This is a genomic window from Vibrio sp. V38_P2S17PM301 (genome assembly GCF_009904845.1).
GTDB classification, from domain to species: domain Bacteria; phylum Pseudomonadota; class Gammaproteobacteria; order Enterobacterales; family Vibrionaceae; genus Vibrio; species Vibrio proteolyticus.
Map to the genome: position 1 here is coordinate 1 of NZ_WXWO01000026.1, position 40,376 is coordinate 40,376.

35 protein-coding genes are annotated in these 40,376 nt (G+C 49.2%); 20 read left to right on the plus strand and 15 right to left on the minus strand.

Translation table 11 applies throughout. The features are described 5' to 3' along the window. Positions 1 to 33: 33 nt before the first annotated feature. The 3 genes from CAG64_RS06305 to CAG64_RS06315 all read right to left on the minus strand — a co-directional run bounded on the left by CAG64_RS06305 (position 34) and on the right by CAG64_RS06315 (position 2,202). A complete protein-coding gene (locus tag CAG64_RS06305; RefSeq protein WP_161489287.1) occupies positions 34 to 651 on the minus strand; it encodes an imm11 family protein in 618 nt (205 codons plus the stop codon). Between the two features lie 60 nt (positions 652 to 711). Then, positions 712 to 1,353: a hypothetical protein gene (locus tag CAG64_RS06310; protein ID WP_021706518.1), complete on the minus strand. Its 642-nt coding sequence runs from the start codon at positions 1,351 to 1,353 to the stop codon at positions 712 to 714. A 639-nt stretch (positions 1,354 to 1,992) separates the two neighbouring features. Then, complete coding sequence (locus CAG64_RS06315) at positions 1,993 to 2,202, minus strand: cold-shock protein (protein WP_021706517.1); 210 nt, start codon at positions 2,200 to 2,202, stop codon at positions 1,993 to 1,995. Between the two features lie 354 nt (positions 2,203 to 2,556). Between CAG64_RS06315 and CAG64_RS24070 the strand changes: the two genes are divergently transcribed. Then, positions 2,557 to 2,757 carry a hypothetical protein gene (locus tag CAG64_RS24070; protein WP_237668197.1) on the plus strand — a complete coding sequence of 67 codons (201 nt, stop codon included), beginning with the start codon at positions 2,557 to 2,559 and terminating at the stop codon, positions 2,755 to 2,757. 21 nt (positions 2,758 to 2,778) lie between these two features. Here CAG64_RS24070 and CAG64_RS06325 read toward each other — a convergent pair whose 3' ends face one another. Then, positions 2,779 to 3,942 carry a threonine/serine ThrE exporter family protein gene (locus CAG64_RS06325; protein WP_161458001.1) on the minus strand — a complete coding sequence of 388 codons (1,164 nt, stop codon included), beginning with the start codon at positions 3,940 to 3,942 and terminating at the stop codon, positions 2,779 to 2,781. A 438-nt stretch (positions 3,943 to 4,380) separates the two neighbouring features. On the opposite strand from CAG64_RS06325, the gene CAG64_RS06330 reads away from it, so the two are divergent. From CAG64_RS06330 to CAG64_RS06355, 6 genes are all read left to right on the plus strand, one after another. Then, positions 4,381 to 4,740: an NADH:ubiquinone oxidoreductase gene (locus tag CAG64_RS06330; RefSeq protein WP_161447609.1), complete on the plus strand. Its 360-nt coding sequence runs from the start codon at positions 4,381 to 4,383 to the stop codon at positions 4,738 to 4,740. Positions 4,741 to 4,933: 193 nt separating this feature from the next. Then, positions 4,934 to 5,461 carry a hypothetical protein gene (locus CAG64_RS06335; protein ID WP_021706513.1) on the plus strand — a complete coding sequence of 176 codons (528 nt, stop codon included), beginning with the start codon at positions 4,934 to 4,936 and terminating at the stop codon, positions 5,459 to 5,461. 11 nt (positions 5,462 to 5,472) lie between these two features. Further along, entirely contained in the window at positions 5,473 to 6,498 is a 1,026-nt protein-coding gene (locus CAG64_RS06340) for a tyrosinase family protein (RefSeq protein ID WP_161447610.1), read from the plus strand. Between the two features lie 209 nt (positions 6,499 to 6,707). Further along, positions 6,708 to 7,880, plus strand: coding sequence for a D-alanyl-D-alanine carboxypeptidase family protein (locus tag CAG64_RS06345; RefSeq protein ID WP_161458000.1), 1,173 nt, complete (start codon positions 6,708 to 6,710; stop codon positions 7,878 to 7,880). 204 nt (positions 7,881 to 8,084) lie between these two features. After that, complete coding sequence (locus CAG64_RS06350) at positions 8,085 to 8,687, plus strand: 2OG-Fe(II) oxygenase (RefSeq protein WP_021706510.1); 603 nt, start codon at positions 8,085 to 8,087, stop codon at positions 8,685 to 8,687. Between the two features lie 263 nt (positions 8,688 to 8,950). After that, positions 8,951 to 10,702 carry a hypothetical protein gene (locus CAG64_RS06355; RefSeq protein WP_161457999.1) on the plus strand — a complete coding sequence of 584 codons (1,752 nt, stop codon included), beginning with the start codon at positions 8,951 to 8,953 and terminating at the stop codon, positions 10,700 to 10,702. Between the two features lie 379 nt (positions 10,703 to 11,081). Here the strand turns inward: CAG64_RS06355 and CAG64_RS06360 are convergent, their stop codons facing one another. From CAG64_RS06360 to CAG64_RS06375, 4 genes are all read right to left on the minus strand, one after another. Further along, the gene (locus CAG64_RS06360; RefSeq protein WP_021706508.1) at positions 11,082 to 11,699 is read right to left on the minus strand and encodes a glutathione S-transferase family protein; all 618 of its coding nucleotides are present in this window, start codon (positions 11,697 to 11,699) and stop codon (positions 11,082 to 11,084) included. Positions 11,700 to 11,709: 10 nt separating this feature from the next. Beyond that, positions 11,710 to 12,741, minus strand: a complete 1,032-nt coding sequence (locus CAG64_RS06365; RefSeq protein WP_161457998.1) for an NADP-dependent oxidoreductase — start codon at positions 12,739 to 12,741, stop codon at positions 11,710 to 11,712. A gap of 90 nt (positions 12,742 to 12,831) precedes the next feature. Further along, positions 12,832 to 13,416 carry a TetR/AcrR family transcriptional regulator gene (locus CAG64_RS06370; RefSeq protein ID WP_161457997.1) on the minus strand — a complete coding sequence of 195 codons (585 nt, stop codon included), beginning with the start codon at positions 13,414 to 13,416 and terminating at the stop codon, positions 12,832 to 12,834. Positions 13,417 to 13,449: 33 nt separating this feature from the next. Beyond that, positions 13,450 to 14,751, minus strand: coding sequence for a hemolysin family protein (locus CAG64_RS06375; protein ID WP_161457996.1), 1,302 nt, complete (start codon positions 14,749 to 14,751; stop codon positions 13,450 to 13,452). Between the two features lie 210 nt (positions 14,752 to 14,961). On the opposite strand from CAG64_RS06375, the gene CAG64_RS06380 reads away from it, so the two are divergent. Both CAG64_RS06380 and CAG64_RS06385 read left to right on the plus strand, forming a co-directional pair. After that, the gene (locus CAG64_RS06380; protein WP_161454719.1) at positions 14,962 to 15,519 is read left to right on the plus strand and encodes a sugar O-acetyltransferase; all 558 of its coding nucleotides are present in this window, start codon (positions 14,962 to 14,964) and stop codon (positions 15,517 to 15,519) included. Positions 15,520 to 15,710: 191 nt separating this feature from the next. After that, complete coding sequence (locus CAG64_RS06385) at positions 15,711 to 20,195, plus strand: PKD domain-containing protein (RefSeq protein ID WP_161457995.1); 4,485 nt, start codon at positions 15,711 to 15,713, stop codon at positions 20,193 to 20,195. A gap of 53 nt (positions 20,196 to 20,248) precedes the next feature. Here the strand turns inward: CAG64_RS06385 and CAG64_RS06390 are convergent, their stop codons facing one another. After that, entirely contained in the window at positions 20,249 to 20,881 is a 633-nt protein-coding gene (locus CAG64_RS06390) for a response regulator (protein WP_161457994.1), read from the minus strand. Then, positions 20,881 to 22,257, minus strand: coding sequence for a sensor histidine kinase (locus tag CAG64_RS06395; protein WP_161457993.1), 1,377 nt, complete (start codon positions 22,255 to 22,257; stop codon positions 20,881 to 20,883). The genes CAG64_RS06390 and CAG64_RS06395 overlap by 1 nt, the downstream gene beginning before the upstream one ends. 302 nt (positions 22,258 to 22,559) lie before the next feature. On the opposite strand from CAG64_RS06395, the gene CAG64_RS06400 reads away from it, so the two are divergent. The 3 genes from CAG64_RS06400 to CAG64_RS06410 are packed head-to-tail and all read left to right on the plus strand — an operon-like array spanning position 22,560 to position 25,157. Beyond that, positions 22,560 to 23,015 carry a MarR family transcriptional regulator gene (locus tag CAG64_RS06400; RefSeq protein ID WP_161454716.1) on the plus strand — a complete coding sequence of 152 codons (456 nt, stop codon included), beginning with the start codon at positions 22,560 to 22,562 and terminating at the stop codon, positions 23,013 to 23,015. A gap of 33 nt (positions 23,016 to 23,048) precedes the next feature. Next, on the plus strand, positions 23,049 to 24,107 hold the full coding sequence (locus tag CAG64_RS06405; protein WP_021706499.1) for an HlyD family secretion protein: 1,059 nt from the start codon (positions 23,049 to 23,051) through the stop codon (positions 24,105 to 24,107). 12 nt (positions 24,108 to 24,119) lie between these two features. Next, on the plus strand, positions 24,120 to 25,157 hold the full coding sequence (locus CAG64_RS06410) for a DUF2955 domain-containing protein (RefSeq protein WP_161457992.1): 1,038 nt from the start codon (positions 24,120 to 24,122) through the stop codon (positions 25,155 to 25,157). Positions 25,158 to 25,217: 60 nt separating this feature from the next. Here the strand turns inward: CAG64_RS06410 and CAG64_RS06415 are convergent, their stop codons facing one another. Further along, positions 25,218 to 26,897, minus strand: a complete 1,680-nt coding sequence (locus tag CAG64_RS06415) for an RluA family pseudouridine synthase (protein ID WP_161458002.1) — start codon at positions 26,895 to 26,897, stop codon at positions 25,218 to 25,220. A gap of 681 nt (positions 26,898 to 27,578) precedes the next feature. Here CAG64_RS06415 and CAG64_RS06420 point away from each other — a divergent pair. From CAG64_RS06420 to CAG64_RS06440, 5 genes are all read left to right on the plus strand, one after another. Next, entirely contained in the window at positions 27,579 to 28,487 is a 909-nt protein-coding gene (locus tag CAG64_RS06420) for a LysR family transcriptional regulator (protein WP_021706496.1), read from the plus strand. Positions 28,488 to 28,659: 172 nt separating this feature from the next. Next, positions 28,660 to 31,050 carry a poly-beta-1,6 N-acetyl-D-glucosamine export porin PgaA gene (gene pgaA, locus CAG64_RS06425; protein WP_161488432.1) on the plus strand — a complete coding sequence of 797 codons (2,391 nt, stop codon included), beginning with the start codon at positions 28,660 to 28,662 and terminating at the stop codon, positions 31,048 to 31,050. Further along, positions 31,047 to 33,113 carry a poly-beta-1,6-N-acetyl-D-glucosamine N-deacetylase PgaB gene (gene pgaB, locus CAG64_RS06430; protein WP_237668217.1) on the plus strand — a complete coding sequence of 689 codons (2,067 nt, stop codon included), beginning with the start codon at positions 31,047 to 31,049 and terminating at the stop codon, positions 33,111 to 33,113. Before pgaA ends, pgaB begins: the two co-directional genes overlap by 4 nt. Continuing rightward, positions 33,110 to 34,393, plus strand: coding sequence for a poly-beta-1,6-N-acetyl-D-glucosamine synthase (gene pgaC / locus CAG64_RS06435; RefSeq protein ID WP_237668216.1), 1,284 nt, complete (start codon positions 33,110 to 33,112; stop codon positions 34,391 to 34,393). The genes pgaB and pgaC overlap by 4 nt, the downstream gene beginning before the upstream one ends. Further along, positions 34,386 to 34,733 (plus strand): hypothetical protein, encoded by a 348-nt coding sequence (locus CAG64_RS06440; RefSeq protein WP_161453332.1) that lies wholly within the window; start codon positions 34,386 to 34,388, stop codon positions 34,731 to 34,733. Before pgaC ends, CAG64_RS06440 begins: the two co-directional genes overlap by 8 nt. A gap of 32 nt (positions 34,734 to 34,765) precedes the next feature. Here CAG64_RS06440 and fghA read toward each other — a convergent pair whose 3' ends face one another. Next, positions 34,766 to 35,608: an S-formylglutathione hydrolase gene (fghA, locus tag CAG64_RS06445; RefSeq protein WP_021706491.1), complete on the minus strand. Its 843-nt coding sequence runs from the start codon at positions 35,606 to 35,608 to the stop codon at positions 34,766 to 34,768. 59 nt (positions 35,609 to 35,667) lie between these two features. Then, positions 35,668 to 36,816, minus strand: coding sequence for an S-(hydroxymethyl)glutathione dehydrogenase/class III alcohol dehydrogenase (locus CAG64_RS06450; RefSeq protein WP_161488431.1), 1,149 nt, complete (start codon positions 36,814 to 36,816; stop codon positions 35,668 to 35,670). A 174-nt stretch (positions 36,817 to 36,990) separates the two neighbouring features. On the opposite strand from CAG64_RS06450, the gene CAG64_RS06455 reads away from it, so the two are divergent. After that, positions 36,991 to 37,863 carry a LysR family transcriptional regulator gene (locus CAG64_RS06455; RefSeq protein ID WP_161488430.1) on the plus strand — a complete coding sequence of 291 codons (873 nt, stop codon included), beginning with the start codon at positions 36,991 to 36,993 and terminating at the stop codon, positions 37,861 to 37,863. On the opposite strand, the gene CAG64_RS06460 is transcribed toward CAG64_RS06455, so the two are convergent. Then, positions 37,860 to 38,444 carry a LysE family translocator gene (locus CAG64_RS06460; RefSeq protein ID WP_161488429.1) on the minus strand — a complete coding sequence of 195 codons (585 nt, stop codon included), beginning with the start codon at positions 38,442 to 38,444 and terminating at the stop codon, positions 37,860 to 37,862. The genes CAG64_RS06455 and CAG64_RS06460 overlap by 4 nt on opposite strands. Before the next feature lie 124 nt (positions 38,445 to 38,568). On the opposite strand from CAG64_RS06460, the gene CAG64_RS06465 reads away from it, so the two are divergent. Continuing rightward, on the plus strand, positions 38,569 to 39,009 hold the full coding sequence (locus CAG64_RS06465; RefSeq protein WP_040902975.1) for an Lrp/AsnC family transcriptional regulator: 441 nt from the start codon (positions 38,569 to 38,571) through the stop codon (positions 39,007 to 39,009). Positions 39,010 to 39,108: 99 nt separating this feature from the next. After that, positions 39,109 to 39,852 carry a phosphatase gene (locus CAG64_RS06470; protein WP_161453328.1) on the plus strand — a complete coding sequence of 248 codons (744 nt, stop codon included), beginning with the start codon at positions 39,109 to 39,111 and terminating at the stop codon, positions 39,850 to 39,852. Positions 39,853 to 40,176: 324 nt separating this feature from the next. Here CAG64_RS06470 and CAG64_RS23760 read toward each other — a convergent pair. Continuing rightward, on the minus strand, positions 40,177 to 40,376 hold a 200-nt coding region (locus CAG64_RS23760; protein WP_237668419.1), incomplete at its 5' end, for a hypothetical protein.

Sequence of the window (40,376 nt, forward strand, 5' to 3'; positions counted from 1 at the left end):
CAAGTGCAGTCCGTCACCTGAACGCCAAAGTTCTTACTTAACAAACTGAAGGCCCATGACCCAATCAGAGACTTTGACAAAATTCAGTGTATCTACATTGTGCTTTTTAAACGCCCTGACGACCTTTTCGTGAACTATAATGTGCGGATAATCGCTGTATTTCGGCATAAAGACTAATCGCTCTTTTTCAGGCATCGCTGAAAGCTTGTCATCATCCAAGTAATATTGAGCAATCGTATGTCTAGAGTCTTCAGGGTCAAAATCATCAATACGACATTTTTCAAGATTCAGTACATCTAATTTTTCAAATACATTAAATACCCAGTATCCTTCATGATACTTGTCGTGATCATCAACAATCACCGCCGGGTAGAGCTGACAACACTGGCTATCGATAGTGCCTAGTGTTTGTTTTATTTCTTCAGAAAAAACTGGGTAGGTCGAGTCCAAATGTGCCTGCTTAATCGGCCGAGAAATTCCACGAGCAAGATCCTCATCACGATAACCGTTAACAAAGAACATCGGCTCACCGCCACTGAGCTTAGTGTACTCATAGTCACGATGATCCGATCTGTCATGCGTTGTTAAGTACAAAGTATTTTCATCGTAATTCTTAAATACAATATAATAGTGATCGTTGTATTGACTCATTTTCCTGCCTATAGCTGGCCTTCAAGCATTCTCCTTTGCCTGAAGACCAAGCCACTTACCCTATGACTCTAAAAATTGAAGACCCATGGCCCAATCAGAGACTTTGACAAAATTCAGTGTGTCTACATTGTGCTTTTTAAGTACATTGACAACTTTTTCGTGTACCATGACGTGCGGAAAATCAGAATATTCAGGCATAAATACTAAGCGATCTTTCTCAGGTATTGCTTCTATTTTTTTCTTGCTGAGATAGTATTCATTTATAGCGTATTCATCTTGACCAGATTCAAAGTTATCAATTAAACAGTTTTCAAGATCTAAAACATCCATATACTCGAAAATATTAAACACCCAAAAACCTTCATGATAGTTTCTCTCATCATCGACAATTACCGCAGGATACAGCTGGAAAAAATTATTTCCAATTTCTCCTAGTGATTTCTTAATGTCGTCATTAATCACTGGATAGTTGATTGCCATGTGAGCATTTTTGATTGGACGTTTAACGCCTTTAGAAAGATCCTCATCCCTGTAGCCGTTTTCAAAAAACATAGGCTCTCCAGCAGGTAGCTTAGTAAATTCATAATGCCTCATAGCAGAACGCATTTCTGGTTTAAGGTACAAGGTCTCATCATTATAGTTTAAGAAAGTGATATAATATTGTTCATTGTACGGGTTTATCTGCCTACTCTTGGTATCCATTTTGTGCCTTTATAAGTGATAGTTCTAGTGTCCCATCTGATCAGCCAAATTCACTTTCCACCTTAGCCTTAAGCCTAAACCTCGTTACAAAACAATAAACTGGGCTCCCCCGAGCCTGGCATCCCACTTGTTGCAGCGAACGTATCAATACCGGAAAAGTTATCTACACTCTTTATTGAGTCAACTATATTCAATGAATATAGCCATTGGATCTTTAAATACGTGAGGGAGTGTAACAACCTTCACTAATGCTGTTATATTGGCATAGTGACAACTTCTAATGGTAGTGTGAGCAAATAATAGCTAATACTGACCATTCTTTTCCTCGGCTAAACTAGCGTTAACAATAAGTATGTACTCCCTTAGAGGTAGAGTCTCTCTGTAGCAGTTTATTGATGAGCAACAGAGCTGCTCATCCCATTGCTAATCTCATGATGGATGGCTCTAGGTGTGCCCAAAGACAGGAGTCGTTTTGGTTCGAATTGCATGGGGGGTCTGCGGCCAGTTAGTCCATCGGAGTGCACCAGTTAGCCCATCAGAGTACAAGGGAACAGCCGTTTTTTATGATCGGGCATTAAGGTCGAGAGAAAAAAATAGCCAGCGAAACGCTGGCTATCTGTACAGAATTCTTGGCTGAAATTAAATCTTAGTGATGTTTTCAGCTTGTGGGCCTTTTTGGCCTTGAGTGATAGTGAACTGTACTTTCTCGCCTTCTGCAAGAGTACGGAAACCGTCACCCTGGATTGCGCTGAAGTGTGCGAAAACGTCTGGGCCGTTTTCCTGTTGAATGAAGCCAAAGCCTTTAGTTTCGTTGAACCACTTTACCGTCCCGGTAACTGTATTAGACATGATGTATATCCTATGTATAAAAAATTAACTTGAGCCATATTCGGCGCTTCTAGCGTGGAAACGTTGATTGCTATTGCGTACGACACGACGGGAGTTACGAGTAATCCAACGAACAGTGTATGTAGACAAAGAACTTCATTTCTAGCTGCTTCGAGTTTAGTGGAATCGATTGCTAAGTGGTAGCAAATAATCCGGAAACAGGTCATTTATTTTTGTTCTCATTGTGAAACTATGCGCAAGGTTTCATTTTGACCATTTTTTACTGGCATTTAATACAGTTGAAATATGGTCGCCCATTGATCTTCTATTGGTGTTGGTGAATAATCCAACCGAATCTATCAATAGGAGAGGATGATGAGTAAGAAAACCCATCACCAGGTTTCTGAGCAAGCTCCGGTCAATGATATCGAGCTGGGACGTGGTCAGATTAAAGACACCCATCGAGTCAACTGTTTACAGCCCGAGTTGAAAAAGCGAAGAAAGGTAAAGGCAGTTACCAGCGAAAAGCAAAGCACAGAGGCAAAGAGCCCTATTCAAAAGCAGCATAAGTGCTGATTTCGAATAGGGCTCTTTTTATCAGTGTTCGATCTTAGGCGAATACAGCGAGTAAGCGGTAATTTGTCCGGCTACAATGGCCGCAAACATGAACACGGCAGAAAGGCCAATACTCGGAATGGGCAAGATCGACTGCTCAAAAACTGACTGACTGGCACTCACTAGCACCCGGCTGCCGGGTACCAGAATGATAATACCCTGCACAATGTAGATAGACCCCGTCAAATCCAAACGTTTTGCCACCCATGTGCCGTACAGCGTGATTAAGACCGTTGTCACCCAGGTCCCGACGACCCAGCCACTGTCAAAACCGAGATAAAACGGCCCCCACATACCCAGCACGGCAACCGGAGAGCCGAGTAGAATGTCTTTCGGCCTGGCGTTAAACATGATGCCAATCGAGACCGATAACAAAAACAAACCAAAGATGTGTAGCGGGAGCGGGATTTCATTGTGGTATGTGGTGGCGGGCGCTTGCCCCCATACCGCCTCACCAATGTTCAGCCCCATCACAATACCGACGAACAGTTTCAGCAGCGTCAGCGCGCTTTGACCAAACAAACTGGTACCGGAGACCAGATCATTGAAGGCCAGGCATTCGAGTGAATTGGCAATCGAGAGGCCGGGCACAAACAAAATCACTGCAGCAATGCACAGAGCCCAGACAGGAATCGGCAGCCCGGTGCTGGCAAGAAATGCCACTATAACGCCGGTCAGTAGCGCTGAAATCAGTTCGGCAGCAATGGCGTGTCGCCCGCGACAGCCTCGCTGACACAGCCAGACGACTAATCCCAGAAATACCGAAACACCAATCGCCTCCAGAGTACTACCTACCAGCATCAGATATGCAGGTGGAATTCCCATATTAGCCAGCGCTGTGACCCACCACGGATACCCGACAGGCTCAGGTACCGGTTCACTGCTTGGCTGATTGATACGAATGATGGTGTTGGCCAGCAAGCTGAGGTTGATGGAAGCCGGTTTGTGTCGCTTCATTACCACCGCATTATTGTCATCCGGAAACTGGTAATTGATCGTGGTGGGGGTTGCCTGAATCATCACGTCGACGCCATGCTTTTGCGCATAATGCTGAGTGTATTTCTCAACTTTGTAAGGTGCGCAGCCACTGCGATGCAGTGTGTCGCCTATTTCCACGATTTTATTGATTCGGTACTGCGAGGGCATGTTGGTGAGTCAGTGAAAAAGAGTGGCGCAAAGTTAGCAGAGCGGATGGTCAAAAACGACATTCTGATATCCGTATCGTTGCCGAGTTCACGTTATTGAGTATTTCAAAAATAAAAACTTTGTTGTTGCTTTTGTTGGAGGTGCTGAGTAATTGCCGGACGTCACATTTTTTGACTGAGAGCGAAAATAAATTTTAGTTAAGCATTTGTTACATTCAGACACGTTTTTGTGAACTTTTTTACCATAATGCCTTATGCTGCCAATAACTCAGAGAGTTTATATTTTAACCATTACTTTACAAACACTTTGCGGTTGTAAAGTGTTCAATAATTGTGTGTTTTATGCGCTTGATCTTTCTTTTTAAAAGGAGAAAATAGACGCAAAATGAGATTTCAAAAATGAAAGGATGCTTTTTGGTTACTAAAAGCGAGGTATAAGATGAAACTGCTTCTAATTATCATGGCTTCAATTTCGGCAGGTGTGGCATCTGCGGATCATCTTCATTCTTTCATGCTCGGGCTGTCGATTTCAGCACTTGCCGTGGGAAGCTGCTACTGGTTTGCCTTTCGCACGACACGCTTTCCTCAATTGGCGTTGTTTTTGTTGATCCTGGGGGTTTTCGCTAAGTTCACCGTGACGATCATCGGTGTTGCTTGGGGTATTTCGGCAGAGCTAATTACATCACCGCTGGTGTTTGCTTTGTCTTACCTGTTCTTCTCTGTGGTCGTGACTTACCTGTGGTTCAGTTATCGCGATGCGATCACGCCGAGACCAGACACAAAGAAGCTCGCCATTTAAGCGATGATCACTGAGGAAAAGCCGGCTGATTCAGCCGGCTTTTTTTGTGGGTGTTTTCGGAGACACTTCCAGGTGAGATCACGGACATTTTCTGGTAACTGGATATGCAACTACTATGCTGCCTGAACAGTCTTGTTTGTGACCATGTGCCGATACAGGCCACACAGACATCCCGATAGAAAGGTGTGATGCAATGAGTGTAGTCGTCCTGAGTAAAGCTGGTCCCCGAATGGTTGACTTTTATCTGTCTGACAACCATCTCAAGCTGTTGATCAACGGGCCGGGCATGTTGTTTGAAAAACTGGAACTGATGACCAATAAGACCGCTCTTGATGGGGCGGATGTGGATTTTTATCGTCGGGTTGCGAAAGGCTTGCAAGCGACCATCGCGTGTCCGCATGAGCCCGTGCGACGAGCACACATTAGCGTAGAACCTCATCGACTAGGCGCAGAGCTGAGTATTGAACTTGGCCCTGCCAGCATGTATCAGAGTTTGTTGGAGATTCGGACTATCCAGGGGGAGTCGTTTAAGTCGCTAATTGACGCCTCACTTAACACCGAAGAGACTCCGTTTTCATCTGGGCAGCCGACGATTGCCGCACTGGTGACAGTACGTGCCACGGGGCACCACGAACATCATGCATCGGCCAGTAAGCTCATACGGACCAACCCAGGAGGTTCAGAGCATCATCATCCAGTTGGTGAGCATGGACTGAAGTAAGGAGAGTCACGATGGGAATCAGAAAAAGCGCAGCCGATCTTACACCTGACGAAATTGCGGCATTTCTTGAAGCGATTGCACGCTTGAAAGCAACCAAAAACAATCAAGGTTTTAGTGTGTACGATCAGTTTGTTGCCCTGCATGGAGCGGTGATGGCGGTACTCACGCCAACCAGCGGCGACCGCAGTGTCAATTTCGGGCACGGCAATATTGGTTTCTTGCCATGGCATCGTCAATATCTGCGGGCGTTTGAACAGGCGTTGTCCGATGCGTTGGGCGAAGCGGTCACGCTGCCATATTGGGATTGGTCAAACGCCATTGGAGCCTCCAATGTCTTATTCACGCCAGAGTTTCTGAGTTCGCTCCGCTGGGGTAGCCCACAGGATGTGACCGATGGCATTTTGCAGTTTACGATCGCAGGTTCAAGCAGGCCGCCTTGGTGGCCAAGTGGTTTGGTGGGGTTTCGTGTCGATAGTCTGTTGTCTGAAAGTCGGGGAACCGCGCTTGAGCGGGGAAGCATGGAGTCTGATTGGTCACCGAGCGAGGCAATGCTCAACACACTGACTCAAGTCAATCAAAGTATCAATGGTCGCCATCCGTTGTGGGTGTTCTGGCTGATTCTGGAACAGGGCGTTGCGCAGTTACCGCAGACACATAACGCCGGTCACCGTTTTATTGGTGGTCACATGGGAGGCGCGTTTTCGCCTAACGATCCGGTGTTCTGGCTGCATCATGCCAATGTGGATCGCTTGTGGGCAAACTGGCAGCAGCATCGAATTGATAACAACCTTAGTGCTAACTGGTTGGATACGTATCCTCTACCTGAAGAAGAATCCCCATTTGATGGCAGTATTGCGCCGGAAGGGCACAAAGTGGGCGATGCTATGTGGCCCTGGAATGGTGATCTGGCGGGATACACCAGTGTGTCAGTCTCTTCTGCGATCCGAAACCGCTTACCTGAGTTTTCTGACAGGGTATTGGTGGAGGATGTGCTCGATACTGCGGCACTGGGCATTACATATCAGCCACCGTTATGAATCGTTCACGTATTGTAAAGCGGCGTAGATGCTGACTTTTCTGTGTCGCAAAATTGAGAGAAATATTGTGATAATTTTGGGGTGAAATGTTAGTAACTCTTTGTTCTTTGCCACAAAACTCAATATTAAGTAAAAATTCGTAAATATCGGCGAATGCCTTCTAGTGCATTGTTTATACTCAGGGCAGACATATTAATTGGTGTGGTGTCATGCAAAAAAAATTAACAATTTATGGGTTCTTAAGCGCTTCTGCTGTGTTCTTTTCTGCTTCTTCTTTTGCCGCGCCGACTGTGGTACCGGATCCGCCCAGTATTGGGGCGAAAGGCTACGTGCTGATGGATTACAACACCGGCCAGGTGTTGGTCGAGAAAAATTCGCATGAAAAACTTAACCCGGCTAGCCTGACCAAGCTAATGACTGCGTATGTGGCCGGGCAGGAGATGAAAGCCGGTAACATTTCGGCTGATGATCAGGTTCGGATCAGTGAAAATGCCTGGGCAAGAAATTTTCCTGATTCATCCAAAATGTTCATAGAGGTTGGTAAATACGTCAACCTGATGGATCTTTATCGTGGTTTGATTGTGCAATCGGGTAACGATGCCAGCGTTGCGATAGCAGAACACGTAGCCGGATCCGAGCAATCGTTTGTTGACATGATGAACACATGGGCTTCGAAGCTGGGTATGAAGGACTCGTCATTTACCAATCCGCATGGTCTTGATAGTGACAACCTTTACACCACGCCGTATGACGTGGCGTTGCTCGGCCAGGCGATCATACGTGATCTGCCCGATATCTATCCGCTGTACAGCGAACGTTCGTTTACCTACAACGGCATCACGCAGTACAACCGCAATGGCCTGTTGCGGGATCGCAGTATGACGGTCGATGGCATGAAAACCGGTTACACCAGTGGGGCCGGTTACAGTTTGGCAACCTCTGCGACCAGTGGAGATATGCGTCTGATATCGGTAGTGATGGGGTCCAATAGCACCAAAAGTCGTGAAATGGAAAGCAAGCAACTGCTCAGTTATGGTTTTCGTTTCTTTGATACGGTGGCACCGAACAAAGCGGGTGAAACTCTGGCTAAGCCTCGCGTCTGGATGGGCAGTGAAAACGAAGTCCCTGTGGGTTTAGAAAAAGCAGTCTATCTGACATTGCCGAAAGGGGAAGCTGCTCAGCTAAGCGCGGAGATGAAGATTCCGGCTGATCTGACTGCGCCGATTGAACAAGGGCAACAGATCGGCAGCGTAGTGTATAAGCTCGGCGATAAAACCGTTGCTGAGGCGCCGCTGGTGGCGCAAAAGCAAGTGGACGAAGGCGGTGTGTTCAAACGTATTTTTGACTGGTTGAAACGGCTGATTGCCAGCTTTTTTGCCTGACAGCTTATCAACAACAGCGCCTTGCCTCAGCAGGGCGCTGTTATTTTAAGGGCTACCTGTGTGTGTTTATCTACGCAATCACCGCATTGCTGGATACCGTGGTTTTGGCAAAATTACTTTTATGGTCACGACAAAAATATTGATTTGTTACGCGGGCTTATTGGACTTATAACGCAAGTCCTTTACCTCAATACATTCAATATTATGCAACAGCTGATAGATGCGTTAGCCACTGATGGCCTCTACATTTGGGATGATTTTCTGACTTCGCAACAAGTCTCAGCACTGCGTGATAGCATTCCGGAAGACTGGAAACGTGCACGGATCGGGCGTAACGACGATATCATGCGAGCAGAAAGTATTCGCAGCGATAAGATCCAATGGTTGTCAGCGGGCAATGGCATTGCCGTACAGGAGTATCTGGAGCAGATGGAAGTCATTCGCCGCGAAGTTAACATGAATTTCTTTCTCGGTCTGTTTGAGTATGAGGCGCATTTTGCTAAGTACGAACCCGGTGATTTTTACGTCAAACACCTCGACAGCTTTCGTGGTAACGAGAACCGCAAGCTAACGACGGTGTTCTACATGAACGAAGAGTGGTGTGACGCCGATGGCGGTGAGTTAGTGGTGTACAACCTTGATGATGACTTGGTGACGCGCGTGGCGCCGAAAGCGGGCCGACTGGTGGTCTTTTTGTCGGACCGTTTTCCTCACGAAGTGCTTCCGACACACAATGAACGCTTCAGTATCGCGGGGTGGTTCCGGGTCAATGGGGTCAGCGATCATCAACTGGATATTGCTCGCTAAATACCGTGTGTTTTCTCTGTCCATCGGACTTTTTGTTTAAGACGCCCATAGAGGCGTCTTTTTGCTGTCGCAAAATGTTCATCAGCCAACAATTTTTTTCTTCTTTGATTGCGCATATCGTTTAAATATCTATGATACTAATTTCTCAGTGTGGTTATTCATTTTTTCGGGGTATATTGCACCAGGCTGAAAATCGGGAGACACTCCCACCCGCATCGTAAGGTGCGATTAAATAAAAACATAAACGACAAACGGAGTTAGTAGTGAAAAAAGTACTACTTGCCTCAGCGGTTATTGCCGCAGGCGCAGCTGGCTATATCTATTATGACCAAACAGAACAACAGGCATCAGGTTCTCTAATCAGCAATATTCCGGCTGACTCACCTTTTGTGACCCTCCAGACTGAAGCGTACGATCAGTATGAATACCTGAATGCTTACGGTTATTCTCAAACTGACCTGATGGCTTTGATGGAAACGGGTCAAGACTTGACGCCGATGCAAACTTTCCTGGTTTCTTTTCTGGATGGTTACCTGAAAAGCGCAACTTCTGCTGAATCTATTAAACAGTACCTGGGTACTCCGGAAAAGGTCAGCCCGGTGTTTTACACCTTGGGTATGGTGCCGGTTTACAAAGTACAACTGGAAGATCCGGCCGCGTTCTGGAAAACCGTGGACGCAAAAGAGCAGGAAAGTGGTGTGACGCACACGCTGAAGAAGCTGGACAACATTGAATATCGCAGCTACGAGCTGGCAACCAAAGATCTGGACGGTTTGGATGCTAATCTGATCGTTGCGGTGAATGACAATGTGCTCACCCTGACGATTGAGCTGCCAATCCTGGATGCAGAGAGCCCGCTCAAGTTGGCTCTGGGTCTGGAAGCGCCAAAAGCTTCACTGGCAGACAGTGGTAAAATTGAAGCGCTACAAAGCAAATATGGCGATAACTATAACGCCTTTATGTACATCGACAACGCTGAGATCATTAAAGGTGTGACCACAACCGATGGCAACCGTCTTGCGCGCCAGGTGGGTGTGATCGATCAGAAAGAACCAGAGCCTGCACTGTCCGTGTTGCGTTCACCAATTTGTCAGTCTGAGTTGGCAACCATTGCGTCAAACTGGCCAAGAGAAGTGCTGGTGGTTGACTACAACACGGCGAATGACGAGCTTCAGATGAAAGGCAGCTTTGTGCTGGAATCTGGTAACAAAGTGATTCTGGACGCGCTTAAGTCTATTCAGGGTTTCGTGCCAGCAGCAAACGCCAAAGGCGAAAGCATGTTCAGCGCGGCGTTGGGTGTGGATGTCACGACATTGGCTCCGGCCGTTGCGACGATCTGGAAGGATCTTAAGCAGCCTCAGTATTCCTGTGCACTGCTGAATGAAATGCAGCAGAACATGGGCGCAGACAACCCGGCAGCGATGCTGAGCATGGCTGCTGGTATGCTAAACGGTCTGAAAGGCATCAGCGTCGAGATGTTTGATGTGATGCCTGCCGATAAACCAGAATACGGCCAGCAATTTGATCGTCTGGATGGCATGTTGTCATTCTCTGCAACTAACCCGAACATGCTCCTGCAATCACTGACCATGTTTGTCCCTCAACTGGCTCAACTGAGCATTCAGCCGGATGGCAAGCCAGTGGATGTCACTCCTTTGATTGAACCTCAGACAGGCATTGGTGCGAAATTCTATGCGCAGTTGAACGGCAATCACTTTGCGCTGTACACCGGTGATAAAGGTAAATCGGCGGCAGACAAACTGATGGCTGAACCACTTAGCTCAAACGGCATCATGAAGTTCTCGATGGATTTCAACCGTTTACTTGAAGTGATGGAAAAAGCAGCAGAGTTGCAAGGCGAAGAGCTGACACCAGAAATGGTTGAGACGCTGGCGAGCCAACCATCAGGCACTATCTCTCTGGACGTGAAAGATCACGGCATCATGATGAACTTTGACTACGTTGCGAACATGAAAACGCGCAAACTGGCCAAAGAGCAGCAAGCTGCAAACTAAGGTACTCAAATTGCCGCTGCTTTTGGCAGCGGCTTAATAGAAGATAAACAGCTCTTCGGTATCAAACAGTTTAAAAAAGGTGAGTGTTTGCATGGCAGATCTCCCCGACCAATATTCTAAGGCGCCATGTGCGCCTTTTTTATGCTCCAAACAGCGTGGTATGCGGCCGGGACGCCACAATCAAGATGGTTGTCGACGCCTGACTCATAGATAAGATTAGTTCTGAATTGGCCGGGTGGAAAATCGATTGTGATGATTGATTTGATAGCTATTGTCTATCTGGTGATAGGTACCTAGGTGTTGGGAGAAAGGGAGGGGGGCGATAAAACCGAAGTAAGGCGCAGAAAAACCGCCAGCGTGATACTGGCGGTGTCAAGGGTTAGGCGTATTGCGCTTCCAGTTGCTGCGCTTTTTGGCTGGCAGGATGCTCGGCCAAAGTGGCGGCGTAGCGCTGAATGTTCGGGTAACGTGCGAGCAAACCAAACTGGGCAGTGACGTCGACGATAAATGACATCATGATATCGGCGCCGCTGAGCTTTTCGCCGACCAGGTACTGTTTGCCCTCCAGACGCTGGTCAAAGTAGCTGAGGATCTTGTCGGCTTCACTATCGGCGTAGCCTTGCAAAAAGTTAGTCGGTGCACCGTCTTTGGCAACGAACAGTTTGAGCAGCAGCGGCAACATGGCGGAACTCTCAGCAAAGTGGAGCCACTGCAGATAATCGCGGTAAGCCGCAGTCCCACGTTTCGGAGCCAGTACATCTGCGGCGTAGGTGTCGATCAGGATCTCTGTGATGGCTCCGGACTCGGCAATCACTTCGCCGTTCATTTCGATCACGGGCGATTTCCCCAACGGATGAACCGATGTTAGCTCAGGCGGCGCCAGAAAGGTCACGCTGTCTCGGTGGTAGGGGGTGATCTGATAGTCCAGTCCCAGTTCTTCCAGTAACCAGATAATGCGTTTTGAGCGAGACTGGTTTAGATGGTGAAGTGTAATCATCCTCAGGTCCTTAAATTGGTTGGTTAGTTTGAATCACCAGCTTGCCGAAGTTCTTACCTTCCAGCAGGCCAATAAAGGCGTCGGGAGCGTTTTCCAGGCCATCCACCAGGTGTTCACGATACTGAATTTTGCCTTCGGCCAACCATCGGTTCATGTATTCGGCAAACTCACCATAACGGTGGGCATAATCATCAAAGATGATGAACCCTTGAACTTTGATGCGCTTAACCAGTAGTTGCCCCATGAACATGGACAGACGATCCGGCCCCTCAGGCAGCGTCGTCGCATTGTATTGTGAGACCAGTCCGCACAGGGGAATGCGTGCGCCAGTATTCAGTAGCGGCATGACTGCATCAAACACTTTGCCACCGACATTTTCAAAGTATATGTCGATGCCGTTGTCGCAGGCCTGAGCCAGGCGCTGGGCGAAACTTTCCTCTTTGTGATCGAGGCAGTCGTCAAACCCCAGTACGTCTTTCGCGTAACGACATTTTTCTTCGCCACCAGCAATGCCGATCACGCGGCAACCTTTTAGTTTACCAATTTGTCCCACGGTCGCACCGACAGGGCCGGTGGCAGCTGCCACGACAAGGGTTTCGCCCGCTTTTGGTTGGCCGATATCTAAAAGGCCCATGTACGCGGTAAAGCCAGGCATGCCCATCACTCCCAAAGCATAAGAAGGGTTTACGGGATTTGTCCCCAGTTTGATCAGTCCTTCGCCATTGGAAAGTGCGTAATCCTGCCAACCGGTGTAAGCCAGTACCCATTCACCGGCGCCGAAATCGGGATGGTGCGAGGTTTCAACCTGACACACAGTGCCGCCGACCATCACGTCGTTCAATGCGACGGGATCGGCGTACGATTTCGCGTCGCTCATTCGTCCGCGCATATACGGGTCGAGTGACAGATAGACACTGCGTAGCAAGATTTCGCCGGCTGTAGGGGTAGGTTTACTGGTTTCTTCCAAACGGAAGTTGTTTGTTGTTGGTGCGCCGTGAGGGCGAGATGCTAAGACAATGCGGCGGTTTAGAGGCTGAGACATAAGTAATTCCTTGTATTAGACCAGTCGTCTAGTGTTGGTTTGTAAAAAATCCCGAGCCGAATCGGGACGGGATTATAACGTGTGCCTAAATTAAGGCTGAAGCAGTTGCCGAGTGCTGATTAGGCTCTGTTTCAGACCAGATTGATCCTGATAAAGCTTATTCAGCAGACTGGCGCCAATCCAGGTTTGATAAAGCTGGCGCGCCGTGAGCTTGCTGTCGCAGCGACGTACCGAATCATCCTGAATGCCGTGCTCAATACACTCAGCCAAGGCTGCGATGATGCGTTCGGCGCCATCTAACAACGCAAGTCGCATGCTGTCTGACAAATCTGACACTTCACCACTGAGCTTGACGACCAGGCAACGGTTGGCGTTGCAGGTGCCGTTTTCTGTATCAGCCCAGCGTTCAAAATAGTGGGTCAGGCGTTGATAACCATTCTGCTCTGGTGCATTGAACAGCACCTCGATGCGTGATAAATAGTGTTCGAAATACGCTTGGATTAACGCTTCGCCAAAGTGTTCTTTGGACTTGAAGTAGTGATAGAAAGAGCCTTTCGGTACGTCGGCACATTTCAAAAGTTCGGCCAAACCGACGCGAGTAAAGCCTTTAGTTACCACCAACTCATAGCCGATATCGAGAATGTGCTGGCGGGTATCGTGTGTTTTTGTATTCATGGGCGCTACTATAAACCGGACTAGACCAGTCGTCTAGTCCGGTTTTTGGTTCGCGGTACTGAACTCTTTGCGCGTAATGCGTACTTTAGTGACGCGGTTTTGCTCGACGCCTTCAATGCGGAACTGCCAGTCGTCCCAGTAGACGGTTTCTCCTTTTTCAGGCAGCTCGCCGCTGAGCCACAACAGCATGCCGCTGAGGGTCTGGTAGCCGTGCTGGTCTTCATCCGCCAGAGCCGTCAGGTTGAGGCGTTGTTTGAGTTCACTGACGGGGATCATTGCATCGACCAGCAAGCTACCGTCGGGTTGAGTCACCATCCAGGCTTCTGCGGGTTCGAGGGAGAGCTCTCCTGCGATGGCTTCCAAAATGTCGTATAAGGTAATAAGGCCTTGCAAATCACCATATTCATCGACAACAAAGACCATTTCTGTGCTGGTGGTTTGCATGTGATTAAGCAGTTGCAAGCCTTTCATGGTTTCGGGGATGTACAGCGCCACTTTGGCCATACCGGTCAGAGCGTTGACCGACAGTTTGTGGCTGCGATTGAGCATGGCCTTAGACGAGATGGTGCCAATGAGGTTGTCCAGGTGGCCGTGACAAACCGGAAACACTTTATGCCGGGTCTCTCGGATACGCTGCATCACCTCGTCCAGTGGCCGGTCAATATCGAGATAATCCACATCCCTTCGTGGGGTCATCAGAGAGCTGGCGGGACGGTCGTTAAGGCGCATGATGTTGTGGATCATGTCATGCTCTTTGGGATCTAAGGCGCCGGATTCAGACCCTTCATTGACGATTGCCTGGACATCTTCTTCAGTGACACACTCTGTGGCATTTTGAGATTGTCCGATGATGCGCAATAAACCTTCGGTGGAGGCTGTCAGCAGAGCAACAAAGGGAATTGTAATCTTGGACAGCAGATGAATAGGGCGGGCGACAATAATGGAAATACGCTCGGCGTTAGCTTGAGCGTAACGCTTGGGAACTAACTCCCCGATCACAATTGAAAAATAGGTGATCACAATGACCACACAACCAGTGGAAAACAGGTTGGCGATTTTGGGCTCCATGCCCTGTCTGATCAGCCACAGTTCAAACGGCTCCGACAGCGTGGCTTCACCGACGATACCGTTTAGCAAGCCGATGGCGGTTATACCGATCTGAATGGTGGAGAGAAATAGCGTCGGGTTCTCTTTCAGTATCAGGGCTGTACGAGCCGAATGGCTGTGATCAGAGAGCTGTTTGAGCCGGCCGTTGCGTACGGCGACCAGAGCAATTTCAGACATTGCAAAGACGCCATTAAGTAGAATTAGCGCCGTCAGTAGAAGCACATCCATAACGTCATTACCTTTGTATTGATACTGTTTTAAGCATATCCGAGCATACGAGAGCGGTTTGTGATTTCGCTGAGATAATTTTGTTTGCTGTGACAAATACTCTGATTTCAGTCGGTTATATTGACTAATGAACTTGATTGCCAGTGATAAAGCGTGATTGCCTGAGCAGGCGCGAGGATGAAGCGAGAACATACGCTAAGAAGAGCAGAAATGAAAACACAAAGAGAGAAGATGTTGGCCGGAGAGCCTTATTTGGCCTGGGATCAGGAATTGTATCAGATGCGTATTGCCTGTCGCCGCCAACTGCTTGTGCTGAATCAGAGTATCCCGGACAGCGACGAGTGGCGCAGTGCTATTGATCAGTTATTGCCGGATGCGCCAGACGCGTATCTGGAGCCGCCGTTTCGCTGTGACTATGGTCGTCACATTCACGTGGGCAAGAATTTCTACGCCAACTTCAACTGCGTGATCCTGGACGTCGCAGAAGTGCGGATTGGTAACAACGTGTTGTTGGCACCCAATGTTCAGCTCTATACGGCGAGTCATCCGTTGGATGTGCAAGCTCGGGTGGAAGAGGGCGTTGAATTTGGTTTGCCGATCACCATCGGTGACAACGTCTGGATTGGCGGCGGAGCGATTGTGTGTCCGGGTGTGACCATTGGTGAGAACAGTGTCATTGGCGCTGGCAGTGTAGTGACACGAGATATTCCTGCTAATGTGGTGGCGGCCGGTAACCCCTGCCGGATTATTCGCCCGCTTGAAGCTTAACTTTCGGCGCGCCCGGATTGCCTAGGCGTCGTTGTTTCGCCATGCCGTCTGACACGCTACGTCACGTTGCTTCTCCCAATCAATTCTCACCATAAAACAGGCACAAATTGCCTGGATGTTTTCGTTATTTGTGGAATTAACCCCACGTAGAATGCGGCCTCTTTATATTTCTGTTATTTAGGGAGTTCTACGTGTCATATCGACCATGGTTATTAATATCCACAATGGCGTCTATTTCACCAGCAATGGCCAGCACTGGCTTTGAACCCGGGCTGTCGTTTCCGCTGGAAAAGGAGTACGCATGCAGTTCAACTGGAAAGGTTGGCGCTGAACAGGCAAGGGAAGTCCTGGAGCAGCTATTGCAAAACCTGAATGTCGACCACAAGCAGGCCTCGCAATATTTGTTTATTAATCAAGTGAGTGGCTTCAATAGCCATCACTTCCTGTTTACGTTGCAAAAAGATAACGTACCTGTGCACGGGCAAGACGTGATTTTGTCGCTGAATGATCAGTGTGAACTGTTCCGCTACCAGTATCAGGTTGACTTGCCGCTCAACCCACCGGAAGCAAGTGGTAGTGTGGTCACGAGTGCTGACGAGGCTGTGTCACAAACGAAGCTGCAACTGGACACAGAGCGTTCGCCGATAAGTGGACTGATCAAACTAAGAAGCAGCTTACTGACCATGCGCTCTGAGGATGGCGAAACGCATACATTGACTGTCGAACGTGATGCGATCACAGCGATACCAATCTATCGTTGGATAAAAGGACAACTGGTTCTGGGCTATTATGTCACAGTGCCTCTCAACGGGCCGCAAGGAAACCTGGAAATGTTCATCAGCAGCGTTGATGGTAGAGCGAGCGGCTTTTATTACCAAGCAAAAATCGCCAACTCGACGCCATTAGTGTCTCCGCTTGAGTTTAAGTGGCTCGGCTATGGCGACGACCCCTCAGAGCAGCTTGGCAACTTATTCACTCCCTCTTTTTGGACTGAGCAACCCGGTCAGGTACCAAAGACACTGCCACTTAAATCACTCTCAGAGCCGGAGTCGAGTTATACGCAGTTTTATTCTAATCAAGACTTCCATTGGTGGGGGCATTCACTCAATGCAGACTACGCTCAATTCTGGAATGCGGCGAGCGAGGTCAGTCGTTATCAGATCCCAGCGATCCTAACCAATATGCAAGCCATCCACGATGGTTTCAGTTATGCCGCCGAGACCCTGTCTTACGACTTCATCGGAGAGCACAAGGTTGGTCTGATGCTGACCGACAGCGACATAAGGTTTGATAAATACCTGCCGGATTTTGACTTGATTGCTGTTGGAAAAAGCGATTGTCTTGGCCCGACTTACGACCCAGCGATTACGTATCACGAACAAGGACATGCTCTGTTCCGACGTCTCAAACTTCAGGGATCACCGGTTGGGATGGCTATTACTCCCATCAATGGGGCCATTAACGAAGCGTTTGCCGATTACTGGGCGAGTACTCAGTTGAGTCGTAATTCAGATTGGAATGAGCTTCTTGGCAACCTGAGACTCGATTTATGTGGCAAGGCTGTACGGGATTACAATGCGCCTGAGCAGGACTACTTTGCCGGATATGAAACGAACGTATCTTCTGCACACAGCAAGGTTTCGAGTGAGTATGGCACGGTTGCGACAGAAACATTACTGGCTGCGCCGTTATATCGCGCAAGAAAAGCGATCGCCCAGAACGCGTTTCTCAATAATGATATTGAGTTGGTGAATCGCTACGGTGAAGATCCCGCCGCCGCGCTGGCTGACCAGATTGTGTTGGAAGCGTTTCTCGGCTTGTCGATGCACCAGCAATATCAGGAAACGGCATTTGCTGTTTATCAGTCGGCTAAGCGTCTTGACGCGACTGGGATTGCTGCGGCGGTTTTCCGCCAACAACTGACCAATGTGAACTTGTTACCCCGAGATGTGTCGCCTGAAAGCCGCACTGCGTTTGTGTCTCCTCAGACGCAAAGCGCTGACGTTGCAATCATCAGTCGCGATGAGAGCGAAGCCAACACGAAAGTTGAACTGGCTCTGAACGACTTGCCTGTGACCATTGTGGGTTTGGAACCCGGCAAAAAACAACAAGAGTGGTTAGCGGCACCGGCGATGCAATGTTTCCAGTTTCATACCGCTAGCCTCAAACTGACGCACACGTTGAGTGACAATAGTGTCGTGCAAAAGCGTGACTATGACATGGCTTTGGTTGGGGGCAACCCGTTAGTGAATCTGGCGGGCCGCGAAGTTGAACGTTATCAATGGCACTTCACGCTGCCTGATACCATCAACAACAATGCCAACCAGCGACTGCTGGTACGCACCAAAGGCAACGGCGGTGCCTATGTTGAAATGCAGCGCATCGGGCACAGTGATGTGGTGAGACTGAATCGGATGACGGACCATCTCGGCCGGGTCTGGTACAGTCAGACGGAGCCGGTGACGCTGAGCGACGGAGACTGGCAAATCAACAGCTCCAATATATCTCAAGCGGACCTGTATCTATTGGAATGTATCCCGGAATTCAACATTCAGATCCGCGGTGAATTGAAAGAAAACAGCCGTATTCAGGCAACGGCGATGCACGGTTTTGACTTGCTGGATAACGTTCAATGGCAAATTGTGGGGTTGCCCGAGTCGAAAATGAGCGGCAACACGTTCAGTTACACCTTACCTAACTGGAAACAGTCGCAGGACATCACGCTGGAAGCGACGCTTGATTTCTCCGGTGCGTCGAGAATGGCCAGTAAAACAGTCACGGTCAATGCGGTGAACGATCCGGCGTCTTTTACGTTGCAAGTGCCGGCGCAGAGCAATGAGAGCGAGAATGTCACCTTCAAAGTGGCTGAACTGTCCGATGCGGAGGGCATCGATACTCTGCAAACGCTGTGGCTGGTTGACGGCGAAATCATCGGTGAAGGAGAAACGGTTCAATGGATGACACCGTCAGTCGCTACAGACACACGTTTTCAGGTCACGGTTAAAGTGATTGATCGTGATGATGTCAGCAGCGTAACAGAGAAGCAGGCCGAGATCATGGTCAACCATGTCAACCGCGCGCCAACCATTGCGCTGCAAGGAAAAAGTGTCAAGCAGGGAGAAACCCTAATCCTGATACCGGTGCTTAGCGATGAAGACCACGAGGTTGCTGATCTGAAACTTACCTGGACGGTGACGACCGGGGAAGGCCAACAGACGTTCCAGATTCAGACACTGAATTATCCGGTTGCAGCCGACCATGTCGGCAATATTGACGTTGAGGTGGTTGTCAGCGACGGTCTTGCTCAGGCAAACGCGTCAGCGACGATTCCCGTGATAGCGGTCAATAAGGCGCCTCAACTGGCACTGATGGGCGCGGACAGTGCGCAGGCTGATAGCTGGGTGAAGGTCGTGGCTGAGGTACAAGACGAAACGCCAGATGGCGTCATACTCAATTGGCAGGTTACGCCGGGTATTGAGTGGCAAAGGACTGGTCCGTCGACCATTCGGGTACGCACGCCGAAGACATCTAAACCTGGAGCTATCGATGTTCAGGTGACGGCAGACGACGGGGAATTTAGTGTTTCAGCCCACCACAATATTCGTTGGGATGCGTATCTAAATGCTGCACCTGAGGTACAAATTGATGGCGTGCACCATGCCGCGTTCGGGCAGCGTGTGAGCTTGACGGCAGTGGCTTACGATGACGACAACTGGCCACAACCGCTTAGCTACACGTGGCGTCAGGAAAGCGGACCCGAAAGCCAGTTTATGGCAAGCGGCAATGTGCTGAATTTTAACGTCAGTGAAAACATGGCCAATGCCAAACTGGTGTTCGTTGCCACGGTCAGTGATGGCCAAAATCAGTCGAGCGTGAAGCACGCAGTGTCAATTGGCGCAGTGCCTAAGCCGGCGATAGTGGTTAAACCGTTTGAAAAAACCAGAGGAGAGTTGGAAACGATCACCCTGGATGCGAGTGAGTCGTTGCCAGCGCGGGGCAAAGCCCTTTCATATCAATGGAAACAAGTCTCGGGCCCGGCGTTGGTCGACTTTGACAGTCAGACGGCCCGAGCGCGGTTTACGTTACCTGAAGTGAACAAGAACGGTGTTATCGAACTGGAACTGACGGTACTGGAAGATGGTGAAACGAGTAGCCAACGTTTCACCATTGAGGTTCGAAACCGAGGGCCTAAAGCGCGTCCGGTTACAGCACCGATTCATGTGGAAGTGGATCAAACTGATGAGCAAACATCTCTGGTGACGATCGACGCGGCGTCGATTGTGAAGCTTGAAGAGGATGTCGACTATCAGTATTTCTGGCGTAAGACACAGGGGGCAGAGGTCACCTGGGTGGATCGTGAGTCGCGTTACCTTAAAGTTCGTTTAGCGGGATCGGATGCGCAGCGCCTTCGCCGCGCGCAACAAGACGACGCCAGTTTGGTGCAGTTGCTGGGGTTTGAACTTGATCTGACGACACCGGAGCAAGGCGTTCGGACGTATGGTGTTGAAGTGGAAGTAACCCAAACGGCGCAGTCAGATGATACGGATACACCAGCGCAGCCAAAACCACCAGTGATTACCGACACACCGGTCAGCAGTGGAGGCGGTGGCGGTGGTGGCTCACTGGGTGTGGGTTCGCTGCTGGCTCTGTTACTACTCAGACGCCGTAAAAAATAGACACAGAAGACTAATCGGCACGTTGAGTTCAACGTGCCTTTTTCCGTTTAGCACTATTGCAGCATACTGGAGTAGATCTGCAGACCCCGCGTGGTCAGAGAATAAACCCGGCCTTCTTCTTTGACTACCAGTTCGCTGGTTACCAATTGTTTCAGGTGGAAGTTGAACTTGGTGTGATCTTCAATCCCGACCACACGACACAGATCCATAAACTTCATTTTGCGGTGGATTTTAAGTTGTTTCACCACCATACGGCGGATAGGGTTGGACAGCGCACTGAACACAAGATCATTGTGGCGCTCATCGAGAGGGGATGTGGGTGTACGCTCAGCGTGTACTCGCTTGAGCGTGACGGACAATGATGCCAGGTTGAAGGGTTTCGTCAGGAACTCGTCGGCCCCTTTTTTCATCGCATCGACGGCGATGTCGACCGTGGCGAAGGCCGTTGTAATGACGATGCCAATATTAGGCTGCATGCGACGCAGCGACGACAAAGCTTCAATCCCGGTCATGCCGTTCATCACCACGTCAAACAGCGCAAGGTCGAACGCCTGATTGGTTGCGATATCCAGTGCATCTTCAGCATTGGTGCATGCGGTGACGTCGAATGTTTCGAGTGTCAGGGCCTCGACCAGCACATCACGCAGTTGCTGATCATCTTCGGCTAAGAGGAGTTTTAACGTCATTAACATTTCCTGGGTAGTTGTACGTCGACGCACAGGCCGTACTGATGGTTATACAGCAGCAGCTCACCGCCGTGCTGTTGTACAATTTGTTTGCATAAAGCAAGCCCCATCCCGGTTCCTTCACCTTTTGGCTTGGTAGTGAAAAAGGGTTGTGTGGCTTTATTCAGCAAAGGTTTGGGCATACCGCCGCCATGATCTGAGACCCGAACAACCGCCGTCAATTTATTCTGAAAACCATCGACCTGAATCCGTTTGTTTTTCTGGCTGGCGTCAATGGCATTGGCGATGAGGTTGGAAAACACTTCTTCGAGTAATCCGGCATCGCCAGAAATTATCAGCTTTTCATTCAGATTTACTTTGAGATCGAATCCACCGAGGCGGAACTGGTTAAGATCCAGCGCGGACTGGACCACCTCCGCCAAGCAAATCGGTTGGCGCTGAATCGGCTTGTGGTGCGCGTAATTAAGCACTTCCTGGCTGATTTCGGCCGCACGACTCAAGCCGTAACGAATTCGATCTATCTGGCGCTGACATGCGGCATTGTCTGGAACCTGATTGGCCAATAAGTCACAGCTCATCATCGCGCTGCTGAGAGGGGTCTTTATTTCGTGGGCCACGGCGGAGGTAAGCTCGCCCAGCTCTTTCAGTTTGGCGTCTTGTTGAGATTGCTGCATGGCCGTTTCAATTTGATGATCTCGCTCACGATCAAAGACTCTCAGGGCAAACCACAAGGTAACCAGAATAGCTGACGCCAGTATGGTCCGCAGCAGTAGTGCCCAGGTACCGTGGTCGAGGGTAAACACGCTCACAGACAGACCGTAGCCGATCACCGCCAGCCCGGTGGCGTGAAAAGGCCGCCGACCATCGTACCCCTCTTTTTCCAGCACACGGGCATAGCTTATCAATGCCAGGCCGGCCAGCAAAGCGGAGCCTAAACCATATACCCAACGGATCTGATCAGTGACTGCGTGGATATACTCGGCGAAGTTTACTTCGTCGTAGCTCAGCCATATGCCCAGCAGAAACATACCCTGTGTGGCCAGTACCCCTATCTTGATAGTGCGTCTGTGCTGCCACGTGGTTAGAGGCAGGAGCTGCCACGCAAACCACAGTAAAGGAAGAAACGCGACCCACAGTTTGATGGCTTTAAGTATTTCCAGCGTACGAGTCAGGGTGAATTCGTGCTCATACATCACAATGTACAGGCTGGACCATTGGTGTATCCCATGGATCAGGCCGAAAACGGCCAGCCATGGAAGCGCTTTGGCAATACGGATACGACTATTACGTAAGTCTCTGAACAAAATGGCAAATGCGACGGCAAAGAATGTCAGGCCGTAGAAGAGATAGATCTTAAAGATGATGAGCATATCCATAGTTGCCAGTCTAATTGAGTCTTCTGACAGTGGCAATCGCCGCGCATTTCTATAAACAAACAGTAATATTTCACTTTTAGAGGGTATATCGATAACCCACGTTCACGAGACGTAAATGTTTTTATCATGCTCAATCTGATGAACGTGTGTACCTGTGCTCAAGTTGTTGCGAAGTACGCGTTGCCGTATTAACCCTTGGGAAAATTATGGTCAAGAATGATGTGATTAGAGTCACAAATATATTTACTTAGCGTGCTAACTAAGTTATATTGCTTAGCACGCTAAGTAATTGAGTGCTTCCGATGATTCAAGACATCAACATATTGCGAGATCTCCCTCTGGCGGAGCAACTGGCCCGTGTTTCCCGGCTATGGAAAATGGTAGCGGACCGCGAACTGGCCCCGCTGAATCTGACCTACCCACGCTGGACGGCGTTGTGGAAGTTGTACCGCATGGGAGACCACATCAGTCAGAAGCATCTGGCTGAAGGTTTGGAGATTGAGCTGGCTTCGTTGATGCGTACCCTCAAATTACTCGAAGAGCAATCCCTCATCACCCGGCACTGTTGTGATCACGACAAGCGAGCGCGCATTGTCAGTTTGACGGATGAAGGCAAGGTCTTGATTACCCAGTTGGAGGCGCGAATTATTCAGGTTCGTCGTACCCTGCTGGCGGAACTCAACGACGATGAGTTGAAAAAATTCAGCTTAATCCTGGAGCAGATTGCCCACAACGCGCTCGATTCACTTAGCGAATAAGTCAGAAATCCAGAAAAAGAGAAGTAAACGTCTATGACTCCAGATCAGAAATTCGCTCGCTGGATCAAGTATTCCTGCGTCGCGTTTGTCCTTGTCTTTGCCTATTTTCTTGTTGCTGATTTAGCAATGCCTTTGACTCCGCAAGCCATGGCGACTCGCGTTGTTACCAAAGTAGCACCGCGTGTCAGTGGACAAATCACTCATCTTTATGTGGCAAATAACCAGGACATCAAAAAGGGGGACCCCCTTTTCCAAATTGACCCGCAGCCTTATAAGCTGGCGGTAGAGAAAGCTCAGCTCAACCTTGAACGTGTCATCCAGAATAACGATCAGCTGGATGCGTCTATCGTCGCCGCCACGGCCGATGTGGAAGCCAGTAAGATTGTTGCCGAACAGAAAGTGCGCGAAGCCAAGCGATTGAACACGCTGTTTCATCGTAACGGTACCTCGCAGCAGCAGCGGGACGATGCCCAAAGTGCAGCGACTGCTGCGCGTGCCAATTTGCTGGCCGCTCAGGCACGCCTCAAAGAGTTGCAAGTCAGCCGGGGTGAGCTGGGAGACCGCAACGTCAATGTTCGTACAGCGAAAAACCAGCTGAAACAAGCAGAACTGAACCTATCATACACCCAGGTGGTGGCGGAACACGATGGTGTGGTGACCAACCTGCAATTGGAATCTGGCGCATACGCTGCAGCCGGTACTCCGCTGGTGGCACTGGTATCTGACGACGTGGACGTGATCGCTGATTTTCGTGAAAAGAGTTTGCGTCATTTCAGCCGAGACAGCCGTGCATTGATCGCCTTTGACAGCTTGCCTGGTGAAGTATTTGAAGCGCGTATTACCAGTTTGGATGCAGGGGTCAGCTCAGGGCAGTTTGATGCAGATGGTCGTCTGGCGACGCCAACAGAGTCCAATCGCTGGGTTCGCGATGCACAGCGCATGCGACTGCATCTGGCGATTGAGCAAGCGCCTGAACATGAGTTCCCGGCCGGAGCGCGTGCAACCGTGCAGTTGTTGCCGGATAACCCGTTGTCGAGTTGGTTTGCCCGCTTACAGATTCATTTCCTGAGCACCTTGCATTACATTTATTAATTGGGAGGTGGTATGAAATTATGGGACCACCCCATGTCTGAAAATGATCTCAGACAGTGTTTACGCATTGCCACCGGGGCGACGATTGGTTTCACCTTGTGCAAAATGTTTGGCTGGAACTACGGTGTGTTTTTTACCGTAACACCGATGCTTCTGCTGGGGATGGTGCCGGTGATGAGCCGGCATGCCGCTCTTCAACTGGTGTTTTCGGCGGTTGTTTGTGGTCTGGAAGTTGGCATTCTAGGGGGGCTGTTTGGTGGTCACCCTGGCATGATGACGCTGATCGTCTTTGGTTTGTTTCTGTATAAATTCGCCTGCATGTCCAAAGGCAGCCTGTTTCTGTTTGGGGCCAACAGCGTCTTGAGTCTGAGTATCATGCTGCATTTTGCCAGCTATCCGACGACCGATCTGAACGACCTGATTTTCAGTAACCTACAAGCCAATATATTGTCAGTTATCGTTGCGTACCTAGTGACCTTTCTGATCCCGGATGCAGAGCCGCGTCAGCCACCAGCGCGCCCAACTGAACCGAAAAAGAATCACCGGATGCGTCATGAAGCACTGATGGGCGCCAGTATTGCCACTATGTCGTTTCTGGTGTTTCAGATTTTTGATCTAAACGATTCTATGTCGGCTCAGGCGACCACACTGTTATTGCTGTTTCCCATGCACTGGAATGGCGCTCTGGGCTATGCACGTAAACGGGCGATGGGAACGCTGCTTGGTGTGACGTTTGGGATCGTCGGTCAGTTGGTGCTGTATGACTGGTCAGATACCTTGTTGTTTGTTGTGCCGCTGTTATGGATCGGGGCGATGATCTTCAGCTATATGCATGTTAAAGAATCAAGCGGATCCGGGGCGGGTTTTGGTGGCTTGACGACGTTGGGCATTTTGTTTGGCCAGTATTTGTCACCAGATGGCGACCTGATTTTCAGTGCGTTGTACCGGGTAAGCAGCATCTTGTTTGCGATTGTGGTGACATTACTCGTCACTTACGCTGTTCACCGATTACTAAATCGTTTTGAAGCAACTCGGTTTAGTCAGCAGTAGCAGCGGTGATGACGATGCGGTTATAAAAAACGGACGCTTTTTTAGCGTCCGTTTTTTTGTTCAGAATGGTGCGTCGACCCGAAAATGCATGCGTTCGTTACTGTAAGGATGATCGAACGCCAGTGATTCTGCATGTAAATGGAGCCGCTCAGCGCCTTCCCCATACAGACCATCACCGACCATCGGCATGTTCAGGCCAAGGTGATGAGCGCAGTGAACGCGCAATTGATGGGTTCGCCCGGTTTTTGGATAGAGATAAAGTTTGGTCCGGCCGTTTGTAACGTCTATCTTTTGCCAATGGGTGTGTGCGGGTTTTCCATGCTCAAAACAGACCAGTTGACGGGGCCGGTCATCCGGATCCCCTCGCATGGGGAGTGCAATATCCCCTTCGTCTTCAATCGGAACGCCTTCGATCAGCGCTATGTAGCGCTTTTCAACCTCCCGGCTGATGAACTGTTTTTGCAAGCTTTTGTTGGCTCGACGGGTAAGGGCAAACACCAGCAGCCCTGAGGTCGCCATGTCGAGTCGGTGGATTACCAGAGGGCCCTCAGCATCAGGAAACATCGCCTGCAAACGTGTGTATGCGGAGTCGGAAATGGTTTTGCCCGGAACCGAAAGCATACCCGATGGTTTATTGATCACCACCATCGCCTCGTCCTGATACACGATCTCCAGTTCCAGATCTTCTGCCCAGTTTTCTTCGAGTGGATTGTCATCAATCGGCATGCCTTGCAGCATATGGCCGAGGATCGGATGACATTTACTGTGGCAGGAAGGATAAAAACTTTTGTGTTGGCGCACTTCTGATTTGGGTGACTGGCCCCACCAGAACTCGGCCATCGCTATCGGCGTAAAACCATGTTTGAATGCGTAGTGCAACAGCTTAGGTGCAGCGCACTCACCAGCTCCAGCCGGGGGGACAGGTGTGTTGGTCTGAGCAAAAATGGCGTTAAGACTTTTCTCTTTCCCTTCAATATTGAGAAAGCGATATTGCTCGAACAACTGGTTCTGTAACGTATTGGACAGCTGAGCGCGTTGAGTTTTGAGTGCTTCAACCTCCGTTTTAAGGGCGTTCAGGCGCTCATTTATGCCAGCCAGTTTCTCGTCCCACTCCAGTTTGAGATATTTCATGACGTTCTTTTCAGCCACACTTTCTTTGCCCAGATTGGCCAGAAAATCTGAAAGCTCTGGATCTTTGAGAGTGACCTCTGCATCGTGACGCTGGCGCTTTCGTTTGGCCCGGGCTGCGATAGCAATCTGGCGCTGCGCCTCAATCGCCTGTGCGGCCATTTGCTGTTGTGTTGCCAATTCTTGCTCTAAGCGGCTGATTTCAGGATTGCTGGCAGCAAGCTGGTATTGTTTGCTCACGGCGGTAATGTCGGCCAGCTCTGTGCGAAAGAAGCCATCTCGTGACAGCATGTCGAACACTGGCGGTACGAAACCGGGGAGTAAGTTTTGATCGGCGATTTTACCGGAAAAGGCCGATAGGTAGCCCAACTCACCATCCGGGCACTTCACCACCAGCACGCCGAACATTTTACCGACGGCCCCCTGTGTTTCCGTTAAACCGAAGTTGTGTTGCCAGTCGGTTTGCGTCAACAAATGTTGCTGTAACTGCCCGGCAGCTAACAGACACAGTGGATGAGGTTGGTAATAAAAAGGAAATGTAAAGCGTTCGGGCAGATCGATGCTGGAGACATCGCTCTGGAAACGGGTAAAGCACTGTTCGGGAGAAGGCATGTTCACGGTGTTGGCTGTTGGGCAAAAATAGGGCCGTAATTCTACCCAAATTGCCGTCATTTTTCACCTTATCCAACTCAATCAGACGCAGAGCGGTTTCTGGTCGAATACGTGAGTGAATGATAAAAAGCGCATGTGGGTATGCAGGTTGTCGTTTAATGATGAAGGTCAGTGTGTTACCACGTCAGTAAGCCTACGGTATGCGATTGGATATCAGCCAGTGGCCCACACTGTTTGGTGAGCGGTGTGTATCGAAGCTGAGATTGGCGATAAGAATGCTCCCTTAACTATTGAACTCTATAAATTATTTCAAATTTGTGCAAAAAACACACAGTTAATAAAATACTCGATAGTTTTTCAAAGTTGAGAATATGTTGCTTCATATGTAAGACTTGTGAATATTTATGGAGTAGATGTTGCCATTTGATAACACGTCTCAATTGGAAAATTAGATTAGTTTCTGATTGTTCATCATTTTTTCCTATATTCCAGCTACCCAATATTGGTTAATTAAAAATATTTATGTCATCTATTGGAATGGCTAATAGTTGTACACGATTAATTTATAAGTTATATAAATGAGCAATAAACCGGCAGGAGGTATAAACGTCTCTAAATTAATTTTACCTATGGCTTAGTAATATTAATAACCAGGTTATAATAAATAAAATGAATATAAGAATGGAAACGGTCAGCGCATTTATAGCTGCAGTGGAATATGGTTCCTTTAGTGCGGCTGCGAGAGTTTTGAATAAAACTCAAGCCGCTATTAGCTTGTCGATACAAACACTGGAAGTCGATCTTGGGGTACAATTGTTTGATAGGTCAGGTAAGTACCCAAAACTGACTGAAAAAGGAGAAAACTTTTTAAAAAATGCGAAAATAATGATGTCGCAATACCAAACTTTTTTAGAAAGATCAGTGGCGGTTTATAACTCAACGGACGTTAAGATTCGCCTTGGGATAGACCCACTATTTTGCGACCACCGGATTATCCAGACCATCAAAGAACTAACGGCTTCTTTACCTAATATTGAGCTGATGATCATGCAACAAAACAGTGTTCGTCTGGCTCAGGAGATCCAGAGTAAAAATCTGGATATTGCCTTGGGGATGTTTGAAAACGAGAACCGACTTAACTTCGAATACGTGTCTGCGTTTGGCATAGACGTCAGTTGGGTCGCGACAAGACACTACATTGAACAACACAACAATGGTTCTAACATATTAAATTATCATGATTTTTGTGAGCAGCGCGTCTTGCTGCCTGTTGCGATGGAAGCATGGCCTCTTCAGCATGTGAAGTCTGCACTGCAAATCTGGCATGTGGAGGACATTCACACCAACCTATCGTTGTGCCGGGAAAGTATTGGCATCAGTTGTTTGCCGGATTTTGTTTTGGAGCATGATCTCAAAAACGGAAATTTAGAAAAAATCGAACTCCCTTTTTTGGAAAAAAATGCTGGCTATTGGCCATCGTCAATCATTTATCTTTCTGGCTCGCAATTGAGCCCTGCGGTGACATGGTTAGTGGAAAAAATTACCAAATTTAATTCCATTATTAACCTGGAAATTGCAGATGAAGTCTAGATAAAAATGATGAGTATAAGTTTTACTTATATTAATCAACTAGGGATTGTCTCCACAGGGCTTTAATCTTAAGTCCTACGAAAAATTATAATTTAAAACTATAAAAAAAAGCCATGAATCAAATAAATGATATTGGTGGCTTGCTGTCGATCTTTTTTAAGAGATGGAATAAATGAGAGCTTTAACTCTAATTGTTGGTTTGGCAGCCAGCACCTGTTATGCCAATACCGATATAAATCAACTCAGGGAAAACTATGTTTTTAAGGCTAGGAATGGAGATGTCAATAATGCATTAGAGGGATTGTCATCCCTTTATCGTCAAACTTTAGATCATAAAGTACTGAATGATTTGATTGCGATTGACTCCTGGGATGGCCAGCTTCAGTTTGCGCTCAGTGCTTGTGGTTCCTGTTCCGCAAACTCACTCAGTCCGCAATCGCTGGAGATACTGGCGAAGGCGTTCCGTAATCAAGGGGAGTTGCAGCGTGCTCAGACGTTTTATTCGCAACTCACTCAGATCGAACCCGCCAACCGTGAGGGGTGGTTGGGGCTGGCTTTGGTCAGTGCAGAGCGCAACGATTTAACGGAGTCACGCCGTGCCTTTAATTATTACCAGCGTCACTTCGTACATAATGGCGATTTTTATCAGACCCAAGTGTACATCGCACGGGCATTGGATGATCAGGTCGGCGAAGTATTTGCGCTCCAGCGCTGGTATCAGGCTGAACCTGACAATCGCGAGGTCGGCATCGCCTTTTATAAGGCGGCGCTCAGATTGGGTGCTGCTCCCGCCGTATCAGATTTGCTGAATTCTCATCCCGATTGGTTTGGCCCGGTGGATCAGTTGTGGTTTGACTACTATGCGGCGACAACGCAACTGAAAAACGGCCGACGGGCTCAGTCTGACCAGGCTTTAAGTCGAAGTGCTCAGAGTTTGCAGCGCCTGCGTGAGCAAATCCCATCGCAGCACCCGCTCTATCGACCGGTAACTTACGATCTGCTGACGGCCTTGGTTGCACTCGAAGATTATCAGCAGGCAGAGCCTGTGGCGCGATACATGGAGCCGTTACCGGATTTGCCGAATTATGCACGCTTAACTCTGGCTGACTACTGGTTGGCGACGGACAGGCCTGAAGCGGCATCAAAGATGTATGCGATGGCTTACGAAAAAGTACCATCCGACTCAGAACTAAAAACCAAGCTGTACAACAGCTATATGGACAGCGAACAGTTTGATGCCGCGAACGCTGTCCTGAAGCAAGCCATTGCTTCAACACCTGCTACCCGCTGGGACTATACCGGCAGCGTCCGGTTGACCAACGACAACTATCAGAACCTGCAACTGTTGAACGCGATGCATTACGCGGCTCGTGGTGATATGCAGACATCGGAGAAGCTGCTTGACCAGTTGTATGCGCAAGCACCCGGCAACCCTTACCTCATCCTGACGATGGGCGATTTTGAGAACTGGCGCGGCAATCAGGACAAGGCCATTGCGTATTATCAACAGGCCCGAGCCCTGCTGGCGGAGGAAAATCATGCTTTGGTCGATAAGGCGACGTTAATGGCGAACGCCGAGCGTGGTGCCTGGGATCAAGTCTCAGAACAGCGTGACGCGATCAATCAGCGATATCCACGTATGGAGACGCGGCAAATTAATCGAGTTATTGACCAAAAAGAAGCGGCATATATTCAGGGGGAGTTTCGCCATGGTCGCTCTGATGGTGCCACCATCAACGCCTCCAAAGATTGGCGGTACGATGCCTATTTGTACAGTCAACGGGCACTCGGAGGGGCGCGCCTGTTTGTACATGACCAACAGAGCTTCGGTATGTTTGACCAACGTGATCTTTATGCCCGGTACTTTGGGCTGGGCGGCGAATGGGTGAGCTATCCATTGACATTGACAGCAGAGCTTGGTCAGGGCGCGAAGCTGAATGAGAAAAGCTATTTCTGGCTTAAAGGTGACTATCGTGGCTCGGATAACTGGTCTTTTTCGCTCAGTTACCGCAACAACTCGGCCGACACTCCGTTACGCGCACTCAAAAACGACACTTACGTGGATGATGTCATCGGCAGTGTGCGTTATCGCTGGTCCGATGCATTGTTGTGGGGCGCCTCTTTCGCTTACGCCGATTTTACCGATGACAACCAACGTTATACCGCACTGACCTGGTTGGATGGGGAGCTGTATCGCAATGACGTCTACCGTCTGCGTAGTGCGTTGTACCTCGGTCAGTCACGCAACGAAGATATCCCGCAGGCCGAGTATTTCAACCCGCTTGAAGATCGTTATGCGTCGCTGAGCCTGACGCAAATCTACCATCAGCGTTTGGCGGATCAATTGAGCCTGGATCATCAACTGGTGCTGTCGACGGGGCCTTACTGGCAACAGAGTTATGGCAGTGAGTGGAACTGGGACGTCAATTATCAGCAGTCCTGGCAGGTATCCCATCGGGCTACCTTCGCCTACGGCGCCGGACGCAGTAAAACCTTTTATGACGGAAACGGGGAGTATAACGACTACCTGTTCGTTAATTTTGTTGTGAGTTTTGCACCATGAATATGTCACAAATCATCATTCTGATCATCGCCGTACTGTCTGTTGCCAGTACTAAGGCGGCCGATTCCAGCATCACACCATCGATTGCAAACATGACAGTGAGTGAAATGGACAATACCCGTACTATTCATCACTTCAACCAACTGGTGCCCCGTCCTTTGCGCAGTGCGCCAAGGGATAACTTATCGTACGTTGCGTTGTGTTATCACGATTTCATTGATCTACGCTTAACGCCGGATGCCAAGATTTTTCCGGACACGCTGACCCGCGACCGATTGGTGGAGCACTTTAACTGGCTTAAACAACAGGGATATCACCCGGTCAGCTTCCAACAAATCATTGATGCTCAAACTGGTAAAGCCCCGTTACCTGACAAAGCTGTACTGCTGACTTTTGATGATGGCTACGCCAGCTTCTACTACACCGTGTATCCGCTTCTCAAGTTGTACAACTTCCCGGCGGTGATGGCGATAGTCGGTCACTGGCTGGAACCTTCTGCGAATGGCATGGTGCCGTATGGCAAGCTGATGATCTCACAAAAGCGCTTTCTCAACTGGGAACAGATCAAAGAGATGCAGGACTCCGGACTGATTGAGATTGCTTCGCATACCTACAATTCGCATTACGGTATTTACGCTAACTCATTCGGGAATGAAGAGCCGGCAGTGACCTCACCAGCTTATGATCCCAAGCAAGGCCGCTACGAAACTCTGACCCAGTACAAACAGCGTTTGCTGAGCGACTTCGAGCAGAGCCGGGACCAAATGGTGAAACACGGTATCCGTCCACCCCGAATCATGGTCTGGCCGTATGGTGCGTACAATCTGGCGGCGCTGGAAGTGGCGGATAAAGTCGGTATGACATACGCCTTGTCATTGGATGAAGGTGTGAATTCGGTGCATGAGTCTGGCCGCAATGTGAAACGTTATCTGATCGAGCAGGAGATTAACCTGGACCGACTGGATGAAATTCTCTCCGGAGAGCCCCAATTTGAAGGCTCCGAACGCATTGTGCATGTGGATCTTGATTACGTCTATTCAGACGATCCGGCCGAGATGAATCGCAATCTGGATATCCTGATTGAGCGGATCAAAGGGGCGGGGATTAATACGGTCTACCTGCAGGCATTTGCGGATCCGGATGGTGACGGCGTGGCGGATGCACTCTACTTTCAGAACAGTTATCTGCCAGTCAGAGCGGATCTGTTTAACCGGGTCGCCTGGCAGTTGAAAACCCGTGCTGGCGTCAAAGTGTTTGCCTGGATGCCAGTACTTGGCTTTGATCTGGGACCAAATTACCAGTACGTCACCGATGTGCGCTTCGGTGCGCCAGATAAAGGGCGTTATCTGCGTTTATCGCCTTTCTCAGTGAAAAATCGTAATGCGATTCGGCAGATATACCGTGAACTGGGGGCATACGGCAAGTTTGCTGGCATCTTGTTCCATGATGATGCTTTCCTGACGGATTTCGAAGATGCGTCTCCGGCCGCTTTGCAACAGTATCGCCGTTGGGGGTTAAACCCTAATGTGACTGCAATCCGAGAGGATGGCGAGCAAATGGCCAGTTGGACTCAGCACAAGACACAATACCTGATTGATTTTACGCTGGATTTAGCAGAAAACGCCCGTCAGTACGCGTCTGGCAGCGGTTCCCCTATGATGCTGGCGCGCAATATCTACGCAGAAGCAGTGCTTAACCCAGCCAGTGAAGCGTGGTTTGCGCAAAGTATGTCTGCGTTTGGCCAGGCGTACGATTACACCGCAGTAATGGCGATGCCCTATATGGAACAGGCAGAGCAGCCGATGGCCTGGCTGCGCAATATTGCAAAGCTGTCATTGCAAAGTGTTCCGGCCGACAAGCTGGTGTTTGAGCTTCAGGCCCGCAACTGGCGCACTGGTAAACCGCTGTCGTCAGAAGAGCTGGCACAGCAGATGAAAATCATCGCGCAAGAAGGCATTCAACACTACGGGTACTATCCGGATGATTTCATTAGCGCACAGCCGGATCTCAAGGTGTTGCGTCCGGTATTCTCCAACTCGGGCAAGATGGAGGGGGCGAAATGAGTGCTGGTATGGACAACTATCACCAGTTCCTGTTGTGGCTGAGTTATTTTGTCTATCTCTATCCGTGCATTATGGCTTTGGTCTGGACCTGTGGCGGTGTGTATTACTACTTTCACTGGGAGTGGGCGCAGCTTAAGGTCGCGAAACAAGGGCCGTTGCAGTTGCCTCACTACCCCAAAGTGTCAGTGATGGTGCCATGTTATAACGAAGGCGCTAACGTCAATGAAACCATTGGTCAGGCGCTGAGACTTGATTACCCCAACTTTGAGGTGGTGGCAATCAATGACGGCAGTAAAGATGACACGGCAGCGCGGCTCGACGAATTAGCGCTGTCTGATCCACGTCTCGTCGTGGTGCATCAGGACAATGGCGGAAAGGCGTCGGCACTCAATCACGGCCTTGAGCACACCAGCGGTGAGTTTTTACTTTGCATTGACGGTGATGCGCTGCTGGATCCACAGGCTGCGCGTTGGATGGTTCAGCGTTTTCTCCATAGCCGCAAGTTGGGTGCTGTGACGGGTAACCCTCGGGTACGAACGCGCTCCACCATTATTGGCAAACTACAGACAGGTGAGTTCTCGTCGATCATAGGTCTGATCAAACGCGCGCAGCGTATTTACGGCACCGTGTTTACCGTCTCAGGGGTGATAGTGGCATTCCGCAAGCAGGCCATTGTCGATATTGGTGGTTGGAGCACCGATATGATCACCGAAGATATCGACGTTAGCTGGAAGCTGCAAATGCGAAACTGGCTGATCCACTATGAACCGTTGGCGCGTTGCTGGGTGTTGATGCCGGAAACGCTGCGTGGCCTGTACAAACAGCGCCTACGCTGGGCGCAGGGGGGAGCGGAAGTATTTTTACGATATGGCTTACCGGCCCTCTATCGTGGCCAAACGCATTTTTGGCCGCTGTTGTTTGAATACATGATCAGTGTTTTATGGAGTTACTCGGTGGTGACGACGACGGCATTGCACTTGTTTGATGCCTATTCCATTGACGAAAATGTCAAAGCGATGGATTTGTTGACCTTTGAATGGTCCGGACTGGCATTGATCTTCGTGTGTCTGCTGCAGTTCTCGGTCAGCATCATGATTGACCGGAATTACGACTCCAATTTGTTTCGCAATTTCTTATGGTGCATCTGGTATCCGCTGGTGTATTGGATGCTGAATGTCGTGACGGTGGTCGTGGCAGTACCGAAAGCGATTTTACGTAAACGCGGTCAGAAAGCCGTATGGGACAGCCCGGATCGGGGGGAGAGTTTCCGCGATGGATAGGACGCAGATGAGTGACAAAGAGCGAAAGCTTCATTTTCACAACCAAAACCGGCTCTACATCATCAATAACAAAGAAAAACGCCGTTTTCGTATAAAACTGCGGGACTCGTTGATCAATACGCTGACTTGGCTTTGCTGGAGTTTTTTACTGCTCCATCCGTTGCTGCATGAATGGCTTTATCCGGATCGTGAAGGAGGGCTTTTATTTGGGATGAATCTGAGTGACATCTTACTGTCGGTCGCCATTATGCTGCTTGGGATCATTCTGTTGTTCCATTTCTGGTCGAAACTGAAACGATTGTTATGGAGTTTGGAGTCACGGTTTAAAAAGCACGACTGATAAGAAAAACGAGCCATTTGGCTCGTTTTCGTTTATTCCGCAAACAGGTAGCGCGCGTGAAAGTTGAGATGATCACCAATAAAGGTCGAGATGAAATAATAGCTATGGTCATAGCCAGGCTGCATACGTAACTTCAACGCGGAGTGATGTACTGCAGCGGCGTCAATCAGACTCTGCGGTTTGAGTTGCTCAACCAGAAATCCATCGGCGTCACCCTGGTCTACCAAAATAGGCAACGGTGATTTGGTCTGGCGGAGCAGTTCGCTGGCGTCGTACTCCTTCCAGCTTTCGGAGTCACTGCCCAGATAGTGACTGAACGCCTTTTGTCCCCATGGGCAGGCCATTGGGTTACTGATTGGACTGAACGCAGAAATACTGCGGTATTGATGCGGATTTTTCAGGCCAATGGTAAGCGCGCCATGTCCGCCCATACTGTGTCCTGAAATGGATTTCACATCGGTAACTGGGAAATTTTGCTCTATGATCGCAGGCAATTCCTGGGTAATAAAGTCATACATCTGGTAGTGCTTCGCCCAAGGCATCTCCGTCGCGTTAAGATAGAAACCCGCCCCTTGGCCCAGATCGTAATTGTCGTCATCGGCGACCTTGTCACCCCGCGGGCTGGTGTCGGGGGCGACAATCGCAACTCCCAGCTCTGCGGCCATATGGAACGCGCCGGCTTTTTGCATGAAATTTTCGTCGGTACAGGTAAGGCCAGACAACCAGTACAAGACCGGAACCGGATTTGCCTGCGTGGCGTTGGGCGGGAGGAAAATCGCGAAGCGAGTGCGGCCTTTGAGCGTATTGGACTCAAATGAATACTGTTTGTGCCAGCCACCGAAAACTTTCGCCTGACTGATATTTTCTAGCGTCATTGGTATCCCCTTTCTGGTAAAACGGTGCCGCCTGACGAGGCGGCAAGTGGGTGGTGCGCTTATTTGTCCATATGGATAACGCTACGGATACTTTTGCCTTCATGCATCAGCTCAAAAGCTTGGTTAACGTCTTCCAGCCCCATGGTGTGGGTGATGAACTCTTGCAAGCCAAACTCACCCGCCAGGTAACGCTCGACAATCTCAGGCAACTCAGAGCGTCCTTTTACTCCACCAAAGGCACTACCGCGCCATACACGTCCGGTGACCAGCTGGAACGGACGTGTTGAGATCTCCTGACCGGCGCCAGCCACGCCAATAATGACGGATTCCCCCCAGCCCTTATGACAGCACTCCAGCGCCTGACGCATCACATTGACGTTACCGATACACTCGAACGAATAATCCACGCCACCATCCGTTATTTCAACGATCACTTCCTGGATCGGCTTGTCAAATGTCTGTGGGTTGATCACGTCTGTGGCGCCCAACTGTTTAGCTAAATCAAATTTGCTTTCATTGATGTCGATACCGATGATGCGTGAAGCACCCGCCATACGTGCACCAATGATGGCTGACAGACCAATTCCGCCCAGACCGAAGATTGCCACGGTGGCACCTTGTTCCACTTTGGCGGTGTTGAGTACGGCGCCCATGCCCGTTGTGACACCACAGCCGAGCAGGCACACCTCCTCAAGTGGAGCGGTTTTGTTCACTTTTGCCAGTGAAATTTCGGGCAATACGGTGTACTCCGAGAATGTAGAACACCCCATGTAGTGATAGATGGTTTCGCCGTTAATGGAAAAGCGTGATGTGCCATCTGGCATCAAACCTTTACCTTGAGTTTCACGTACTGCCTGACACAGATTCGTTTTACCGGATTTACAAAACTTACACTCGCCACATTCCGCGGTGTAAAGTGGGATCACGTGATCGCCGACCGACACGCTGGTAACGCCCTCGCCAACCATTTCGACGATACCGCCCCCTTCATGACCAAGGATTGCCGGGAAGATCCCTTCTGGATCATCGCCAGACAGGGTAAACGCATCGGTATGACACACACCGGTTGCAATGATGCGCACCAGTACTTCACCTGCCTTTGGCAGTTGTACGTCGACCTCTTCCATTTTCAGAGGTTCGCCAGCAGCCCATGCAACAGCTGCTTTAGACTTAATCGAGGTTTGGCCGGGTTTGAGTTCAAGAGCCATTCGAGTTTCCTTTTCATTCAATCAGTAGGGGCTAATCATAGCGCTGAAGATGGGAGGCTACAGCGTCATGAAGTTGGAATACCCAAAAGTATAGACGTTTCAAAAAGGAAGATAATTGGTGTAAATTGAAAATGATTTTTACGTATTTGTAATAATTAAGAGGTGAAAGATTCAATGGCTAGTTGGGAAGGCGTGAGTGAGTTTGTCGCAGTCGCGCAAACACACAGCTTCACAGGAGCGGCGAAAAAACTGAACACGTCGGTTGCTCAGATCAGTCGACGAGTGTCCGCTCTTGAGGAGCGTTTGGCGGTCAAACTGCTGAATCGCACGACACGAAAAGTCACCATGACCGAAGCTGGTCAGCTGTATTTTCATCAGTGCAAACATCTGGTTGAGGGGTTGGAACTGGCTGAGTTGGCCGTCACGCAGATGCAGTCCACGCCGAAGGGACTGCTCAAAGTCACCGCCCCGGTCACCTATGGTGAGCTGCATCTGGCACCGCTTCTTAATCAGTTTCTTGAGTTGCATCCTCAGGTTGATCTCGAACTTATCTTAACGAATCAGAAACTGGATTTGATTGAATCGGGAATTGATGTTGCCATTCGTTTGGGACGTCTGGAAGACTCCAGCTTTATCGCTCGTCGTCTGGCCACCCGTCAGTTACATGTGTGTGCCAGTCATTCGTATCTTGATCGATTTGGTGAACCACATACTTTATCGGAGCTCGCTCAGCATCAGTGTCTGGTTGGGACCAATGAATACTGGCGTTTTCGCGATCAGGGGAAAGCACGCTCGTTTCGGGTGACGGGGCGGGTAAAGTGTAACAGCGGCTTTGCGCTTCGTGATGCAGCCAAGCGCGGTTTGGGTTTGATTCAATTGCCGGACTATTACATCCAGGAGGATCTTGAGTCCGGCGAACTGATCGAAGTGCTCACGGCATACCGTGATGAACGCGAAGGTATTTGGGCACTGTATCCCAACAATCGTAACCTCTCAGCCAAAGTCCGTTTACTGACAGATTTTCTGGTTCAGCAGCTAGGGGGTTAAATCATCGGAATGGTCGAACCAACCAGCATCAAAGCCATGGTGACGTTGAACACTCGGGTACGTTTTGGACTGGTCAGCCATTTCTGCAATTGTGTGCCCGCTAATGTCCAGATAAGCACTGACGGCGCGGTAACAACAGCAAATACGACAGAAATAAACAGCAGGCCACTTACCGACGCATTGGTGTAAAACAAACTGATTGCCGACAATGCCATTGACCAGGCTTTAGGGTTTACCCACTGAAAAGCGGCCGCCGAAAGCAACGTCATCGGACGGTAGTCCTGAGTGACGCTTTTGGGCTTACTAACCGCAATCATCGCTGCCAGATACAGCAAATATGCCAGACTGGCGACTTTTAAGATGTCATGCAGTAATGGAAACGTATTAAAGACTTGGCTGAGGCCGAGGCCGACCGTTAACAGCATCACCGCAAAGCCAATAATGATGCCTATCATATGTGGGATAGTGCGCAGCAGGCCGATGTTGGCGCCCGATGTCATCAGCATGATGTTATTGGGACCTGGGGTAAACGTAGCGACGAACGCAAACAGGGCTAAAGCACCCAGTTGTTGAAATTCCATAGAAAAATCACTCAAAGTTGATGAAAGAAGTGGCGGCCGACAACCCAAAATACTACTTGGCATGAAGCGCAATTGTGTGTTTTTATTTGATGAAATCCGGATTGAACTGCAACTTTTAATGGTTATGGACAGAATAGACGAAAGAATATTGCGTGAACTGAAGTTGGATGGACGAATTGCCAATGTTGAGCTGGCCGAACGGGTCGGATTGTCACCGTCTGCTACATTACGTCGGGTACAAGAGCTGGAAAAAAGCGGGGTGATAAAAGGTTACCGAGCCGTATTTGATGGGACAAAGCTCGGTATCGGTTTTATTGCATATGTTTCTGTTGGATTAGCCAATCACAGCAAACAATCTCAGGTCGGCTTTGAGGAGCATCTGCGTTTTGCCAAAGAGGTGACGGAAATTCACAATATTACCGGTGCGAATGAGTACCTGATCCGTGTAGAGACGCGCGACCTGAATGCCTACAAACGCTTTCACGCAGATGTGTTGGGTGAATACCCGCATATCAATTCGATCACAACCATGGTGGTGATGGACACCCCCAAGGATGAACGCTGAGCCGTCGGGCTCTTACCAACTTGTAAACCAACACAAGACCTATCTCGATGTAAGTGTTAAACTGGTCACGAAATAAACGCAAACGGGTAGGGAGTTGTTATGGAACTTGTGGTGGATACCCACACACATACGTATGCCAGTGGGCACGCATACAGTACTTTGATTGAGAACGCCAAACTGGCCAAACAAAATGGTTTGGCGATGTTCTGTACCACCGACCACTCAGAATCAATGCCGGGAGCGCCCCATTATTGGTTCTTTTCCAACCAGCGTATTCTGCCCCGTTTCTTAGATGGCGTGGCTGTGATCCGAGGGGTCGAATCTAATATCCTGAATACAGCTGGAGAGATTGATATCCACCCTAGTGTCGATAAGAATCTCGATTGGGTTATCGGCAGTTTTCATGAACCGGTGTTTCGTCCATCGGACGTGGCAACACATACTCAAGCATTGATCAATGCAATCAAAGGTGGTCGAGTAGACGCGTTGGGTCACTTAGGGAATCCTAATTTCGATTTTGATTTTCATCGCGTACTGGCTTGTGCGGCGGAACATCACGTTGCGATTGAGATCAACAACACCACGCTAAAAGGCAACAGCCGGGTAGGCAGTGTCGACCGCTGCTACGAGATTGCACAAATCGGTAAAGAGCTAGGCGTGTATTTTACCACTGGCAGTGATGCACACTTTTGCCAAGATGTTGGTAACCTGACTCTGGTCAGTGAGTTGCTTGATCGTGTCGGTGTGAGTACCGACAAAGTCGTTACGCACAGCGTCCAGCAATTCCTCGACTTCCTGGCTGTACGCGGACGAGAGCCCATCGCCGAGTATCAAGAGTTATAAAACCAACATCCCTACAAGAGTGTGGGGATGTTGCTAATTCAGTAAAAATGAGAATGTCCCTTGTTTCCCGTATGCGATTTTTATTGGAAACGAGCACCAAAGTGAGGTGGGATTGGTTTCGTTACTTCTTGGCAATGTCTCGAAAAGATAGGTTGACCGTTCTGTTCTAGTTCCAGGGCATATGTGTCTTTAAATTCTGCAGATATCATGTCTACGATTTTTAATGAATTACTCAGAATATATTTATAGCTTCCACGATTGAAGAAAACTTCTTGTTTTAGAGTTTGTTCTCGTAATAGCCGCCATTGAATTGGATTTTCATTATTATTCACATTTATTTAGAGATAACGAAGTTCCTTCTTTGACCGGTAGTGATGTAAATAGTATATCGATCATATCACCTTTTTTATTTGTAACCCCGAACCAATAAAATGTCATACTCTTATCATTCATCGTTATTTTTACGATAGGAATAGTGTCGTCTATAGATTCAAATGGTATGCTAACTCCACCCAAGCCAATAT

Excerpts from the sequence above, each read along its gene's own strand:
- CAG64_RS06305 (WP_161489287.1), bottom strand. The coding sequence starts at position 651 with ATGAGTCAATACAACGATCACTATTATATTGTATTTAAGAATTACGAT.
- CAG64_RS06310 (WP_021706518.1), bottom strand. The coding sequence starts at position 1,353 with ATGGATACCAAGAGTAGGCAGATAAACCCGTACAATGAACAATATTAT.
- CAG64_RS06315 (WP_021706517.1), bottom strand. The coding sequence starts at position 2,202 with ATGTCTAATACAGTTACCGGGACGGTAAAGTGGTTCAACGAAACTAAA.
- CAG64_RS24070 (WP_237668197.1), top strand. The coding sequence starts at position 2,557 with ATGAGTAAGAAAACCCATCACCAGGTTTCTGAGCAAGCTCCGGTCAAT.
- CAG64_RS06325 (WP_161458001.1), bottom strand. The coding sequence starts at position 3,942 with ATGCCCTCGCAGTACCGAATCAATAAAATCGTGGAAATAGGCGACACA.
- CAG64_RS06330 (WP_161447609.1), top strand. The coding sequence starts at position 4,381 with ATGAAACTGCTTCTAATTATCATGGCTTCAATTTCGGCAGGTGTGGCA.
- CAG64_RS06335 (WP_021706513.1), top strand. The coding sequence starts at position 4,934 with ATGAGTGTAGTCGTCCTGAGTAAAGCTGGTCCCCGAATGGTTGACTTT.
- CAG64_RS06340 (WP_161447610.1), top strand. The coding sequence starts at position 5,473 with ATGGGAATCAGAAAAAGCGCAGCCGATCTTACACCTGACGAAATTGCG.
- CAG64_RS06345 (WP_161458000.1), top strand. The coding sequence starts at position 6,708 with ATGCAAAAAAAATTAACAATTTATGGGTTCTTAAGCGCTTCTGCTGTG.
- CAG64_RS06350 (WP_021706510.1), top strand. The coding sequence starts at position 8,085 with ATGCAACAGCTGATAGATGCGTTAGCCACTGATGGCCTCTACATTTGG.
- CAG64_RS06360 (WP_021706508.1), bottom strand. The coding sequence starts at position 11,699 with ATGATTACACTTCACCATCTAAACCAGTCTCGCTCAAAACGCATTATC.
- CAG64_RS06365 (WP_161457998.1), bottom strand. The coding sequence starts at position 12,741 with ATGTCTCAGCCTCTAAACCGCCGCATTGTCTTAGCATCTCGCCCTCAC.
- CAG64_RS06370 (WP_161457997.1), bottom strand. The coding sequence starts at position 13,416 with ATGAATACAAAAACACACGATACCCGCCAGCACATTCTCGATATCGGC.
- CAG64_RS06375 (WP_161457996.1), bottom strand. The coding sequence starts at position 14,751 with ATGGATGTGCTTCTACTGACGGCGCTAATTCTACTTAATGGCGTCTTT.
- CAG64_RS06380 (WP_161454719.1), top strand. The coding sequence starts at position 14,962 with ATGAAAACACAAAGAGAGAAGATGTTGGCCGGAGAGCCTTATTTGGCC.
- CAG64_RS06390 (WP_161457994.1), bottom strand. The coding sequence starts at position 20,881 with ATGACGTTAAAACTCCTCTTAGCCGAAGATGATCAGCAACTGCGTGAT.
- CAG64_RS06395 (WP_161457993.1), bottom strand. The coding sequence starts at position 22,257 with ATGGATATGCTCATCATCTTTAAGATCTATCTCTTCTACGGCCTGACA.
- CAG64_RS06400 (WP_161454716.1), top strand. The coding sequence starts at position 22,560 with ATGATTCAAGACATCAACATATTGCGAGATCTCCCTCTGGCGGAGCAA.
- CAG64_RS06405 (WP_021706499.1), top strand. The coding sequence starts at position 23,049 with ATGACTCCAGATCAGAAATTCGCTCGCTGGATCAAGTATTCCTGCGTC.
- CAG64_RS06410 (WP_161457992.1), top strand. The coding sequence starts at position 24,120 with ATGAAATTATGGGACCACCCCATGTCTGAAAATGATCTCAGACAGTGT.
- CAG64_RS06415 (WP_161458002.1), bottom strand. The coding sequence starts at position 26,897 with ATGCCTTCTCCCGAACAGTGCTTTACCCGTTTCCAGAGCGATGTCTCC.
- CAG64_RS06420 (WP_021706496.1), top strand. The coding sequence starts at position 27,579 with ATGGAAACGGTCAGCGCATTTATAGCTGCAGTGGAATATGGTTCCTTT.
- pgaA (WP_161488432.1), top strand. The coding sequence starts at position 28,660 with ATGAGAGCTTTAACTCTAATTGTTGGTTTGGCAGCCAGCACCTGTTAT.
- pgaB (WP_237668217.1), top strand. The coding sequence starts at position 31,047 with ATGAATATGTCACAAATCATCATTCTGATCATCGCCGTACTGTCTGTT.
- pgaC (WP_237668216.1), top strand. The coding sequence starts at position 33,110 with ATGAGTGCTGGTATGGACAACTATCACCAGTTCCTGTTGTGGCTGAGT.
- CAG64_RS06440 (WP_161453332.1), top strand. The coding sequence starts at position 34,386 with ATGGATAGGACGCAGATGAGTGACAAAGAGCGAAAGCTTCATTTTCAC.
- fghA (WP_021706491.1), bottom strand. The coding sequence starts at position 35,608 with ATGACGCTAGAAAATATCAGTCAGGCGAAAGTTTTCGGTGGCTGGCAC.
- CAG64_RS06450 (WP_161488431.1), bottom strand. The coding sequence starts at position 36,816 with ATGGCTCTTGAACTCAAACCCGGCCAAACCTCGATTAAGTCTAAAGCA.
- CAG64_RS06455 (WP_161488430.1), top strand. The coding sequence starts at position 36,991 with ATGGCTAGTTGGGAAGGCGTGAGTGAGTTTGTCGCAGTCGCGCAAACA.
- CAG64_RS06460 (WP_161488429.1), bottom strand. The coding sequence starts at position 38,444 with ATGGAATTTCAACAACTGGGTGCTTTAGCCCTGTTTGCGTTCGTCGCT.
- CAG64_RS06465 (WP_040902975.1), top strand. The coding sequence starts at position 38,569 with ATGGACAGAATAGACGAAAGAATATTGCGTGAACTGAAGTTGGATGGA.
- CAG64_RS06470 (WP_161453328.1), top strand. The coding sequence starts at position 39,109 with ATGGAACTTGTGGTGGATACCCACACACATACGTATGCCAGTGGGCAC.